General features: G+C 39.1%; 58 protein-coding genes and 1 tRNA gene (2 of these 59 cut by a window edge). 47 read left to right on the top strand and 12 right to left on the bottom strand.

Annotated elements, in window-relative coordinates; all coding sequences use genetic code 11:
- The 15 genes from ptsP to J7338_RS02860 all read left to right on the top strand — a co-directional run.
- Positions 1–1,681, top strand: partial view of a phosphoenolpyruvate--protein phosphotransferase gene (ptsP, locus tag J7338_RS02795; RefSeq protein WP_210795432.1) — the 3' portion only. The gene continues 593 nt to the left of window position 1, outside the view; 1,681 of the gene's 2,274 nt are visible here — the last part of the coding sequence; its start codon lies off the left edge, out of view; it ends in the stop codon at positions 1,679–1,681.
- Between the two features lie 80 nt (positions 1,682–1,761).
- Positions 1,762–2,571, top strand: coding sequence for a sulfite exporter TauE/SafE family protein (locus J7338_RS02800; RefSeq protein ID WP_210795434.1), 810 nt, complete (start codon positions 1,762–1,764; stop codon positions 2,569–2,571).
- A gap of 11 nt (positions 2,572–2,582) precedes the next feature.
- On the top strand, positions 2,583–3,386 hold the full coding sequence (gene lgt, locus J7338_RS02805) for a prolipoprotein diacylglyceryl transferase (protein WP_210795436.1): 804 nt from the start codon (positions 2,583–2,585) through the stop codon (positions 3,384–3,386).
- 14 nt (positions 3,387–3,400) lie between these two features.
- Positions 3,401–4,252, top strand: coding sequence for a thymidylate synthase (locus J7338_RS02810; RefSeq protein ID WP_210795438.1), 852 nt, complete (start codon positions 3,401–3,403; stop codon positions 4,250–4,252).
- Positions 4,253–4,287: 35 nt separating this feature from the next.
- A complete protein-coding gene (gene galU / locus J7338_RS02815) occupies positions 4,288–5,166 on the top strand; it encodes a UTP--glucose-1-phosphate uridylyltransferase GalU (protein WP_210795440.1) in 879 nt (292 codons plus the stop codon).
- Positions 5,167–5,287: 121 nt separating this feature from the next.
- Positions 5,288–5,920, top strand: coding sequence for an SPOR domain-containing protein (locus J7338_RS02820; protein WP_228732905.1), 633 nt, complete (start codon positions 5,288–5,290; stop codon positions 5,918–5,920).
- Positions 5,921–6,038: 118 nt separating this feature from the next.
- Positions 6,039–6,632, top strand: a complete 594-nt coding sequence (locus J7338_RS02825; protein WP_210795442.1) for a DUF4402 domain-containing protein — start codon at positions 6,039–6,041, stop codon at positions 6,630–6,632.
- 31 nt (positions 6,633–6,663) lie between these two features.
- On the top strand, positions 6,664–7,107 hold the full coding sequence (locus J7338_RS02830; RefSeq protein WP_210795443.1) for a DUF4402 domain-containing protein: 444 nt from the start codon (positions 6,664–6,666) through the stop codon (positions 7,105–7,107).
- A gap of 8 nt (positions 7,108–7,115) precedes the next feature.
- On the top strand, positions 7,116–7,928 hold the full coding sequence (locus J7338_RS02835; protein WP_210795445.1) for a fimbrial biogenesis chaperone: 813 nt from the start codon (positions 7,116–7,118) through the stop codon (positions 7,926–7,928).
- A gap of 6 nt (positions 7,929–7,934) precedes the next feature.
- Positions 7,935–8,639, top strand: coding sequence for a hypothetical protein (locus tag J7338_RS20730; RefSeq protein ID WP_228732906.1), 705 nt, complete (start codon positions 7,935–7,937; stop codon positions 8,637–8,639).
- Positions 8,579–10,894, top strand: a complete 2,316-nt coding sequence (locus tag J7338_RS02840; RefSeq protein ID WP_228732907.1) for a hypothetical protein — start codon at positions 8,579–8,581, stop codon at positions 10,892–10,894. The genes J7338_RS20730 and J7338_RS02840 overlap by 61 nt, the downstream gene beginning before the upstream one ends.
- A gap of 152 nt (positions 10,895–11,046) precedes the next feature.
- The gene (locus J7338_RS02845) at positions 11,047–11,640 is read left to right on the top strand and encodes a FlgO family outer membrane protein (protein ID WP_210795447.1); all 594 of its coding nucleotides are present in this window, start codon (positions 11,047–11,049) and stop codon (positions 11,638–11,640) included.
- 12 nt (positions 11,641–11,652) lie between these two features.
- Positions 11,653–12,333, top strand: coding sequence for a FlgO family outer membrane protein (locus J7338_RS02850; RefSeq protein WP_210795449.1), 681 nt, complete (start codon positions 11,653–11,655; stop codon positions 12,331–12,333).
- Positions 12,334–12,341: 8 nt separating this feature from the next.
- Positions 12,342–13,007 (top strand): FlgO family outer membrane protein, encoded by a 666-nt coding sequence (locus J7338_RS02855; RefSeq protein ID WP_210795795.1) that lies wholly within the window; start codon positions 12,342–12,344, stop codon positions 13,005–13,007.
- Positions 13,008–13,126: 119 nt separating this feature from the next.
- Positions 13,127–13,201, top strand: a tRNA-Arg gene (locus J7338_RS02860).
- Positions 13,202–13,440: 239 nt separating this feature from the next.
- Here J7338_RS02860 and J7338_RS20735 read toward each other — a convergent pair.
- Positions 13,441–15,183, bottom strand: a complete 1,743-nt coding sequence (locus tag J7338_RS20735) for an alpha/beta hydrolase (protein ID WP_228732909.1) — start codon at positions 15,181–15,183, stop codon at positions 13,441–13,443.
- A gap of 755 nt (positions 15,184–15,938) precedes the next feature.
- On the opposite strand from J7338_RS20735, the gene J7338_RS02870 reads away from it, so the two are divergent.
- Positions 15,939–16,805, top strand: coding sequence for a LysR family transcriptional regulator (locus tag J7338_RS02870; protein WP_210795451.1), 867 nt, complete (start codon positions 15,939–15,941; stop codon positions 16,803–16,805).
- Positions 16,806–16,815: 10 nt separating this feature from the next.
- On the opposite strand, the gene J7338_RS02875 is transcribed toward J7338_RS02870, so the two are convergent.
- The 3 genes from J7338_RS02875 to J7338_RS02885 form a co-directional block, all read right to left on the bottom strand.
- Entirely contained in the window at positions 16,816–17,190 is a 375-nt protein-coding gene (locus J7338_RS02875; protein WP_210795453.1) for a RidA family protein, read from the bottom strand.
- An 11-nt stretch (positions 17,191–17,201) separates the two neighbouring features.
- A complete protein-coding gene (locus J7338_RS02880) occupies positions 17,202–18,338 on the bottom strand; it encodes a threonine synthase (RefSeq protein WP_210795455.1) in 1,137 nt (378 codons plus the stop codon).
- A 509-nt stretch (positions 18,339–18,847) separates the two neighbouring features.
- On the bottom strand, positions 18,848–20,176 hold the full coding sequence (locus J7338_RS02885; RefSeq protein ID WP_182719458.1) for an ATP-binding protein: 1,329 nt from the start codon (positions 20,174–20,176) through the stop codon (positions 18,848–18,850).
- A gap of 1,085 nt (positions 20,177–21,261) precedes the next feature.
- Here J7338_RS02885 and J7338_RS20740 point away from each other — a divergent pair.
- Positions 21,262–21,459: a hypothetical protein gene (locus tag J7338_RS20740; protein WP_275074566.1), complete on the top strand. Its 198-nt coding sequence runs from the start codon at positions 21,262–21,264 to the stop codon at positions 21,457–21,459.
- Positions 21,460–21,595: 136 nt separating this feature from the next.
- Positions 21,596–22,186, top strand: coding sequence for a hypothetical protein (locus tag J7338_RS02895; RefSeq protein ID WP_182761012.1), 591 nt, complete (start codon positions 21,596–21,598; stop codon positions 22,184–22,186).
- Between the two features lie 3 nt (positions 22,187–22,189).
- On the opposite strand, the gene J7338_RS02900 is transcribed toward J7338_RS02895, so the two are convergent.
- The 3 genes from J7338_RS02900 to J7338_RS02910 form a co-directional block, all read right to left on the bottom strand.
- Positions 22,190–22,807 carry a DUF4303 domain-containing protein gene (locus J7338_RS02900; protein ID WP_210795457.1) on the bottom strand — a complete coding sequence of 206 codons (618 nt, stop codon included), beginning with the start codon at positions 22,805–22,807 and terminating at the stop codon, positions 22,190–22,192.
- An 87-nt stretch (positions 22,808–22,894) separates the two neighbouring features.
- The gene (locus J7338_RS02905) at positions 22,895–24,343 is read right to left on the bottom strand and encodes a dihydrolipoyl dehydrogenase (protein ID WP_210795459.1); all 1,449 of its coding nucleotides are present in this window, start codon (positions 24,341–24,343) and stop codon (positions 22,895–22,897) included.
- Between the two features lie 139 nt (positions 24,344–24,482).
- Positions 24,483–25,211: a glutathione peroxidase gene (locus J7338_RS02910; protein WP_149981621.1), complete on the bottom strand. Its 729-nt coding sequence runs from the start codon at positions 25,209–25,211 to the stop codon at positions 24,483–24,485.
- Positions 25,212–25,325: 114 nt separating this feature from the next.
- Between J7338_RS02910 and J7338_RS02915 the strand changes: the two genes are divergently transcribed.
- The gene (locus tag J7338_RS02915; RefSeq protein WP_210795461.1) at positions 25,326–26,228 is read left to right on the top strand and encodes a LysR substrate-binding domain-containing protein; all 903 of its coding nucleotides are present in this window, start codon (positions 25,326–25,328) and stop codon (positions 26,226–26,228) included.
- On the opposite strand, the gene J7338_RS02920 is transcribed toward J7338_RS02915, so the two are convergent.
- Complete coding sequence (locus J7338_RS02920) at positions 26,212–27,405, bottom strand: flagellar assembly protein FlgT (RefSeq protein ID WP_210795463.1); 1,194 nt, start codon at positions 27,403–27,405, stop codon at positions 26,212–26,214. The genes J7338_RS02915 and J7338_RS02920 overlap by 17 nt on opposite strands.
- 162 nt (positions 27,406–27,567) lie before the next feature.
- On the opposite strand from J7338_RS02920, the gene J7338_RS02925 reads away from it, so the two are divergent.
- Entirely contained in the window at positions 27,568–28,026 is a 459-nt protein-coding gene (locus J7338_RS02925) for an LPP20 family lipoprotein (protein WP_210795465.1), read from the top strand.
- Between the two features lie 284 nt (positions 28,027–28,310).
- Here J7338_RS02925 and flgN read toward each other — a convergent pair whose 3' ends face one another.
- The 3 genes from flgN to flgA form a co-directional block, all read right to left on the bottom strand.
- Positions 28,311–28,742 (bottom strand): flagellar protein FlgN, encoded by a 432-nt coding sequence (flgN, locus tag J7338_RS02930; protein WP_210795467.1) that lies wholly within the window; start codon positions 28,740–28,742, stop codon positions 28,311–28,313.
- Positions 28,735–29,049 (bottom strand): flagellar biosynthesis anti-sigma factor FlgM, encoded by a 315-nt coding sequence (gene flgM / locus J7338_RS02935; RefSeq protein ID WP_210795469.1) that lies wholly within the window; start codon positions 29,047–29,049, stop codon positions 28,735–28,737. Before flgM ends, flgN begins: the two co-directional genes overlap by 8 nt.
- Positions 29,050–29,127: 78 nt before the next feature.
- The gene (gene flgA / locus J7338_RS02940) at positions 29,128–29,835 is read right to left on the bottom strand and encodes a flagellar basal body P-ring formation chaperone FlgA (protein ID WP_210795471.1); all 708 of its coding nucleotides are present in this window, start codon (positions 29,833–29,835) and stop codon (positions 29,128–29,130) included.
- A 141-nt stretch (positions 29,836–29,976) separates the two neighbouring features.
- Here flgA and J7338_RS02945 point away from each other — a divergent pair, with 141 nt between their 5' ends.
- From J7338_RS02945 to J7338_RS03070, 26 genes are all read left to right on the top strand, one after another.
- Entirely contained in the window at positions 29,977–30,909 is a 933-nt protein-coding gene (locus tag J7338_RS02945; protein WP_210795473.1) for a chemotaxis protein, read from the top strand.
- A gap of 20 nt (positions 30,910–30,929) precedes the next feature.
- The gene (locus tag J7338_RS02950) at positions 30,930–31,760 is read left to right on the top strand and encodes a CheR family methyltransferase (protein ID WP_210795475.1); all 831 of its coding nucleotides are present in this window, start codon (positions 30,930–30,932) and stop codon (positions 31,758–31,760) included.
- 193 nt (positions 31,761–31,953) lie between these two features.
- Positions 31,954–32,364 (top strand): flagellar basal body rod protein FlgB, encoded by a 411-nt coding sequence (flgB, locus tag J7338_RS02955; protein ID WP_145239549.1) that lies wholly within the window; start codon positions 31,954–31,956, stop codon positions 32,362–32,364.
- Between the two features lie 2 nt (positions 32,365–32,366).
- Positions 32,367–32,798 carry a flagellar basal body rod protein FlgC gene (gene flgC / locus J7338_RS02960; RefSeq protein ID WP_210795477.1) on the top strand — a complete coding sequence of 144 codons (432 nt, stop codon included), beginning with the start codon at positions 32,367–32,369 and terminating at the stop codon, positions 32,796–32,798.
- 14 nt (positions 32,799–32,812) lie between these two features.
- Complete coding sequence (locus tag J7338_RS02965; protein ID WP_210795479.1) at positions 32,813–33,493, top strand: flagellar hook assembly protein FlgD; 681 nt, start codon at positions 32,813–32,815, stop codon at positions 33,491–33,493.
- Positions 33,494–33,551: 58 nt separating this feature from the next.
- Positions 33,552–34,907: a flagellar hook protein FlgE gene (flgE, locus tag J7338_RS02970; RefSeq protein WP_210795481.1), complete on the top strand. Its 1,356-nt coding sequence runs from the start codon at positions 33,552–33,554 to the stop codon at positions 34,905–34,907.
- 159 nt (positions 34,908–35,066) lie between these two features.
- Positions 35,067–35,831 (top strand): flagellar basal body rod protein FlgF, encoded by a 765-nt coding sequence (locus tag J7338_RS02975; RefSeq protein ID WP_210795483.1) that lies wholly within the window; start codon positions 35,067–35,069, stop codon positions 35,829–35,831.
- Positions 35,832–35,852: 21 nt separating this feature from the next.
- On the top strand, positions 35,853–36,641 hold the full coding sequence (gene flgG / locus J7338_RS02980; protein ID WP_145239534.1) for a flagellar basal-body rod protein FlgG: 789 nt from the start codon (positions 35,853–35,855) through the stop codon (positions 36,639–36,641).
- Between the two features lie 18 nt (positions 36,642–36,659).
- Entirely contained in the window at positions 36,660–37,343 is a 684-nt protein-coding gene (flgH, locus tag J7338_RS02985; RefSeq protein ID WP_210795485.1) for a flagellar basal body L-ring protein FlgH, read from the top strand.
- Positions 37,344–37,354: 11 nt separating this feature from the next.
- The gene (locus J7338_RS02990) at positions 37,355–38,449 is read left to right on the top strand and encodes a flagellar basal body P-ring protein FlgI (protein WP_210795487.1); all 1,095 of its coding nucleotides are present in this window, start codon (positions 37,355–37,357) and stop codon (positions 38,447–38,449) included.
- A 172-nt stretch (positions 38,450–38,621) separates the two neighbouring features.
- Positions 38,622–39,590, top strand: coding sequence for a flagellar assembly peptidoglycan hydrolase FlgJ (flgJ, locus tag J7338_RS02995; protein WP_210795489.1), 969 nt, complete (start codon positions 38,622–38,624; stop codon positions 39,588–39,590).
- 1 nt (position 39,591) lies between these two features.
- Positions 39,592–41,598 (top strand): FlgK family flagellar hook-associated protein, encoded by a 2,007-nt coding sequence (locus J7338_RS03000; RefSeq protein WP_210795491.1) that lies wholly within the window; start codon positions 39,592–39,594, stop codon positions 41,596–41,598.
- A gap of 2 nt (positions 41,599–41,600) precedes the next feature.
- Positions 41,601–42,833, top strand: a complete 1,233-nt coding sequence (flgL, locus tag J7338_RS03005) for a flagellar hook-associated protein FlgL (protein ID WP_210795492.1) — start codon at positions 41,601–41,603, stop codon at positions 42,831–42,833.
- A 338-nt stretch (positions 42,834–43,171) separates the two neighbouring features.
- Positions 43,172–44,155 (top strand): flagellin N-terminal helical domain-containing protein, encoded by a 984-nt coding sequence (locus J7338_RS03010; RefSeq protein ID WP_210795494.1) that lies wholly within the window; start codon positions 43,172–43,174, stop codon positions 44,153–44,155.
- A gap of 406 nt (positions 44,156–44,561) precedes the next feature.
- Positions 44,562–45,536 (top strand): flagellin N-terminal helical domain-containing protein, encoded by a 975-nt coding sequence (locus J7338_RS03015; protein WP_210795496.1) that lies wholly within the window; start codon positions 44,562–44,564, stop codon positions 45,534–45,536.
- Positions 45,537–45,701: 165 nt separating this feature from the next.
- Entirely contained in the window at positions 45,702–46,685 is a 984-nt protein-coding gene (locus J7338_RS03020; protein WP_210795498.1) for a flagellin N-terminal helical domain-containing protein, read from the top strand.
- Positions 46,686–46,762: 77 nt separating this feature from the next.
- A complete protein-coding gene (locus J7338_RS03025) occupies positions 46,763–47,197 on the top strand; it encodes a flagellar protein FlaG (RefSeq protein ID WP_215908997.1) in 435 nt (144 codons plus the stop codon).
- A gap of 30 nt (positions 47,198–47,227) precedes the next feature.
- Entirely contained in the window at positions 47,228–48,634 is a 1,407-nt protein-coding gene (gene fliD, locus J7338_RS03030) for a flagellar filament capping protein FliD (RefSeq protein WP_210795500.1), read from the top strand.
- Positions 48,635–48,662: 28 nt separating this feature from the next.
- Entirely contained in the window at positions 48,663–49,091 is a 429-nt protein-coding gene (gene fliS / locus J7338_RS03035; protein WP_210795502.1) for a flagellar export chaperone FliS, read from the top strand.
- Positions 49,081–49,368 carry a hypothetical protein gene (locus J7338_RS03040; RefSeq protein ID WP_210795504.1) on the top strand — a complete coding sequence of 96 codons (288 nt, stop codon included), beginning with the start codon at positions 49,081–49,083 and terminating at the stop codon, positions 49,366–49,368. The genes fliS and J7338_RS03040 overlap by 11 nt, the downstream gene beginning before the upstream one ends.
- A complete protein-coding gene (locus J7338_RS03045; RefSeq protein ID WP_210795506.1) occupies positions 49,361–51,448 on the top strand; it encodes a motility associated factor glycosyltransferase family protein in 2,088 nt (695 codons plus the stop codon). Before J7338_RS03040 ends, J7338_RS03045 begins: the two co-directional genes overlap by 8 nt.
- Positions 51,449–51,462: 14 nt before the next feature.
- Positions 51,463–52,833, top strand: a complete 1,371-nt coding sequence (locus J7338_RS03050; RefSeq protein WP_210795508.1) for an FAD-dependent oxidoreductase — start codon at positions 51,463–51,465, stop codon at positions 52,831–52,833.
- A gap of 3 nt (positions 52,834–52,836) precedes the next feature.
- Complete coding sequence (locus J7338_RS03055; protein ID WP_210795510.1) at positions 52,837–53,511, top strand: class I SAM-dependent methyltransferase; 675 nt, start codon at positions 52,837–52,839, stop codon at positions 53,509–53,511.
- Positions 53,504–54,034 (top strand): GNAT family N-acetyltransferase, encoded by a 531-nt coding sequence (locus tag J7338_RS03060; protein ID WP_210795512.1) that lies wholly within the window; start codon positions 53,504–53,506, stop codon positions 54,032–54,034. Before J7338_RS03055 ends, J7338_RS03060 begins: the two co-directional genes overlap by 8 nt.
- The gene (locus J7338_RS03065; RefSeq protein WP_210795514.1) at positions 54,024–55,355 is read left to right on the top strand and encodes a DUF4910 domain-containing protein; all 1,332 of its coding nucleotides are present in this window, start codon (positions 54,024–54,026) and stop codon (positions 55,353–55,355) included. Before J7338_RS03060 ends, J7338_RS03065 begins: the two co-directional genes overlap by 11 nt.
- Entirely contained in the window at positions 55,333–56,319 is a 987-nt protein-coding gene (locus J7338_RS03070; protein ID WP_210795516.1) for a GNAT family N-acetyltransferase, read from the top strand. Before J7338_RS03065 ends, J7338_RS03070 begins: the two co-directional genes overlap by 23 nt.
- On the opposite strand, the gene J7338_RS03075 is transcribed toward J7338_RS03070, so the two are convergent.
- Positions 56,303–57,493, bottom strand: coding sequence for a UDP-N-acetylglucosamine 2-epimerase (locus J7338_RS03075; protein WP_210795518.1), 1,191 nt, complete (start codon positions 57,491–57,493; stop codon positions 56,303–56,305). The genes J7338_RS03070 and J7338_RS03075 overlap by 17 nt on opposite strands.
- Positions 57,494–57,653: 160 nt before the next feature.
- Here J7338_RS03075 and J7338_RS03080 point away from each other — a divergent pair, with 160 nt between their 5' ends.
- On the top strand, positions 57,654–57,671 hold the 5' end (the start) of the coding sequence (locus J7338_RS03080; RefSeq protein WP_210795520.1) for an aminotransferase class III-fold pyridoxal phosphate-dependent enzyme. Its footprint extends 1,302 nt past the window's final position; only the first 18 of its 1,320 coding nucleotides appear in the window; its start codon is at positions 57,654–57,656; its stop codon lies off the right edge, out of view.

A 57,671-nucleotide genomic window follows, 5' to 3' on the forward strand; every position in this document is an offset into this window, starting at 1 on the left:
TAAATCGATAGAATTAAAAAAAGACGATAACTGTACTGAACAACGCCGCTTATTTACTCAAGCTGTAGCTGCAACCCGCAAAGAATTTAACACCTTGTCGATGACTCTTAGCGACTCTATCCCTAAAGAAGCGTTGGCAGTGTTTGAGGTGTATCAGCAACTACTGGATGCAAAAAGTTTAGGGCAGAATGTTGAAGCACAGCTGCAAGAGGGCTGGTGTGCAAAAAGTGCATTGAAAATGGTGATCGAACGATTGATCTCGCAATTCAATGCCATGCAAGACCCTTACATTAAAGAGCGTGCTGTTGATGTAAAAGATATTGGCCTGCGCGTACTGCATCACCTCGTCAATACTGAGCACGCAGTAAAGAGTTACCCTAAAGATACGGTACTGATCGCTGATGTCTTAACTCCGTCAATGCTTGCAGAAGTGCCGAAAGGCCACTTAGTTGGCGTAGTGAGTGTTAATGGGGCTGCAAATAGTCATGCGTCAATTTTAACCCGTGCCATGGGGATCCCAGCTATTTGGGGCATTGAAGATTTACCGCTACTACAGTTTGATGGTAAACCAATGATTTTAGATGCATATGCTGGGCGGTTATATATTTCGCCTTCGCAAATGCTACAAGATGAATATTTACAATTACAGCATCAAGAAAGTTTATTAAACGACAAGTTTGTGGCTGAGCAAGAGTGTGATGCAGTGACTTTAGATGGTGAGCATATAAGTTTGTTGCTCAATGCTGGTTTGGAGCTCAATTCTGAAAAAGCTAACACCAAAGTGTGTGATGGTGTCGGCTTATATCGAACTGAAGCCTGGTTTATGCAAAAAGGCCAGTTTCCATCACAAATAGAACAAGAGAATTGGTATCGCGAAGTACTAGCCAGTTTTCATCCGGAACCAGTGGTGATGCGTACGCTTGATATTGGTGGTGATAAAGCACTTGATTACTTTGATATTACAGAAGAAAATCCATTTTTAGGCTGGCGTGGTATACGTGTTACCTTGGATCACCCTGAGTTATTTTTAGATCAACTAAAAGCCATGGTTAAAGCAAACATTGGTTTAGGTAATTTAAAAATTATGCTGCCAATGATAAGCGGTACCGAAGAGGTTGATGAATCTTTAGCATTGTTAGAGCAAGCCTATTTTGAACTGGAAGAAAAATACCCAGAGCAAGCCATTGAGCGCCCTGAAATTGGCGTGATGTTAGAAGTCCCTTCAAGTGTATTTATGCTCCCTGAGTGGTCTAAAAAAGTAGATTTTTGCTCTGTAGGGAGTAATGATTTGACGCAATACTTACTTGCCGTCGATCGTTCTAATGCGCGTGTTGCTGATTTATTTAATCCCTATCACCCAGCTGTATTAAGAGTATTGCAAAAAGTAGCCACTGAGTGTCAGCAATATGAAATGTCATTTAGTCTGTGTGGTGAATTAGGTGGCGATCCTGAAGGTGCAATACTGCTGATTGCGATGGGGTATCGACGCTTGAGTATGAACTACTCATCATTAAGTAAAGTTAAATGGGTATTAAGACGTTTAAAAGCCAGTGATATGGAAGCCTTGTTGGCTGAGTGTTTAGCACAATCTAATGCAAAACAAGTGCTTAGGCTTACGCGTAATTTTATGATTGAGCACCAACTCGGTGAATTATTTTATACCCCAAACCAAGCCTCTTAGTAGCTTAAACGAGTGCTGTAAAGATTCGATATAATCGATTAGTATATGCATATAATGAATCTAATTTATAAGAGTGTACGATGCATGATTTAGTCATCCTGATTATCAGCTGCGCGTTATTAGGGTGTGTGGTTGGCTTTTTAGCTGGGTTATTAGGTATTGGCGGTGGGTTGATTATTGTGCCAGTGCTGAGTTCATTGTTAGTGCATTTTAATGTTGTTGCGGTTGATCATGTATTGGTTATTGCTATTGCTACCTCCCTTGCTTCTATTTTATTCACTTCAACGTCATCTGCATTAGCGCACCATAAGAATCAAAATGTGCCATGGGAAATTGCGCCTTGGGTTATGTCTGGTGTGGGGCTTGGTGCTTTGATCAGCGGCTTTGCAGCGAGCTTAATTCCTGAACAATTATTACGTATTGTATTTGCTGTCAGCGTAGTCTTTATTGCTGCCCGTATGGTGTTGTCTGCTCGTAATAAACCTGTCGCGGTCAAATCGATGCCAAGTGGCCCGATAATTGGCGCTATTAGTGCCGTTATGGGCGGATTATCCGGTTTGATTGGTATTGGTGGTGGTGCACTGATTGTGCCGCTACTGCATTATTTTTCGGTGGATATTAAAAAAGCGATCGGTTGTGCTGCGGCGTGTGGAATAGTGATAGCGCTATTTGGCTCGGTGGGATATATCAGCGCCGGTTGGCAAGTAACCGATTTACAACATGGCTTTGCAGGTTTTGTGTATTTACCGGCATTATTAGGTATAGTAATAACCTCGTGGTTTATGGCGCCAGTTGGGGCTAAAGCAACGCATTACTTACCTGTTTCAACGATAAAAAAAGTGTTCGCGGTGTTACTGATTATTATCGCGCTTCAAATGGTTTTTAGTTAAGGTTTAATTTTATGGCACTTGAATTTCCAGAGATCGATCCGATCATTTTCACTGTTGGTCCTCTGAGCGTACGGTGGTACGGTTTGATGTATTTAATTGGTTTTGCTTTTGCCATGTGGTGGGCAAATAGGCAAGCAGCTAAACCAGGCTCGGGTTGGACAAAAGAACAAGTCAGTGATTTACTTTTTTACGGCATGCTCGGGGTTATTCTGGGTGGGCGGATTGGCTATGTACTGTTTTATCAATTTAGTTACTTTTTAGAAAATCCACTGTATTTATTTAGAATCGATCAAGGTGGTATGTCTTTCCACGGTGGCACTTTAGGGGTGATAACCGCTATTTGTGTGTTTGCCTGGACACGTAAAAAACAGTTACTTGCAGTGGGTGATTTTGTTGCACCGCTAGTGCCGGTTGGTCTTTTAGCTGGACGTATTGGTAACTTTATTAACGGCGAATTATGGGGCAGAACTACCGATGTGCCGTGGGCTATGGTATTCCCAAATGGTGGGCCACTGGCGCGTCATCCTTCACAGTTGTATGAAGCCTTTTTAGAAGGCTTCGTGCTGTTTATTATTTTGTATGTGTTTACTAAAAAGCCGCGTCCGGCGGGAAGTGTCGGCGGATTATTTTTACTATGCTATGGGGTATTTAGATTCTGCGTTGAATATGTGCGTGAACCAGATGCACAATTAGGATTGTTTGCTGATTTTATATCAATGGGTCAAATATTGTCATTGCCAATGGTCATTGCTGGTCTTGGTTTGATAATATGGGCATATAAAAAGCCACAGCCTGCTGTGGCAAGTAAAGCATAAAAAAGAAGCGAATAATGAAACAATATTTAGAGTTATGTCAGCGCATTGTTGATGAAGGTATCTGGGTTGAGAATAAACGTACAGGAACGCGTTGTTTAACAGTCATTAATGCAGAGCTTGAATACGACGTTGCGAACAACAAGTTCCCAATGATCACCACTCGAAAAAGTTATTACAAAGCTGCCATTGCAGAGCTATTGGGTTATCTTAGAGGTTATAGTAGCGCAGCGCAATTTCGCGACATAGGTTGTATGACATGGGATGCCAACGCTAATGAAAACCAAGCATGGTTAAATAATCCAAACCGTAAAGGTGAGGACGACATGGGCCGCGTGTATGGTGTACAAGCCCGAGATTGGCAGCGCCCTGATGGCACACCGTTAGATCAGCTAAAAAAGGTCATTGAAAATTTAAAAAATGGTGTGGATGACAGAGGTGAGATCATCACTTTTTACAATCCCGGTGAGTTTGAGTTAGGGTGTTTACGACCATGCATGCATACGCATACTTTTTCGCTTCTTGGCGATACGCTTTATTTAACCTCGTATCAGCGTAGTTGTGATGTACCGCTTGGTTTGAACTTTAATCAAATTCAATGTTTTGTATTGCTTGCACTGGTTGCGCAGATCACCGGTCACAAAGCCGGTAAGGCCTATCATAAAATCGTTAATGCCCATATTTATGAGAACCAACTGGAATTAATGCGTGATGTGCAGTTACAGCGAGAGCCATTTGCATCACCTACGCTTACGATTAATCCAAAGATTAAATCACTCGAAGATATCGAAACGTGGGTCACCCGTGATGACTTTGAGGTAAATGGCTATCAATGCCACGACGCAATTAAATACCCATTTTCAGTGTAACAATTAATAAGCATTATAGTTTTAAGGAGAGAATAATGAAAGCAGTGATCCCAGTCGCAGGACTTGGCACCCGTATGTTGCCAGCGACTAAAGCTATTCCAAAAGAGATGTTACCAGTTGTAGATAAGCCCTTGATTCAATATGTAGTTAATGAAGCGGTTGCTGCGGGTATTAAAGAAATTGTATTAGTGACTCACTCGAGTAAAAACTCGATTGAAAACCATTTTGATACCAGCTTTGAGTTAGAAGCAACGCTAGAGAAGCGGGTAAAGCGTCAGTTACTTGCTGAAGTACAAGCTATTTGCCCTAAAGACGTGACAATTATTCACGTTCGCCAAGGTGAAGCAAAAGGCTTAGGGCACGCAATTAACTGCGCAGCGCCAATTATTGGTAACGAACCGTTTGTGGTTATTTTACCTGATGTGATCATAGATGATGTTGAAAGTAATCTTAAAAAAGATAATTTAGCTGAAATGATTACTCGCTTTAATACAAACGGCGAAAGCCAAATAATGGTTGAGCCTGTGCCAATGGAGGATGTTGATAAGTTTGGTGTGGTCGATTTAGGCGACGTAAAGCTTGAACAAGGGCAAAGCGCAGCGATCCTCAATATGGTTGAAAAACCTCCAGTGCATAGCGCACCATCAAATTTGGCTGTGGTAGGTCGTTATGTGCTAAGTAAAAATATTTGGCCATTACTTGCAAAAACTCCCGCAGGCGCCGGCGACGAAATTCAGTTAACAGACGCAATTGCGATGCTAATGGAAAAAGAATCTGTTGCTGCTTATGCGATAAAAGGACGCAGTCATGATTGTGGTAGCAAGCTTGGTTATTTAAAAGCGACTATTGAGTTTGCACTGCGTCGTGATGAATTTAAAGATGAACTAAGTGATTTTATTAAAACCTTAGTTTAAGCTCCTTTATTGAGCCTAACTTATAAAAGTGCCTTAGTGGCACTTTTTTATTGCTTAAAATCCTGAAACTGGCACTGACTTTGCTTATAATACGGCATTATTTATTTTGTGATGCTAACAGATGATGTGTTTTAAAAAGCAAGCTTGGTATACCACAGTGTTGATTACAGCAACTGTCTGGCTTAGTGGGTGCAGTAGTATTAATGCTAACTCTGTGGAACAGCAGCCTGCATTAATTTCTGATCAACAAGTCAAAGAGTATGTTCAGCAATGGCACTCGCAACAAGAGAGTATAACTCGTTTAGCTGCGATGGAGGAAGACTTGCAACTGTTAATAATGGCACTTTCCTCTCAAACTGATATTGCAGAAAATCCAGCAGTGCTTCGCGAAGATAATGTTACTGTTGCTCATTATGCTGAAAAAATACAGACCCCTGATACTGCTAACTCCTCAAAAACTATCGAAAACCGCCCTTTGCCACTGTATGGCAACTCACTGCCAGGCGCGCAACTTGGGCTGTATTTAAAACCACAGAGAGTGAGAACGCAAATAGCAAGGTTGCAGCAACAATATCCGCAGGCATTTAGCCAATTAGATTTTGTAATGACAGAGCGTCACAATAAAGGCGTTACCTTGTATGGACTGCGTGTTGGGCCATTTCAAAATTATACCGAGGCCAATCTATTTTGTTCATTAGCACAAAATTTAGGCCAAAAATGCCTGAGTGCCCCATTTGTTGGTCAGCCTTTGTAATTAAATAAGCTATTTATCTGATTTTTCAGTAATTAATCTTAAAGTAATTGTTCTAATTGCCGATAAATCTTATGATAGGGATCTATATGGTAATACCCCATTTTTATAAGGATTTTACATGAGATTATCTTCAACTCTTCTGGCAGCAGCAGCGACAGCAAGCTCATTTGCTAGTTATGCTACTACCGAAAGCTTTGATGCGAAAGTTAAAGTGCAAAATACTGTCGTTTTAGCCAAAGGAAATGACTTAGATTTTGGTACAATTCGAGCGGTTGCAGATCCAGACGGTAATAATCAAGCTACATTGGTTATCAACCCTGAGCCTACAGCAAGTCCTGTATCGTCTAGAACTGATAACGTACCTGCTATTATTTCAATAATAGAGCAAGGTTCGCCTGCATCTTTTACAGTATCGGAAGTTGTGCCAAATGCTCGTTTATCAATTACTAACCCAACAGCAACAACCCTGAGCTCTAATGGTCAAGGTTTGAATGAGCCAAACTTTACAGTTGGTACTTGGACATACTTTATCACTAGCGGTCCAAATGCAAACACTTATTATTCATCGGTAGCGCCTAATTTAACTGCTGACGGTGATGGCAGTGTATCGTTTAATATTGGTGCAACTCTTTCGACAGCATCAATAACTTCTACAGAAGCGTACCGAGATACTGAGTACACAGGCACTTTTCTATTAGAAGTTGCTTATTAATTTAATCATGCGTTTTTTGTTGTTATTTACGATGCTTTCAATACTGTATTCACAGTCAACAAGAGCCGCGAGTATAGAACAACAAGCGCTTGATTTTGGCACCTTAGTTATTCTTAAAAGTGATCAAATAGGTTCTGTAATTATCAAGGATGATGGTTCGATTAGCACCTCTGGCGAAATTTATATCCTTAAAGAAGGTCGCCCAGCAGAGCTGATACTCACTGATATCGCCCCAGGCACTCGAGTTTCTATGAATTTAGTGGCACCTGCAACTATGCAACATAATACTAAGGGAAGTAGTAGTGCCGACTTTAGAGTGACCTTAAATGGCTTTCCTAAAGACGCAACAAGCGATGAGTTTAGCGAAGTGCATGTATTTATTGGTGGTAAATTAGAAATAAATACAAGCAGCAAACAATATGTTGACGGCGACTATTCAACAACCACAAACTTAGAAATTTCAGTGGATTATTAAGGATTTAAATGTTTAATAAATTAACCGTGATACTGCTTTTAAGCTTTTGTTTTTTTAGCCAGGCGGTAATGGCGAATTTACTTATTTCTCCTACTCGTATTAGTTTTGATGAGCGTCAACGTACTGCAAAGGTCACAGTGATCAACACCAGTGACGAGTACAAAACTTACCGAGTGCAGTGGAGCGAAAAGCAATCCACATCAACCGGAGGGTATGTAACCTTACTTGAGCCGACGGCGACAAGTTTAAGCCCGATGACGCGCTTATCACCAAAGCAAATGCGTTTGGCGCCTGGTGAAAAGCAAACCGTTAAAATTGCAATTCGAAAACCAAAACAGTTAGCAGATGGTGAATATCGTTCGCATTTATTATTTCAGGCGTTGCCAAATGAAAACCCAAATAGTACGAGTTCAATAAAAATTAATATGATCATGAGCTACAGTATTCCAGTTATCCTTCGTGAACATGCTGAAGTACCAAAAGTACTCATTGAGCAAGCGCAAGTGATTAAAAACCAGAGCAACCAACGACTACAATTTAAATTAAAACTCAATCGTGAAACTCACTTTAGCAGTTATGGTAAATTAACCGCGTTTTATCAACAAAATGCTAATGCTAAGCTGGAAGCTATCGCTGAAATTGGCAATTTAAGTATTTACTCGGATGTAAAAAATGCCGAGGTAATGTTGAGTTTATTTAGTGATAAAACCCTAGATAAGCCTGGTACTGTTATTTTTAAATATATCGGTGCAGATGAGTATCAAGACATAAATTTTGCCGAGTATACTTTAGCGATTAGTCCAAGAATGCTGCAACTTTAACTCTTCATGACCAAGAATACAGGGCTAAAGTGCATTACACTATGGCTAAGTTTATGCCTTAGTAACAATGCATTCGCGACTAATAACGTAACTGTGAATGATGCATTAAAAACACTTCGCAAGATTGAAGCTAAACTAACCGACTTACCAATAGCTTCTCAGCCTAACGTTAACAGCCCTGTTGCGTCAAACCAACCGCGGATCGCAAGCGGTGAGTTTTTATTATTTTCGTTGTCTTTAAATGATTACTACTTAGGCGAAGTGTTCGCTTTAAAAAGTGATCAGGGTATTCAACTTGGCCTTAGTAGCCTAGCTGATATATTGCAATTTGGAATAGAAGTTGATCTTGCAACTCGTTCTGCTCAAGGCTGGTATCGAGAGCAACAGCCTTTCATTTTAGATGCCAGCACCCTGCCTGCAACACTGATAACTTACGCAGGTATGTTTGAACTAACGGCTGCTGATATTAGCATTGATGATGACATGTATATTGAAATGGCGCAGTTAAAAGAGGTTTTTGGGCTGCAATTTACAGTCGATTATGGTGATTTAGAAATAGAGTTAAGTTCGGCCATCTTATTACCAATTGAACAACAGCGAGAACGCCATGCTAGAAGGCTTAACCCCTCGAATCGTAATGCCAACCCACCTTGCCTTGGAAAGCCAGCCCGTATCAAGCGCTTTCATCACCTGTTGCTGATTTACAATTAAACTACAGTGCTGATAAAAATCAAAATAGAACAAGTTACTCATTATTAGGTGCACAAGACTTTGCTTATTTATCTGCCGAATACTTTTTATCTGGTCGCGAGGGCGATTTACTCAGCGACTCGCGTTTAACATTTACTAAGCAAGACCCGCAAAGCTCATTACTGGGAGTGTTAGCTGCCAGTGAAGTTGAGTTTGGTGATGTAACGGCCACACAAGTTGACAGCCGTTACAACAGTCAATATGGCCGTGGTATTAAGTTTTCAAACCGCGGACTGATTCAACAATTTGATAGTAACCGTATTAATTTAAGTGGTCCGATTCAGTTAGGCTGGGACGTTGAGCTTTATCGTAACGGCGTATTGATTGCGCAGCAATTAAGCTTATCAGATGGTCGTTATATTTTTGATAATGTTGATTTGTTTTATGGTGAGAATAACTTCGAGCTTATTTTTTATGGTCCTCAAGGGCAGGTCGAGCGAAAAAGCGAATACTATTTTATTGATAGTAACCAATTAGCACAAGGTGAAGGATTTTATGAACTATCAGTCTCTGAGCAGGGTAAAAAATTGCTTGGCAATACAGCCTTCAATAATGACAGCACAGGCTGGCAAATAGCCGGGCGCTACGAGCAAGGTATTACAGACGACTTCTCGATATATACCGCTGCACTGGCACAAAAAAGATCGCATGACGACCTACAACACATGCTACTGGGGACTAACCTTAGCTTATTTAGCCGCCTGTTATTAAACTTAGATTACCAGAAAAATAATCAACATGAACAAGAGCTTGAGCTTACAGCACGCACGCAATTTGCTGATCAATCTTTACTTTTCAGCGCAACGAATCGAACCGATGAATTAAAACAAAAATACGACAGTTATCAGTTTGATATGGCTGGCGAGTTGATGCAAAACAGTTACGGGCGGCTAAACTACCAAAACAATTTATTGTATCAAACATCAGATAACCGAGGCATCTATAAGCAAGCACAAAACCGTTTGAATTATGCGATTGCTGGCTTAGCGTTGAGCAACCAATTACAATGGCAACAAAGTAATAATGTTGGATCAGTGTATGGCTCAACACGTTTGCAAGGGCGTTTGGGTCGTATTTATAGCCGTTTTAGTGTTGATTACACATTATCTCCTATCAATGAAGTCACCAGCTACGAGGCTGAGTTTAACCGTAGTATTACCAATCAACTGCAAGCAGAAGTCACCTTACGTGATTCTCGTATTAATGATATTCAATCGGCTGATTTAGGCTTAAGTTGGCAAAGCAATAAATTTAGTCTCACTAGTAATCTAAACTACGACAGTGAAGATAACTGGCAGCTTAGCGTATATAGCCGATTCAGCCTTGGTTATGACACACAAAACAATCACTATTTTGTGTCCAAGCAAAGCTTAACAACGACCGGCACATTAATGTTACGGGTATTTTTAGATCAAAATAACAACGGCATTATGGATCCTGACGAGCAAGGTGTTGCTGGTATAAAAGTAAAAGGGCTGCAAAATTATCGCCAAGCAATAACCGATGAAAATGGCATTGCATTGTTAACCTCAATGCCAGCTAATCGCACCACAGATATTGTGCTCGATAGAGATAGCTTCCCCGATCCGTTTTTTGTGCCTGCCCATGAGGGCTTTTCAATCACGCCAAGAGCAGGATTTATTGAATACATGGATTACCCGCTAAATAACGCCAGCGAAATTGAAGGGGTGGTGTATCAGCAGCAAGGGGAGCACACTTATGTGCAGCCTTATGCAAAAATAACCTTGTTAGATCAAAATGATAAAGAAGTTGCCAACACCCAAGCGGCTTATGATGGTTATTATTTGTTTACCGACCTACGGCCAGGGCAGTATCGGGCTGTGGTTGACGATAGCTTTAAAGAACGTAAAGCATTAAAAAACACCCAGCAAGTAACTGTTGATTTATCAGCAAAAGGGGATGTGTTGGTTGGGGTTGATTTTACTTTGAAATCACTTGAAGAAGTGTCAGGGACTATTGTTAATGCGGGGGATTTTTCATCGTTAATGATGTTAAAGGCATACTTACGCTTGATAAGCCCACGCTTAAAATTACAACCGCAAGACGTGTTTTACATTCATGATCAACAGCAAAATAAGTATATACTCGCCTTTGGGTATGCAGAGCAAGCAAAACCTGAATTTGCAACTATGTGCCAATCACTGATAGCGCAGGGCTTAAACTGTGAGCTTGAGCAACGAACAATACGTCATTAAATAAATAGCAAAAAAACGCCTAAGCTGATTGTGATAAATTAAAGCTACAACAGCTCAACTGCATGGTGACTCACTACACCGATAACCCAATAAAATTATAAATAGGCATAATACTTGCTTTGTTATTGCCATGTTTAGTGAGGATGGCAATTATGCGCCTTTTGTTATGTTTATTATTGCTGAGTCTAACTGCGTGTAGTTTAACGCAAGAAAAACCGCCAGCACCAAGTACCAATGCCCCAAAAGCAACAATGGCACCTTATACTGTGCATCAGTATGTGAGTGATTTGAGTAGTCAATTGAGCCATGTGCAAGGGCCGTTTAAAAGCTCTGCACGGATTGCCGTTACTAGCTTTTACTTAGCCAACGCGCTAGACAGTGAGCTGGCACAAGGGCAGGGCGCAGGGCTGAGTCAGCAAATTCAAGAAAGCTTACTTACTCAGTTTACCCAACTTGGCTATAACACCATTGAATATCGCCTTGAAAAACACCTTAATTTAGCCAGCAACGCAGATGGCATGTTAAGTCGTGATATTAGTAAGTTACGCCAACGTCAGAATATTGACTTTGTTATCACGGGTACCTTAACACGGCAACAACATGCCTATATAGTTAACGCCCGTATGGTAAATACACAAGATAGCCGCGTTGTATCTGCCGCCAGTACAGAGATCCCTATCAATGTGATGTGGGGCGATGAAAAAATACAACAGCGCGACGGTTATATTTACCGCAGCGAATACTAATTAGGAGCTCTCATGAAACGCTTAATATTAACTTTATGTTTGCCACTGGGTTTTGGTTGCGCGCAAATGATGGAACCGAGCAAAGCAGCACAAACAGATTACTCTACACAGCTAGAGGATGATCAAAGAATGGTTGCAGCTCCTGGGCAAAGTAATACATTTTATCAAAATAATATTCCAGTGATGAACGATAGCAGCCAAGTCACAGTCCCAACACGTAAAAATATTAATCATTATGTACGTGGCATAATGCAAGATATGGCTGAAAATTTACAATACGTAAATACCAAAACGCCGCTGGCCGTATCAAGCTTTATCTTTTTAGATGATGATTACAATGACGGCACATTGTTAGGTAATCAAATCGCCGAAAGTTTTATGCATGAACTACACAGTTTTGGTGTACCGGTGATCGACTTTAAAACCACCGACTACATGCGTGTTACTCCCTCTGGCGACTTTGTATTTAGTCGCGACTATTTAGAGCTTAGCCAAGATCAAAACTTTAACTATGTACTGGCCGGCACTATGGTAAATCATCAAGGTGGTGTACTAGTCAATGCCCGAATTATTGGTTTAGCTAGTAAGGCTGTGGTTGGCTCTGCACAAGGGTTTATTCCGCAATCCGTTGTTGATGCACTCGACAGCAGCTATCGCACTGATGGCATAATGCTAAAACAAGCGAGTAAGTGAGGCCAATGATGAGTAAGCTAATCCACAGCGCTAAGTTATTAACTGTAGGGGGGATGATCAGCATCCTCAGCGCATGCAGTATGACTAATGATGCAGCCCCAGTCGAGCCTGTACAAAGTACGACTAGCCGATATGATCTTACTCAAATGCTAAAACAAGTACAAATGAATAGTGCCGAGCCACTCGATAACTCAGCGCAGTTTAGTCCTAACAAGCATCATAAAACACTGGTTAATTACGTAGAGCAAATGGCGTTAGACTTAGTCGACACAATGCAAACAGAGCTTGATACTTCGATTGCCGTTACTTCATTTGTAGATTTAGATGCCAGCCTTAATAACAGTAGCCAATTAGGCAACCAGTTATCAGAGAGTTTTATTCATCAACTGCAAAAATTTGGTTATGGTATTGTTGACTTTAAAACCACCGACCAAATAACTATGAACCCACGCGGTGACTTTGTATTTTCACGCGATATAGAGCAGTTAGCGGATCAACGCATCGCCAGTCATGTGTTATCAGGCACCTTGATCTACCGCAGCAACGGTGTTGAAGTAAACGCCCGTATTATTGATATCACCAGCAAACGCGTCGTTGCCAGCAGCAACAAAATACTGCCTTATTACGTACTCAACAACGCCGATATTCACCTACAACGCGCAAGTATTAACTAGTATCGTTATAAAATCCATTTAACTGCTTGATTGTAAATAGGATAAACCGTTATAATTTTGCTATCAGCTATCAGCTATCAGCTATCAGCTATCAGCTATCAGCTATCAGCTATCAGAGTGGCCTCTTAGTTAAATGGATATAACGGCCCCCTCCTAAGGGGCAGTTGCAGGTTCGATTCCTGCAGGGGCTACCAATTAAATCAATGAGTTACATGGTTTGTTTTTTCTTCCACTTATTTTTTATAGCACATTTATAGCATCGTAAATTGAAATATAAAAAATTTAGCGCTGTCCTTTTATTTAAGTACCCAAATTACATTCAGGCTGCTTTGTGCCAATAGCCGCCGTTAAGAACGATTTTATGCCTCACCTTAAGACAAACTAATTTTCCTAATGCGTTAATGACTAGCTTCTTTAAAAGAAAGCTGATGAGCTATATAGAACTAGTTATCCCAATATCATCCACGATGATAGATACATCTCGCTTCGGTGCAAAAATCAAGACAAGCTCTAATTCGCTTTCGGCACTGATTGGCTTATTCAATTCAATAGGGAGCGTAAAGGTTTGCAATACTGGCTCTGTCGGCGCATATTTCATATCACCTTTTTCCAATTCAGAGAAGTCAGAAATTAATAAAGGGGAGACACTGCCTGATGCGCCCAAACTTTTTTTAAATACTACACCAGACTTATCAAGTAGCTCTACCCTGGTATCAGATAACAAATTGTATGATCCACATCCTTCGCTTTCTCCTGAATCAGCTCGAGCCAGTGAGAAACTTAGGTAGGATTTTCCTTTGCGATTTTGATGTAACAGCTCAGCTTCTGAAAGCTTAATGCTCAACCGTGTTTCAACTTGTTTCTTAAGTTGAACCTTTAATACATTATTAGAAGTTTTAGTTCCGTTTCTTAGGCGCTCTGAGTCTATACTGATTGGCACTGCTGTTAACGTTTTATCGGATAGGGCTTTAACGGTACTTTCCTTTTTAGCTACATTTTCAAAATCTTCTATAACTTTGAAATCAGATGCCATATGGCGACTGATATAAATATCGTCAGGAAGACCAAACTCACCAGCCACAGGTTGTCTAAAAATTTTTCGATACTCTTTTGTGTTCGCCAATGTAGCTTCCAAAAAAGCAGAAACATACACTTTAGTTAAATTCTCCTGTTGTTTGGGTGTTAATAGCTTAGAATAAAAATCTTTGCTGCTTCCCCAATGGAAATCATCAGACATATCTTGATTAAAGTTTATGTGGTTAGCACGATAAATATAAATGGACTGCTTTAAGTAGTTTTTATCATCATCGAAGTGAGTTCGATGCCATTGTTGGCTACCAAGAAACTGATAAACATCCGCATCATGACCTCCTTGTAACACTAAATAGTTAACATTTTTCAGGATGTTTCTACCATCAGCATGTTGATATTGCCCGTCCATTGGGGCTAATGCGACAATGGATTTAATATTAAAACCAAACTCTGTTGATTCACTACTATTTGGTAAGGTCTTCCATTGATTAAATGATGCAGCTAAAGCAACAGCCTCCCCTCCTCTAGACATCCCTATTAAAGCGATATTCTCTAAATCTAGTTTGTTATAAAAAGCGTGACCTTGCTCAGCATTCCATTTTTGCAGCAGCTTAATATGTTCAAGTAGTATCCAGCCACGGGCACCATTTTCTCCCCATAAATCATTCAAATAAGTTTGATTTACTTGCACAACAAAGTGCCCTCGGCTGGCGAGTAATTCACCTAGATAATCAAACCCTGGAGCAGAGTTTCCATGGACTAATAATACTAACGGTAGTGGTTGGGCTCCCAACGGAAGCCAAACTTTAGCCTCCAAAGGTAAATTACTACTTTTAAATTTGTGGTAAGCATTGTCCTCATATCCTTGGTTGCGTGAATAGTCGGAAAGAAAGCTAGGTAAGCTCACATTTGGAGCAATTACATCAGGTTTTGATATAGCAAATAAAAATGGTCGTTCGCCATAGTTCATTACTGTGTATTTATGTTCGCCCTGTTCGGCAGGATTAGGTAAACCCGTATACGGGCTATTTGGCTGACTATATCTCTCAATAACACAATCTAAAACATCTGAAGCTAATGTCGAAAACGAGGTGGTAACTATGGATAGAATGGTACAAAAGTACGAAAAACGAGTAAGCATCAAAATTGTCCCTAATGTCAAAATTTAGCACGTGGTATTGTATAGCAAATCGATCTTGCTATTAAAAAATACAATTTTTTTATAATTATGCTCCTTGAGACGCAAGTAACTCAATAAAGGTTTAAATCAGTTGTTGAATGAAAGCCTGAAGGTTGCACTTAAAGTAAAACATTAATTCTGCTCTTATGACTAGCAACTAGCCGAGTAACGCAAGTTAAATTAGCTTCTGAGGTAGTTTTAACAACTTCCGCTTCTCGCTCAAAACTGACTGTGAAAGCGAGAATGGTTGTTATTTTATTCAGTACAGTTATTTACAGAACTCCAAGTAAGACCTTTTTTGCTATTCTGGCAAGTGGCTAGCTAAGGTTGGTTTATGGCTTTGTGCTGGTGTTTTTTGTGGGCTGAAGCTTAGTTTAGAGCTTTAGCTATTTGAAATGTTGTATTTAACGGCAATTTTATTTAAAAGTGATAGCTTTAGCTCTTTTTAGATTATAGGGAGCTTTAGCTAACTCGTTTCAGCTTTAGGTTATGCCTTTTCTACCTTCCATGAATAGTGCCTAGTGCTAGTGCCTATTAAAAAACGGCTTTATCAGCGAATCACTGACCTTTTACTTTTTAGTATGAGTTCAGCATCTTAATTCACGCCATCTTACGCTCAACATATTTTCGATCAGTTTTACTAAGTGGTTACTAAAATTGCCATCATGATTTGTAATCATTAATATAGGCCATCAATTCTATAAATTCATGGTTCAGCAATGTTACTTGATGGCATCGAAACTATGCTTGTTCTTGCGCAAGAAAAAACGATGAGCAAGACGGGCAGTGCTCTTTATATTAGTCAATCGGCAGTGAGTAAACGCATTGCAAACCTTGAGCGTCATTTAGGCAAAAAACTCATTGAACCTAAGGGGCGCTATGTCGCATTGACAGCTGATGGCCTGGCTTTGATTCGAAATGTAGGGCCTGTTTTCGACCAGTTACGAGGGCAATTAAGTGAGCAAAAAAATTATGAATCTACTGATACTATTTTACCGATAGATTGTTCCGAAACGCTGGTTGCGGGGTATTTCAGTAAAGTACTTGCAAGTTGCTTTGCTCTAGACTCAAAAATACGACTTTCAACTAATCACACACCACGAATTATAGAAAACGTGAAGTCAGGAAAAGCTGTGATCGGACTTTGCGCAGGCCATCTTACACCACATCACGGCTTGCTTACTTTTCACTTATTCGATGAACCCTTCTATGTTGTGAGCGCTAGTTCTTTAAAGTCACTTCCAGATGAGCTAATTACCACTGACTTGCGTAACAATGCAAATTCATATCAAGCCGGTATTCTAGCAGGTTTAAATATTACACCGCTGATGGAGATCGATTCCTATAGTGCAGCAGTGCAACTTGCATTAAGCGGCGCTACTCCGGCTTTGGCACCTCTATCAATTATTCGTACCCTTAAGGTGCCAACAAAAAACTTTTTTACATTCGATGAGCTACAACCGATTTGTCGGCCGATTTACTTGTGTGTGCGAAAGAACAATTCTAGGTTACCCCGTATCAATACTGTTATAGAAGCAGTGCAAACATCCATAGAACATTTACGACTGGATTCGCATGTCATTTAATTATGCGGACTCAGCACACGGCTATACAGTCAATTTCTATCTGAAACCCAAAATGTAAATCTCTTGTTGGGACGATTGTCCTGACTGGTTTGTGCTCTATAAAGAACTCCCCACATACCGTGTTAATATCATCCCATAACGCAACATCAGAAATATAAATGACAAGTTTGAGCACTTTACTAGTATTAGTTCCAGCTTCTTTAAGGATTAGCCCTATATTTGTAAATATTTGTCTTGCTTGTTCTATAGCTGTTCCTAAAATTTTCTCTCCCGTTTCTGGATGCAGCGGTAGTTGGCCAGATAGATAAAGTAAATCATTGTGAATGATAGCCTGACTATAATGTCCTGCTGGTTTAAGTGCATTTTGTGTTTGTATTATCTTCATTAAATAACTCCTCATACGCCGGTGTTTAAGTTAAGTAGGCCTATCAGTTTTTCTGTGGCTTTAAGGCCATTTCCAGTTATCACACCAACTGTCTTCTCTGAACTATGTATATCGCCATTTTCAATAAGTTTTCGAATCCCTGCAAAGGCGGTTGCAGACGTTGGCTCAATGAAAAAACCTTGCTCAGACATTGCTTTGAGAGCAGCTGAGATTTCAATCTCACTCACATCAATAAATCGGCCAGAAGAGCTCCTTACAAACTTGTCTATTTCAACTAAACGGGAAGAACGGGTGATTCTAATGCCTTCAGCCATAGTGTGGGTTGGCGCTAAACTTATTTTTCCTGTGTTAAAATACTGCACAAAGGGATTAACGGCTTTGGACTGAATACCAAACAATCTAGGGATTTTATGAATCTCTCCCGCTCTAAGTAATTCGGAGAAACCTAAAAATGCAGCTGCCAACAAACTTCCGTTACCAGCAGGAACCACAAAGTTATCTGGCGCTGCATAGCCGCATTGCTCCCATAGTTCGTATGCTATTGATTTAACACCCTCAATAAATAATGGGTGCCAGTTATGGCCTACATAGGATGTGTTTAAATTTGAAGCGCTATTGATAGCGGCCATTGCTACGTCCTCTCGCGTGCCATCTACCTCAATGCAATTAGCCCCATACGCTTTAGTTTGTGCGGTTTTGCCTAAAGATGTTCCTCTGGGCACATAGATGTCGCACTTTAAACCACCTTTAGCCGCGTAACCTGCATATGCTGAACCACCATTGCCACTCGAATCTTCAGAAATTCTTGAAATACCTTGGTTGGCCAGATAATTAACCACCATTGCTGCACCTCGGTCTTTAAAAGAACCTGTAGGCATCAGCGAGTCCATTTTCACTAATATAGATGATTTACCTATGCGGGCTGTTGCTAGCGGTGTGATAGATTCATTGAAAGAAATGGATATATCTTCACGTTTCAGTGGGTAAGCTTTAGCGTACCGCCAAATCGAAAAGTCGGTTAGAACTAGATCAGACCGTGTTAATAAATTTTTTGCTTTTACCCAAAGAGCATTGCCGCAGTCGCATTTAATCCGTTGGACATTAGGTTCATACTCAGTGCCACAACTCATACAAAAATATTTCATCATTTGTCTCCAAATTTTAATGATTCATTATCGGTGAGTATACGTGTCAATTTATCGAGTAATTAGTGAAAATGGAGTATATAAACTATTCCTATTTGGCATGAATTATATTGTAATTTAAAGCCAAGTTATTATATTGAAATGTGAGGCCTTGTACTTAGAAAATAATATACCTTACAGCAAGACGCGTTGCTGACACTCGCTCTAACCTGACAATGGGAGTAAGTGACGCAGTTTTTGCAATTTTGGAAAGGAGTTAGTGAGATGTTTTTTGCTTTGTGATAGTTTTTATTCTGGGTTTAAGTTTAATAGAGAACTTTAGTTTTAGGCTATACCTTTTCTACCTTCCATGAATAGTGCCTTGTGCGAATACCTTATATGAACGGCTTTAACCGCGAATCACTGACCTTTTACTTTGAGTATGACCTCACCATAGTAATAGCTCTGTAAGCACTCGCCAGTTTCCTCAACGATGTTTAAATTGGTGTGTAATTTAATAGGTCTATCTTTTATCAATTCATCAGCCTCAGGTGTTTGCTTACTGCATATTCACTGTAGTAGAGCGGGAGGACAATATACTCCTTTTCCAGTGGTGATGAGCCTTGCGTGCCTGTGAGTTTAATTGTTTTGATGGGCTGGCATTTATTTATGTACGATTGTAGTGATTTTGCTTTGGTGCGTTTACCACTTTTTACTTCGATAGGCAGTATGTTGCCTTCGTCATCAGAGACCACAAATTCGATCTCCGCTCTTGCATCTCCCCATGAATATGTTGGGTCAATACCTTGCGCAGCGAGCTCTTGTTGTACAAAATTTTCGGCCACAAAGCCTTTGTATTCATAGCCTTGTTGTTTTATTTCTTTATACCCAATGTTTAGCATATGATTTAATAAGCCCACATCAAAAAGAAATAATTTAACGATATTGTCTTTTTTATATGCTGCTAATGGGCTTTTAGGTGTACCGTCAATAGGGTGGTTTTTGAGTATCAAGCGGCACTTATTTAACCAAGAAATAGCGCTTTCAAAATCACTATAGCGAGATTTTTTATCGTGCATCCCTTTAAATTTAAAGCGATTAACCGATTCATCCATCACTGATGATAGCTGTGCTGGAACATTATTAAATACAGCTTCGATTAAACCTGCATCTACTTTTCCTGAGTATTTGCCGAAGTCTCGTTGATAGCCCAGTACTAAATTTTTATGAATGTCTGTTACAGCTTGAACGCGGTCAATGATACTGTGATCAGATAAATCGAACCATGTACTTACAGCCTCTGGCATACCACCCGTAAAGTAATAATCAGTGAGTTTTGAGAATAATTTACTATGTGCTGCACTTGAGTTTGTTTGTGCTGCAAATGCCTTAATTAGAGCGGTTTCTTTCGAGGCGATCAGAAACTCACGAAATGTGAGAGGGCGCAGATTATGTTGCTCCACTTTACCTACAGGAAAGGAGTTTAATAAACCGATATTAGAACCACTGGCGGCAATATGCATATGCGGCGCTTGTTCAGCAAAGTATTTGAGGGACGTGACTGCTTTAGGGCATTCGCCTATTTCATCAAGGATCAGTAGATCTGTATTAGGGTCAAACGTTTTTCCTGTAAGTAGCTCTATATTAGATAGTACGTTTTCGGGGGATAATGAATCTGCGAATGCTTCACTCATTTGCGGGGACTCTAAAAAATCGATTCGAATCACGTTTGCAAAGGTACTGCCTAATAGAGTTTGTAATAAATAAGTTTTACCTGTTTGGCGAGCGCCATCAATTAATAAGGGTTTTCGTGCTGGCTTAGATTTCCAATCTAATAACTTTTCTAAAATTAATCGTTGCATGGCAGGTCTCGTATTACTCACTAGATGATTAATTACACTTTATTGCGCGAATAAATGCAAGTTTTTACACTTTTACGCGCGAATAAATGTGTTTTTTCACACTTTAATGCGCGAATAAGTGTGGTTTCCTTGTATAAATTAAATTGACTACTATTTTAAACGGTGATGTTTTACTTTGTTGTGCAGTAGCTTTTAAGGGATAGCAAAGATATGGCAATGCCTATTTCAGTCGATAACGCTGAACATTATAACTGGGGGCATAAGGGTGATAATTGTGATGGTTGGCATTTAGTGAAGAGTAGTGCATTGAATGTGATCCAAGAGCGAGTGCCGACGGGGAGCAGTCGCATAAGCATGAGTTTGCAGAGCCGTTCTTTTTTGTACTTAATGGGCAGGCGACTTTGTTAGCGATATAAAACCCGCAACAAGGCCTACATGTGCCAGCGGGGTTAGTGCATTAGTTATGCAACTACGCTGCGGACGAGCTGGTTTTATTGTTACCTCAACGCCGCCAAGTCATGGTGATAAAGTTGTTGCGAAGTAAGCTATATGTGTGGGCGAGAATGTGAAATAAGGTTATTAAAAAAGTGCTTAAGTATGCTTCTAGATTAGGTTGACCGCTACATTTTGGAGTGGTTTATAATATGTGTAATTATAAAATGGCTTGCGTTTTAAGGAGGGCTATATTAGATTCACCATATTGAAATAATGGACTATTTTACTATGCAATTACAAAAAACGTACCCTAGACCCGAACGTCCTTCAGATCCATCTCCGCTAGCAATGGCTATTTATAACTTCGAATTAAAAGCAAAGAAGTATCATGACGAGGCTAACAAGCAAAACTCCGATACTGAGAAGTTAAAAAACTAGTTAAAGATTATGATCATCTACAAACAGAAAAAAAGCGTATCGAATCTGTATCTATTGCGCAAATAGCACTTAAAGAATACCGAGAATTAAACTCATCGGCTGCGCAGTTTGAACTTGCTGAAGAACAGCATCATCCAACAAATACACTTGCACGTTACTTATTTTCAGTTGGTGAGCCCAAGCCTACAAAAGAGCATGAAGCACATCATATTATTTCAGGTAAAGGGCGATACAATCAACAAGCTATATTACGAGCAAGATTAAACCTTCATATGGCAGGTATAGGAATTAACGATCCACACAATGGCATTTGGCTTATTAATTTTGTTAAAAATAAAGCTCATGACTGGCTACAAAGGATGCACCACCACACAGGAAAATACATAGATACAATTATGAATCATGGATAGGTGGTAGCCTAGGTGGGGACATGAATGAAAATAAAGCTTTATTTACGAATAAACTTCGAAATGTAAAAGTTGCAATTAGGACTGGTACGTTGCCAAGTAAAATATTTGAGAAAATAGATAAGCAGTGGAAAGGCATATGAATGTATATCAATTAAGAAAGCCAACAAATGCTTACGATGTAATTAACCTTGATATAATGGAAATGTCAAAACAGATAGTTAAGAACTCGAATAAGCCTTTGAGCGATAATATTATTCAAATCGTTATGAATGATGTACCTAAAGGAAAAGCTACATTATCAGAGCTATCTCCTAATGGTTTTGAATGTAAGCATGAACCAAGGGCAAAAAAGCAAAATTATGACGTTAATTTATACGGCTCATTTTTAGTGCTGAATGAACCTGCTTATGAGTGCTTAAATGCCTCTTTAAGTGAATTTGGTGAGTTCATTGATTTAAAGACTAATGGTGATAACTTATATTTGTTCAATCCATTAATATTTGCTCAAGAGGATTTGAGCCTAACAGAAAGAGCATACCTAGATGGCTTTGAAGATGGGTTAAAGTCACTTGTTTTTGATGATGAGGATATAAGCAATAAGCTTATTTTTAAATCGAAAATGCAATCAGGTCTGTCACTTTACTGCACCGACGATTTCAAAAAATTAGTTAACGATAATAATTTGACTGGGTTAGTTTTTAATACTGACTTACTCACATATTTTTAAAAACTAACGCTCTTGTAGAATACGCTCAAATTCTTTCATCGCTAATTGCTCTGCCTCGTTACGGCTGACAATCATTGTTTCATAATCTGTTTCAATAGTTGCTAAAACAGCGGGCGGATTCATGCGTTTAATGCGTGAAAATTGCTCGTATTCAGTTTCATCGTAAGCGAGTATGGCAAGCGTGATTGAGTTTCGCTCTACACCTTCTGAAAATATACCTTCGTTATCTAAGCGAATTAAAACACGCTCTAAGGTTGATAACCATGCTTGCCAATATTTTTGGGTTTCTTCATCACTGACTATTTCATAGCTATCGTCATTGTCGAGTGCTTGTAGAATTTCACTACTGTGTTCAAAATATTCAGAGTAATCTTCTAATGATGGAAAGTCACTGACGTTCCATTTAGCGAGTAAACGGTCATCTTCTTCGCAGTCATATTCGTCTTCAAATGTGCTTTGAAAATCAGTATGGGTATTGAACATAGGTAAAAATGAACAGCTACCAGAGTGATAAAAACCGATTACATAAATATCATCACCCAAGTCAGCTAAAATTTGCTTGAATGCTTTTTTACTATCTAAATATAACGCTTGTTCAAAAGTAGAAAAGTCAGTTTTCATGTAATCATTCCTTGTAAAATATTAATAATTTGGCAGTTTATCATATGTAATAAAGCCAATTAATTAAATTAACTGGCTTTTTATTATTTATGCCCCTGGGCCACATTCCATACATTGGTTAATGATATCTGGGCCAAATTTAAGCTTGGCGTTTAAATCGCGCAGTGCGGTACGTAGGCCTTCTTCTATCACTGGGTGATAAAATGGCATGTCGAGCATTTGTGGTACAGTCATTTTGTTTTGTACAGCCCATGCCAGTAGGTGGGCGATATGCTCAGCTTGCGGGCCAATAAACTCTGCACCTAAAAACAAGCCTGTGCCTTGCTCTGCGTATAAACGCATATGGCCTTTGTTTTTCAACATTACGCGGCTGCGGCCTTGGTTTTCAAAGCTGACTTCGCCAATTTCAAAACAACCACATTCACCTAATCGCTGTGTTATTTGTTTATAGCTTTCACCTACCATGGCAATTTGAGGGTCGCTAAATACAGCGGCAATTGCAGCGCGGCGCAGGCCATTACGCACATCAGGGAATCGCCCTGCGTTTTGCCCTGCAATAGTACCTTGATCGCTTGCTTCGTGTAGTAGTGGGATCATGTTACTGGCGTCTCCGGCGATAAATATATTGGAGTCGCCACATTGCATAGTGTGTTTATCAGCGATTGGTACGCCACGTTCATCAAGCTCAATGCCGATGTTTTCAAGGCCGAGTTTGTCGGTGTTTGGTACGCGGCCCGTCGCGGCAAGTACGTAATCAAATTGCTCGGTTTGTTTTTGACCGTTTTTGTCGACATAGGTAAGCTGCGCTTTATCGTCTACTTGTTTCATATCGGATACGTTTGAATCAGTATCGACAAAAAACTCTTCAGCAAATACGGTATTTGCGTAGTCTTTTATAACTGGGTCGGTAATTGGGCCAATCGCGCCACCCACACCAAATAGTTTTACCTTAACACCTAAGCGATGCAACGCTTGGCCAATTTCAAGGCCAATAACACCAGGGCCAAATACAGCGACTGACTCTGGCAAGTCTTGCCAATCGAAAACGTCATCGTTAATGATGAGTCTGTCGCCAAAGTTATTAAATACGCCAGGGTAAGCAGGGCGCGAGCCAGTGGCAATTACAAAGCGCTTAGCGGTAATAATGGTATGGTCGTCAATTTGTACTCGGTTAGCATCTAAAAACTTAGCATAACCTACAATTTTGTCATCAGCGGGTAACTCGTCTACGGCCTCAACCACAAAGCCTGCAAAGCGGTCGCGCTCGTTACGTACGCGTGCCATTACTTCAACACCGTTTATAGTTGGTTTTGAGCTGTGCACACCAAATGCAGGGGCCACTTCAATTGAGTGAGCGGCTTCTGCGGCGGCAATCAGTAATTTACTTGGCATACAACCAACACGTGCACAGGTTGTACCGTATGGGCCTGCTTCAATCATTAATACGTTAGACGTGTGTTGTTTTGCATTGCGGTAAGCGCTTAAACCTGCGGTGCCAGCACCTATTACAACAACGTCTGTGTTTAGTTCTTTCATGGTGATGTCCTCAATACCAATTTTATTAAAAAACTGGTTTCAAAATAAGTTAATAAAATAGGTATTTAAAATGGGTATTTAAAAAGGGTATGGATAGGGGCATTGCTGCCCCTTATTATTTGCTTAAGGTATTACTTAATTAAGCAAAGTATTTTTCTAAATCGTCAGAGCCACCAATGTGCTTACCGCCGATAAATACTTGTGGTACGGTCTCACGGCCTGAAATAGCTTTTAGGCTAGTCAGTGATGCGCCGGCACCCATAGTGATCTCTTCGTATACTAGGCCTTTCTCTGTTAATAATGCTTTCGCTTTTTTACAGAAAGGGCAGCCAGGTTTAGTGAAAATGCTCACCGGCTCTGGTTTAACTTGTTTAGGGTTGATGTAATCAAGCATAGTGTCTGCATCTGATACTTCAAACGGGTCGCCAGGTAAATCTGGTTCGATGAACATTTTTTCAATTACGCCATCTTTAACCAGCATAGAGTATCTCCAGCTGCGTTTGCCAAAACCTAAATCGTTTTTATCAACTAACATGCCCATGCCGTCAGTGAATTCGCCGTTACCGTCTGGTAATAAGGTAATGTTTTGTGCTTCTTGATGCTCAGCCCATGCATTCATTACAAAGGTATCGTTTACTGATACACACACAATGTCGTCAACGCCGTTTTGTTTAAGTACACCAGCTAATTCGTTGTAGCGTGGTAAGTGAGTTGATGAACAGGTTGGTGTAAATGCACCGGGTAGTGAAAACACAACCACTGTTTTACCTTTAAAAATGTCATCGGTAGTTACTGATTTCCATTCGTCATTTTGACGTGTTGCAAATGTAACCTGTGGAATTGTTTGACCTTCAATATTCTTTAACATGTTTTTTAGTTCCTCTTGATTTGTTGATAGCCATTATGTCGTGAAAGTTGTAATAGCTCCAATCGTTTGTTTGTATTAGTATGATAGGTATTACCGATTAATTGTGAGTTTGCAGTGAATTTAAAAGATCTTGAATACGTAAAAGCGATTGCGCACTTTAAGCATTTTCGTAAAGCCGCCGATGCATGTTTTGTCAGTCAACCCACTCTCAGTGGCCAAGTTAAAAAATTAGAGCAGGAGCTAGGAGTAACCTTATTTGACCGCTCTACTAAGCAGGTTACTTTAACGGCTCAAGGTGAACGTTTGTTGACACAGATCAAAGTGATCTTAGAGCAAACCCAAATATTAAAAGAGCTAGCAGCAACATCGAGTGCGCCACTACAAGGTAAAGTAAGAATAGGCATTATTCCAACGATTGCACCGTATTTATTACCCACCTTACTCACCTCGATGAAAGAAGCGTTTGCTGATAGCCAATTCGCTTTTGTTGAGATGCAAACCGCGACTATATTAAGCGCACTGGATAACGGTGAGTTAGATATTGCTATATTAGCAGATGTGCCTGAACTTAAACTTTATCATACAGTTAAATTATATAAAGAAGACTTTTTGGTCGCTATGTCAGCGCAAAATAGTTTAGCAAAACGCAGTAAAATAGCGTTAGATGAGCTACAAGAGTGCAGTTTATTAATGCTCAGCGATGGTCATTGTTTTAAAGATCAAGCCCAGCAATTTTGTTTTGCCGCTGGGGTTGATGTGTCCAATGAGTACCGAGGTAATAGCTTAGAAACCTTATTAGCATTGGTGGCTATGGATGATGGGGTAACCTTCGTGCCTAAGCTTGCGTGCACAGAGCGCGCAGGTATTAGCTACTTGCCAATTTTTCCAACTCAACAGCGAAGTGTGGTGTTGGCCTGTCGTAAACATTACCCGCATTTAGCGGGCATTGAATTACTTGCTAATTGGCTTGTTGAGCATCCAAGCTTACATCAGCAATTAACTAAGGCTCTAAATTAGTCAGGTCTACTACATCATTTATTTGAATATTAGGCAGTGGTTGTTGGTCAATACTGACGGCAACCGCACTTTGTTGATAGACCTGTTCTACTTGTATTTGGTTGAGCGTGGTGATCAGGTGTGGCATTTTATTTCCCGCCGCATCCGTTAAATAGTTATGATGTGCAATATTCAAACGTTGGCCTTTTTCAATACCATGAGCTTTGCCTAAATTTATAATTAACTTATTGTTTTCGATATGTAGTATTTTACCTTGGGTTTCAAGGCAAGCCATAGCGGCTTGTAAGTCGTAACTAACGGTTTGGTTTATGTCGGCTATATTTTGACCGTAATCTGAACTCCAAAATTTATCACTAAACACGTCAATAATTGCAGTTTTTTTAAATGGCCAGATAGCTTGGCTACGATAACTTTTTTGCCATAGTCGCTCGTAAGTAGTGCCATCAAACAAGGCAAAATCTATTTTATATGAACGTTGGTAGGTTTCGTCCTGCCAAAAAGCATAACTGTTATTGAGTTTATCGCCATTAGATATATCCACAATTTGACTTAACAATACATACTGAGAATTACTGCGGCTCGATATTTCTTCTAATAGGGCATTACTGTAATCGTATTGTTGATTAAAAAATTCGCCAACGCGGATCGGAAAATTAAAATAAGCCGTTGGTTTAGCATTCATAGCTGATTGATTTAACGTTTTGTAGAGTGCTTCGCTGGTGGCTTTGTTAATGTCAAAAATTTGACCCATCTTCGCTTGTTCGCGATTATTTAATTGTGTTTGGGTGATCGCAACAAATTTAGTAAATTGGTTCGCAGGGCAGTGTTCTTGTTGAGGGAAGATATCCAAGCGCAAAGTAATTGCAAGTTGATCGGCTTTACGATCTTCGCTGATCATTTCTATCTTTTGAATTTCGGCATGGCTTTTTATTTTTAGTAGATCTTGGGTTAACACCCCATCTACTAAGGTTTGCATTGAGCTGACGCGTGCCCCTGAGAACACTAAAGCTTGGGTAATAGCATCCTTTATTGCCGCCGATTTTGCCGCACTTATATCATTATTTTTAATGCTTGCATGGCCGGTTGACTCATACCATTGGGCAACTGTATTAGAGGAGAATAGACTAATACTCAGCCAACAGGTGGCGATTACTATCGCTGATAAAATTCGCTTCATTATCCTAACCCCATGAACATATATTTTCTATTAGAAGTAATAGAGCAAGGAATGTACCAATTATTTTGCAAGCTTGCTTTAAAATCGTTAGAGGAGTTAATTATGGCATTGATCGTGCATTGATTTAGTTATTAATGACACTTTTAAAGCGTGAGAGAAGCTATGCGTATTGTGATTTCAATTTGTATATTAGCAAGCTTAGGTTTAGCTGGCTGTAGCAGTATTTTTGATAAACATGTTGAATATAAGTATATAGAGCCAGATAACTACCCGGTTTTAAAAGCGGTCGGTTATGCGCCAATTAGTGCGCAGCCAGGTGATAATCAATCACAACGCTCATTAATGGCGATTAAAGCATCAAAATTAGAAGCGTATCGTGAGCTTGCTGAGCAAGTATATGGACAAAAAATTACCGCAGGCACCACAGTGCAAGGCAGTATTGCACAAAACGATCACTTGCAAGGGCAAGTACAAGGAGTTATTAGAGGTGCACAAGTGATTAAAACCTATGCTGTAGGTGATACCTATGCCACAGAATTGCAACTGGATATGAAGCGGGTGCATGACTTATACATAGGTGAAATTAAACCACGCGAAGTTAAAAAAGTAACTTATTACTAAAACGCTTGATCTAATAAATTCGTTGTTATTTATGTGAGTAACTAACAAAATACACGCTAAAATATCTCACAGTGAATACTTCAGTATTATGCTTTATTTAATGTTTTTTAAACTAATTAACCAATATTTAAGCTTACGCGCATAGCTGTAGTAGGTAATTGGCAAACGAAGTCGATTCTGTTATAGAATAAAACGAGTAACAGAAAATCTATTTGAAAAGTAACTACAGATCAAGCGGAAAGCAATTAATCAGAAGTGGGCAGAGATGAAACTCAAAGGAGGGGTTATGCTTTTAAGTTATGGACAATTTTACTGTTACCGTGAACAACACTCCCGCCTTGGTCATATGTTGTAGAAGTTGGCACGCCAATTAAAATGTCTTTTAGTTGTTTTACAGTTAATTGTGCATGGTGGGCTGCATGAGCATTAACATCATTCTTCTTTTTACATGACTCTAGTAACTTATGCACATCACTCGTTAAACTTGTTACTTCGTCAGAGGTAACGTCATTATCTAAAAATAAGGCTTTTAGCTCTTTATCTAACGTTTGAATTTGACTCAAAAAGGCAAGTTTTTGTTTGGCTATATCTTTTAAGCCCTCACCACGACGAGAGGCTATAGCGGTTAACTCATCTTCTAAGATATCAGCAAGGGATGTTAAGCAATTTAGCTGCATAACAAGTTTAGAACTGATCAAATTGGTGTGATCAGCCATACACATCAAACTCAAATGCAGCAATGTTCTTAGCTAGCTTTTCAGCATCGATTTGATATTTACCTTCAGTAATTGCTTTTTTTAGCTCAGCTACCTTATTGCTATCAAAACCAGAAGATTGCTGTGCTTTATCTTGCAAAGATTTTAATTGTTGCGCTTGTGGCGTTAAGCTTACTGAATCTGCAGCTGCCTTTGGCGTAGTTGCTTGCGCAGTATTAGCATTATTGTTTTGTAAATCAACTTTTTGCTGTTTAGCATTGGCCAACACATTAGCCTGTTGCTGACCTTTATTTACTTGGCTTACCATGATTTTAACCTATACATTATCTAACATATGCCTTGTTATCGGCAACCATGTTAGAAACTTTAGCACAAATACGAAAATTTAAATAATTACCTGTACAGACTCAACACCATCAACACGGGCATTTAAAACTTTCCCTGACTTTGCATTTTTAACCTTTACTTGCTCTCCTAAAGTACCATCTTCTAGGGCGAAACCGGAAGTTTTTATTTTCAATCCTCGAATTATTGCAAAAATAGTGACATTATCCCCTTTGCAGACCATACAGATTTGATTTAAAGCAACAGGGTAACCACTGCGAATATTACGTTTGCTGCGGCTACCAATTAGCAGCTCTTCATCTTGTAAGTACTGCGCTCTTACGAAATGCTTTGGTTTCATAATCAAACGTAAATGATGAGGTTCGATAACTTCGCCTCGGCTTAGATTTTCACTCGCAACGATCACAGGGGATAGTTCAATCATACGTACATGAACATATTGACTCCAGCCATTGATGTCATCACATTTTATTTGTACGGTTATTTGGCGATTAAACGGCGGCTCGGTAGGAATATTAAATACAAGCTCGGTGTTGCAGCCACGATCTGGGATCCGACTATCTAATGTTAAGGCGTTGAGTTCTTTATTATCAGCAGTATTAGGGTCTAATTGATCATAGACATGGGATACAGCAAGTTCTTGCAATTGTTCTTTGCTATATGTTTGTCCATACAGAGGAGTTACTAGGCATAAGCTAGTAAGAAAATAAAAAACACTGTATCTTCGGCTTTTTTTTAACAAACTCATAATGTTTCGACTATGCTTATGGTTGAAAACAGGGTATAAATATTTAGCGTCAATAAACAGACGCTCCCGTGTAGTTATGTAGCTTTACAGAAAGAAAGCAATTATTGTTCCGTTCTTATTCGCTTTCTTCAGGAGATTGAAATGGCAGGCATTTTAGACTCAGTTAACCAACGTACTCAATTGGTTGGTCAAAACCGTCTTGAATTATTATTGTTCAAGCTAAGAGGGCGGCAGCGCTTTGGCATCAATGTATTTAAAGTGAGAGAAGTACTACAATGCCCTCCTTTGACAAATATGCCAAAGTCGAATGCCTATATAAGAGGTGTTGCACATATACGTGGGCAAACTATTTCTGTTATTGATTTATCAATGGCTGTAGGTGGCCCTGCGATCGAAAATATTAAAGATAGTTTTATCATTATTGCTGAATATAACCGCTCCGTACAAGGTTTTTTGGTTGGCGGCGTTGAACGAATTGTTAATATGAATTGGGAAAAAATAATGCCGCCACCGTCTGGGGCTGGCAGATATTCGTATTTAACAGCAGTGACAGAAATTGAAAATGAGCTAATCGAAATTCTCGACGTAGAAAAGATCTTAAATGAAATTTGCCCGGTTAATACCGAAGTCAGTGAATCAATAGCCAATGATGGTGAAATTCAAAAAGACTTAGGCGAGCGCATCGTGTTTATTGCCGATGACTCTGCCGTTGCTCGTAATCAAGTTAAACGTGCTTTAGAGCCGCTAGGCGTGCAAACAGAGCTGGCTAAAAATGGGAAAGAAGCATTAATACGCCTTCGTGAAATTGCTGAGCTTGACTGTAAGCATGATATTACTGAGCGAGTAGGGTTGTTGATCTCTGATGTTGAAATGCCAGAAATGGATGGTTATACCCTCACGGCTGAAATAAAAGCAGATCCAAAGTTAGCCCCCTTACATGTTATTTTACACACATCGCTCAGTGGTGTATTCAATCAAGCGATGATTGAAAAAGTGGGGGCTGATGATTTTATAGCTAAGTTCAATCCGGATGAATTAGCTACAGCAGTGAAAAAATGGGTTCATTGTGACTAATTTTAAAAGGCGGTGTTACTTTGGAAAATAAGCATTTACAGCAAAGCGAGTACGATCAGTTTCGCTCTTTTTTAGAGCAACAATGTGGCATTGTTCTGGGAGATAATAAGCTTTATTTAGTTAAAAGTAGGCTTGCTCCATTAATGGTTCGTTTTAATGTTGCATCATTGTCACAATTGGTTAGTAAAACACTGAGTCCGCATGAGCGGCAGTTACGTGCCGCAGTCGTTGATGCTATGACGACAAATGAAACTTTATGGTTTCGGGATCAATACCCGTTTGAACTATTGCAAAGTAAGTTATTTTTGGAACATAAAGAGTTACGTCGGCCGTTGAAAATTTGGTCAGCGGCAAGTTCTTCAGGACAAGAGCCATATTCTATTGCCATGTCGGTCGCTGAGTTTCAAGCTAAACAGCCAGGTGTATTAAAAATGGGCGCGCAGATCATCGGCACTGATATTTCTAATACTATGTTGGATATGTGTAAACATGCAGAATATGATTCCCTTGCTCTAGCTCGAGGGCTGTCGGTAGATCGCAGGAAAAAGTTCTTTAAAGATAGCGGCAATGGGATGGCGCAAGTAAACGACTCAATAAAAAAATTAGTGAGTTTTCGACACCTTAACTTATTAGATTCATACGCGCTAATGGGAAAATTTGATATTATTTTTTGCCGTAACGTGCTGATTTATTTTGCTCCAGAGGTGAAAGCTAAAATTATTGCTCAGTTTGCTCAAGCACTTAACCCTAAAGGGTATTTATTTTTAGGCGCATCAGAGTCTATGTCAGGATTAAGTGACGAATTTGAGATGGTACGCTGTAATCCAGGTATTATTTATCAAAAGAAATAGTTCACTCTTATAGATAGCTTGCTAATACTAATGTTTTTCAAATTTTATTGAAAATTTGACTCTGTCCCCTATAAACGATGTGTTTCCACATCGTTTTCTTTTTTAATCAATAAATTAAACACATCATAAAACACTAATCTAGTTGGCTCACCTTTTGCATTAATCACTTTAAGTCAATTTTTTGGAGATGGTTATGGCTATCAGTTTTGATAAAGCATTTGGGGTTCACCCTCATGCAATGTTGATCCGTTCGCAACGTGCTGAATTATTAGCAACCAATATCGCTAATGCTGATACGCCGGGCTATAAAGCGAAAGACATCGACTTTGCCTCAGCATTGAAAGCGGCAAAAAGCCACCAACAAGGCGGCAATAACATGGTAACAACTAACCCAAACCACATTGCCGGTGGCAGTCGTTATGTTGGTAATAGTGAAATGTTTCGCTCGCCAAATCAAGCAGATACAGGTGATGGAAACTCGGTTGATATACAAGTGGAACGAAACTTGTATACAAAGAACTCATTAGAGTATCAGGCAAGCCTGCAATTTATGAGTAGTAAAATTAAAGGCCTTAAAAAAGCCCTCGGTAGTCAAGGAGCCTAAGCATGAGTTTATATAACGTTTTTGATATTTCAGGTAGTGGCATGAGTGCGCAAAATGTGCGTTTGAACACAACCGCAAGTAATATTTCAAATGCTAATAGCATTAGCTCAAGCCAAGACAAAACTTATCGAGCGCGTCACCCTGTTTTTGCAGCTGAGCTGATGAAAGCATCAGAATCAAATAGTAATACGCAGGGGTCGTCTGTTGGCGTTAAAGTACTAGGCATTGTAGAGAGTAATAAACCTCTACAAATTGAATATAATCCAAATCACCCCAGCGCGGATGAAAACGGTTATATCTATAAACCTAACGTTAATGTCGTTGAAGAAATGGCTAATATGATTTCTGCCTCACGCTCTTATCAAACCAATGTGCAAGTTGCTGATGCAGCGAAGCAAATGTTAAGTAAAACACTGTTGCTTGGGCAGCGGTAATTGAGGGTTAGATTATGAGTAACGACATAAATACTGCATCGTCAAGCTATATAGATTCGCTTCGTGGGCAGGATAAACAAGTTACAAATGAAAAGAAAAGTGATGCCTTAACACAAGAGGATTTCTTTTCATTATTAACGCAACAACTGTCGTTTCAAGATCCCAGCAAACCTGCTGATAACGATCAAATGATTGCACAAATGACGAGCTTTACCATGGCAGAAGGTATTTCAAATTTAAATTCAAAATTTGAGTCTTTGGCGGCTTCAATGACCTCCAATTCTGCACTGCAGGCATCAACCCTAGTTGGCAAGAAGGCTTTAGTAGGGGCTGATACATTAGATCTTAACAGCAGCGGTGAAGCCTCAGGCATAATAGCTGTTGAAAGTCCTGTTAAAGATTTAAAGCTCAGTATTACAGATTCTTCTGGGCAGCTTGTGAGAACTATTAATTTAGATACTCAACCAGCAGGTGGTTTACGCTTTAACTGGGATGGGAAAAATGAAGCGGGTGAGAGACTTCCTGCAGGAGAATACAGTATAAAAGCTGAGGGCAGCATGGGCGAGGAATTTACCAGCTTACCTGTGGCTACATATAAAAACATTGAAAGTGTCAGTATTAATGGTGCGAATGGCATTATTATCAACACTAAAGCCGGTGCGATTAAGCTGACTGATGTCGCAGAAATTGCATAAAACATTTAAAAGTATATTTCTAGCCTAAGGCTAAATATTAACAATTTAGAGGTCACTTATGAGCTTCAATATTGCGTTAACAGGCATTGCTGCCGCACAAAAAGATTTAGATGTTACTGCTAATAACATTGCTAATGTAAATACCACTGGTTTTAAAGAATCGAGAGCTGAATTTGCTGATGTGTATGCATCATCAGTTTTTACTTCGGGTAAAACTAAAAATGGTGATGGTGTGCAAACAACATCTGTATCCCAACAGTTTCATCAGGGTTCAACACGGGGTACGCAAAACTCGCTTGATCTAGCCATCGGGGGCGAAGGCTATTTTGCGCTTAGCTCTGAGCTTGGTTCACAAGATCAAACGTTTACTCGTGCTGGGGCGTTTAAATTAAATAAAGATAACTTTATCGTTGACTCGCAAGGTAGCTTTTTGCAAGGTTTTCCCGTTGATCCATCAAGCGGAGATGCAACATCAGTGAGTTTGAGCACATCTACGGCGATTCAAATTCCGGACTCTTCAGGCTCTCCGCGCTCGACCACAAATGTATATTCGTCTTTTCGGTTGGATTCGACCAAAGCTGCACCGTCTATTACACCATTTGATCCAACTCAATCAGGGTCATTTACTCACTCTACCTCAACCAATGTTTATGATTCGTTGGGAGAGTCGCATACTATGCAATTGTATTTCGTGAAAACAGATGTTGCTGTTACAGGTAATGATAACGAATGGCAAACCTACGCCACGTTAGACGGTCAAGCATTCAACCCTGATGGTAGTTCGCAAGGTTCTACTGGGCCGTATAACCCAATTTCAACATTTCAGTTTAACGCCAACGGTTTACCACTTAACACCGATGGTACTGCAAATACGGGGAATACATTTAACCCTGTTGTGTTAGATAGCGCTAATATAACAGGGCTTTTAAGCAATGGTGCTAGCTTTCCTAATAATGTAACTATCAATTGGCGCGACGAAGCAGGTACTTCTTCTAAAATACCGACACAACATGCGGGAGCTTTTGAAAATAAAGTACTAGACCAAGATGGTGCTGCCGTAGGACGGTTAGCAAATATTGATATTGGTGTTGATGGAAAAATTGTTGCTTCTTATAGTAATGGCGATTCTAACTATTTAGGTCAAGTTGCGTTAACCCGTTTTTCAAATTCTCAGGGCTTACAACAAGTAGGTAATACGTCATGGAAGAAAAGTTTAACCTCAGGTGAGCCGATAGCAGGAGAAGCGAATTCGGGCGCATTTGGTAAAATTAGCTCATCAGCATTAGAGCAATCGAATGTAAACTTAACCAATGAGCTTGTTGATTTGATTAGCGCACAACGTAACTTCCAAGCTAACTCGCGTGCACTTGAAGTGAATTCAACGTTACAGCAAGCTATTTTGCAGATCCGCTAATCTCGTTTTAATATTTTCTACAATCCGACACCTAGGCTGCTATTTATTAGCAGCCTTTTTTATTTGCGCTTGATTATTTTTTGTAACTTATTACGTCAGTTTATTGTGGCACTTATCTTGCATTTATCACGTTATAGATTTTTAACGTGAGTCGATGTTATGGACAAGATGGTCTACATTGCAGCGTCAGGAGCTAAGCAAAGTTTGCGGGGCCTTGCGCTTAAAGCAAATAATTTAGCAAATGCCAATACCACTGGCTTTAAAGCTGACTTTTCACAAGCGCGTTCGATGCAAGCGTTTGGCGAAGGCTTGCCAACCCGTGTTTTTACTATGCAGGAGCGCCCAGGTTCGAATATGACTTCTGGCGGTATAGTTGAGACTGGACGTGATCTTGATATTGCTATGAGCGATAAAGGATGGCTTACAGTTCAAGATGCTTCAGGTAATGAGGCATATACAAAAGTTGGTACGTTAAATATCACCCCTGATGGCGCTTTGATCACCAGTCATGGACGTCAAGTTATTGGCGAAGGTGGACCGATTATTTTGCCTGTGCCAGTGGAGAAAATTGAATTTAGTGACGATGGCTCAATCCAAGTTCGTCCACAAGGAGCCCCAGCTAACTTTTTAGAAGTTGTTGATCGTTTGAAGGTGATCAAGGCAAATAATTCAGAGCTTGAAAAAGGCAATGATGGCTTGTTTCGGCCAAAGCCTGAATTACTGGATAATGATATATGTGGATTTTGTGACATTTCTAATGATGTAAAAGTGTTGAGTGGCACTTTGGAAATGTCAAATGTAAACCCGGTACACGAGATGGTGGATATGATCAACCATCAACGCCAATTTGAATTACAAGTTAAGTTAATGAAAACGGCTGAAGAAATTGACGAACGTCAAACTCAATTGCTGCGTATTGTTTAACTTTATTGAGAGGATATTAATATGAATCCTGCATTGTGGATAAGTAAAACAGGGCTTGATGCTCAACAAACCGATATTTCGGTTATCTCAAATAATTTAGCCAATGCCAGTACCGTTGGTTATAAGAAAAGCCGTGCTGTGTTTGAAGATTTACTTTATCAAAATATTAATCAGCCGGGGGGACGTTCATCGCAAGATACTGAAATGCCTTCTGGGTTAATGCTTGGTGCTGGTACCAAAGTGGTTGCTAATCAGAAAAACTTTTCTCAAGGTAATATGTTAACCACAGAAAATTCATTGGATTGGATGATATCAGGACCTGGTTTTTTTGAAGTTCTACAGCCTGATGGCAATATCGCTTACTCTCGAAATGGCCAATTTACCACAGATGAAGACGGCCGTATTGTTACTGCCGGTGCTGGTTTTCCCGTACAGCCAGAAATGAATGTACCTGATGATGCGCAGTCTATTACTGTATCGCAAGATGGTGAGGTATCAGTACGTATCTCAGGGCAGCCAGAGAATGTGGTGATAGGTCAGTTAACGATCAGTGACTTTATCAATCCATCAGGTCTAGAGCCGGTAGGCCAAAATTTATATACCGAAACGGCAGTCAGTGGCGCACCAGTGCAAGGGAACCCTGGTTTAGAAGGGCTCGGTACTGTTGTGCAAGGTGCACTTGAAACTTCTAACGTAAATGTAACTGAAGAATTAGTTAACCTGATTGAAACTCAACGGATCTATGAAATGAATTCAAAAGTGATTTCAGCGGTTGATGAAATGATGAGTTATATCAGTCAGCAACTTTAATTAATTCGGAGCAAGGTTATGCGTAATTTATCTATAGTATTAACGGGTGCATTTATTTTGAGTGGCTGTATGACAACCCAAAACCACAGCGTGGTTCAAGATGATCCATACTATGCTCCAATGTATCCAGAGCCTGCCGCAGAGCAAGTTGTGCCAACAGGCTCATTGTTTGATAGCCATTTATCAAATGATTTGTATTCAGACAAAAAAGCCTTGCGTACTGGAGATATTATTACAGTTAAGCTGCAAGAATCGACGCAGTCATCAAAAGCAGCGAAAACTGAAACGGATAAACAAAGTGATGCCAGCTTAGACCCTGTCATTGGGTTAGGCGGACTACCGGTTAATATTGGTGGCGATAGCATTCAGTTTGGTGTTGGTAGTGGTGCAAAATTTAAAGGGGATACTAAATCAAATCAATCTAATAGTTTATTTGGTGATATTTCTGTGAACGTTATGCGGGTATTACCTAATGGTAATTTAGTGATCCGTGGTGAAAAATGGCTGACTTTAAACACCGGTGAAGAGTTTATTCGTCTTGAAGGACTTGTTCGCCCGCAAGATGTTACGGCAGATAATACGGTGACCTCTAACCGAATCGCTAACGCTCGGATCCAGTATTCTGGAAAAGGGCAAATGCAAGAGACTCAAACAGCTGGGTGGTTAACTCGATTCTTCACTAGTGCTCTGTTCCCTTTTTAAAGGATGTTGATATGAATAGCTTGAAAGCGTTGCTGTGTATATGTTTATTAGCTTGGCATTTTAGTGCTAGCGCTGAACGTATCAAAGATGTCTCAATGGTTGAAGGCGTTCGCTCAAACCAGCTGGTTGGTTATGGTCTCGTGGTAGGTTTACCTGGCACTGGTGAGCAAAGTCGTTTTACTGAACAAAGCTTTAAAGCCATGCTCAATAGTTTTGGTATAACTATGGCTGCGAACTTAAAACCCAAAATTAAAAATGTGGCAGCGGTTGCTGTCCATGCTGAGTTACCTGCATTTAGAAAACCAGGGCAAGCAATCGATATTACTGTATCGTCAATTGGTAGTGCGGGCAGCTTGCGTGGTGGAACATTACTACAAACCTTTCTGAAAGGGGTTGATGGAAATACTTATGCCATCGCACAAGGTAGCTTAATTGTCGGTGGATTAGGTGTAGAAGGAGCAGATGGCAGCAGAGTCGTAATGAACACGCCTACTGTGGGGCGTATTCCAAATGGTGCAACAGTTGAGCGCGCAATTAAAAGCCCTTTTATGCAAGGTGATTACATAACTTTTAATTTAAATCGCCCAGATTTCACTACCGCTAAACGTTTAGAGCAAACCATTAATGAACTTATCGGCCCAGACAGTGCGCATGCACTTGATGCCGCATCAATTCGTGTTATTGCTCCGCGGGATGCGTCACAGCGCGTTGCTTATTTATCTACGCTTGAAAACTTAGAGTTTAAACCTGCCGATACCTCGGCAAAAATTATTGTAAATTCACGCACTGGCACCATAGTGATCGGAAAAAACGTGCGGTTACAAGCGGCGGCAATTACCCATGGAGGTCTGACTGTTACGATCGCAGAACAACAAAATGTATCGCAGCCTAATGCATTAAGTGAAGGAGAAACGGCCGTTACTAATCAAACTATTATTGATGTTAACGAAGATGATTCACGGGCCTTTGTATTTAATCCAGGTGTTAGCCTTGACGATTTAGTACGCGCAATTAACGAGGTTGGCGCAGCGCCTGGTGATTTAATGGCGATACTAGAAGCATTAAAAGAAGCGGGCGCCATTAGCGGTCAACTTGTAGTAATTTAAACTATATATATCCCCTTAAGTTTATGATTAAACTTTAAGGGGATGTTATTTGTATCACGAACTTTTTTTATCATCTTGGCAAACTCGCACTCCTTATAAGTAATCTGCAAACTCTCCTTGGCTCAATTATTGCATTATTAATACTATTATTAATCACTGTGTCAAATTGCTGATGGATACTAATCATCTCGATAAACAAAACTTCTTTGATTTAGGCAATCTTAATACGTTACGTCAAGATGCATTAAAAAGTGGTGCCTCGCCTGAAGCATCAAAAGAAGCGCTAAAAAAAGCAGCGGCACAATTTGAATCTATTTTTACGCAAATGCTTTTAAAAAGCATGCGTAAAGCAAACGAAGCGTTTGAAGACGAAGACAGCCCTTTTAACTCCAGTGGTGTCAAGTTTTTTGAAGAAATGCATGATCAACAGTTATCGGTTGATTTATCTTCAAAAGGCTCATTGGGTTTAGCCGATCTCATAGTGCAACAACTCTCACCTGACGGAAAAAGCTTTACCCCCAGTTCAGTGCTGCGCACTGTTGATGATTTTACCAGTGATCAACGTGTAACTGGCAAAAATGCTGATAATACGGCTGACTCGAAGGCTGTTAATAGCAGTTCATCAACAGTGCAAAAACTGCAGTTTGAAAATGCCGAAGATTTTATCAGTAGTGTTTGGGAACATGCCAAAACAGCCGCTGAAAAAATAGGTTTGAATCCCGCAGTGATGGTTGCTCAAGCGGCACTCGAAACGGGTTGGGGCAAGCATATTATTAATAAAAGTGATGGTAATAGCAGCTTTAATTTATTCAATATTAAATCAGATAAAAGCTGGCGAGGCGATAAAGCCAACAAAATGACACTCGAATTTGAGCAAGGTATGCCAGTTAAAAAACAAGCTAGTTTTCGTGCATATGATTCTATTAAAGACAGTGTGAATGACTTTGTGCAGTTTTTGACAGAAAACCCACGTTACCAAGAAGCGCTACAAAATACCGCAAAACCGACTGCCTTTTTAGATTCGTTACAAAAAGCTGGTTATGCCACAGACCCCAATTACGCTGACAAAATTAAGCAAGTACTTAATCGTACTGAACTTAAGACATTGGCGACATCATTGGTTCGCCAAGGAGTAAATTAACATGTCGTTTAATCTATTAGACATTGCAAATTCAGGCGTTCGCGCTAATTCAGAATTGCTACAAACGACCAGTAGAAACATTGCCAATATAAATACAGTTGGTTATGTACGCGAGCGTACAGAGCATATGACCATGATCGACAATCAAGTTGGTCGTGGTGAAACATATCGATTATTGAATGAATTTGCTCAAAAGCAGCTCAATCGCGACACTTCAAATAAAACCTTTTTTGATCAATTTGTGATAGAGGCTGGCCGAGTTGATAGCTTGTTTTCTCAAGAATCCAATAGTTTATCGACTAGTATGAATTCGTTGTTCAATAATGTGCAGGAAAGCTTAAATCAGCCATCATCATCAGTTGCGCGATCGCTCGTAATGACGGATGCAAAAAATTTGATTGATCAAATGGATCGCTTATCAGGCATTGTATTTAATCAAAAAAATATCGTGAATGATCAGTTAGAAATATTTTCTGATGAAGCGAATACATTAATTCAAAATATTAGCAGCTTGAATAAGCAAATAGCTACCGTAAATGGTACGCGTAACGAGGCAAACTCAAGCACCACGTACAACGAACGAGACCTTGCTATTCGTAAGTTATCGGAATTAATAGATGTCGAGACACTTGATGGCCCCAACGGTGAAAAGCTCGTGTTTATGGGCACTGGCGAATCATTAGTAATGCAAGATGGCGCATTTAATTTATTTTCGATGGCGGGCGATCCAGATCCTAATTTTAAAGAATTACATTTAGATATAGATGGCGGCAAAGCTGTGCCGCTTGATGTTGATGTGACTAAGCTTAAAGGTAAAATTGGCGGATTATTAGCATTTCGTGATGACATTTTAGTGCCAGCACAAAACCAACTTGGCCAAATGGGGCTTGCGATTGCTGATGCTTTTAATCAACAAAATCGTTTAGGAATGGACGGTAATGGTGAGCTCGGTGGTGATATTTTTACAATTCCAACGATTGGCGGTCACGCTTATCAAGCCAATACAGGCAATTCAAGTATAACGGCTACCTTAGAGCCAGGTAAAGGCAGTGAAATTCCAGCCAGTGACTTTATTATTACTTATACCAGTGGCACAACGGTAGAAATACAACCTGTAGATAATAAAGGTGAACCATTAGGCTCTCCCTCAACCGCCAATATAGTTGCTGGCGTTATTGATTCATCAACTATCACCGGTGGGGAATCTTTTGGTTTACAATTAAACGTTACAGGGACTGGTAATGTTGGCGATACATTTGCAGTAAAACTGAATGCTGAGGCTGCATCGAGTTTAACACTGGCTACCGATAGACCAGAAGCGCTAGCGCTGGCTTCTCCAATTCGTACAGCAGATAATATAAACAATACAGGTAATGGCAATATATCAGCAGGGACTGTTACTAGTGTGACTTCGGGTGGCTTTACAGCCACGACGCCACCGGCTCTAGCGAATGGCGATATTACTCTAGTGAAAACCGCAAACGCAAATGAATACACACTTACAGATGGCAACGGAACAACAACATTTACTGTAACTCCCCCTGCTGAGAATATGCTTGCTCAAGCTGGCGCTCCGTATGACAGCTATGGTTTTGATTTTAACATTGAAGGAACACCAGCTATAGGTGATAGCTTTACATTAGAATTTAATGAAGGCGGCTTTGATGATAACCGCAATGGCTTAATGTTGGCTGGGCTACAAAGTGGCGAGCTAGTGCGGCAAAATGTTACCACAACCGCATCGGCTGATAATCATAAAACATTTAATCAAGCCTATGCCGGGTTAGTTACTGATATTGGTGTTGTTACCAATCAAGCGAAGACCAATGGCGCTGCTTTTGAAGCATTAGCTCAACAATCTGAAGCCTGGTATGAATCACTCTCGGGAGTTAACCTTGATGAAGAAGCTGCCAACTTATTGCGGTTTCAACAATCTTATGCGGCGTCTGCACAAGTGCTTTCAACCGCCCGCTCTATCTTTGACACTTTACTTAATGCTGCGAGGTAATTATGCGTTTATCTAATAATTTAATGTATCAAAATAGTGTCAATTCGATTTTAAATAATCAGCAAAATGTTAATAAAGCACAAGAGCAAGTTAATACCCAAAAACGAGTGCTTACAGCTTCAGATGACCCATCGGCAACAGCACGGGCTTTATTATATACCGATCGTATTCAAGCGAATGAACAATACAGTAAAAACATTACCATGTTAACGAGTCGATTAAAGACTCAAGAAAGTGTACTTGAAAATATTAAAGGCTCACTTGATAGAGTATATGTATTAACTGTTCAAGCTGGTAATGGTATTTATGCTGATATCGATCGTGAAGGTATTGCTGAAGAAATCAAATCGATACAAAGTAGTGTGCTTGATTTAATGAATGCTAAAACTGAAGATGGTAAGTATATATTTTCAGGCTATCAAGATAACACCCAAACCTATTCTCTAGATTCTTCAACAGGCAAGTATGTTTATGGTGGCGACCAAGGCCAACATAAAATTAAAGTAGCGGAAGGGGTTGAAATTAAATCCAGTGATAATGGGGTTGATACGTTTGAAAAGGTCAATGCCAGGTTGAATGTAGCCTCTAATGACGGCGTTGTTTCAGGAGGGATCACTGGTGCAAAAGTGTATGTACGTGAGCAGGCTCAGTTTGATGCTTTTCATAAAACAAATTATAACGCTGATCCTGCAGCCGCTGCCGGAGCAAATACGTTTAATATTATAACGACCGCAGGTACACCTAATACATATCAGCTCGAACAAGGTGGGAATATTGTCAGTACGGGCAGTTTTGAGGGATCAAAAATTAAAATTGCTGGGATGGAAATTGATATTAGCCCCGTGGCAAACGGGCAGGTAGATTTTACTTTAGAAGCACCGCAAAAAGAAAACATTTTAAACACCCTAAGCGGCTTAATAGCAGGTTTAACTGACCCAACAATTAGTCAAGAAGATTATGACCAAGTATTGGCATCGGCCATGATCCAAATAGGTAACAGTAAAAATCAGGTTTCTTTAACACAGGCTGGTTTAGGTGCGCGCTCAAAAACAGCTGAAAAAATCACGCAATCTAATAGTGATCTTGATGTAAATAATAAATCCTCCCGTGCTGATTTGGTTGAACTTGATATGGCTGAGGCTATTACTGAACTCACGAAACAAGAAACTGCATTGCAAGCTTCGCAGGCAACTTTTGGCCGCTTAGCTAAATTATCACTGTTCGATTACTTATAACTAAGTAAAGGAGTAAGGCAATATATTGCCTTACTCCTGTATTTCTCCAGTCTTTTAAGATCATCTCCTTACTATTTAACAGCTTAATAATTTCCTGAAGAAAAAGACCTGTACAATAATCCTTATAGTTTTTTAATGATCTTTATTAATTTAGCAACTATAAAATTTATTAAATTACATGAACTTATAAAATAATGGAAAAAAAATAAAAAAAAAGCTAAAGGATTTTTTTGCTAGACCGATAACTTAATTAACCAAGCAAAGCGTTGTAAATAACAACCACTGCTTAATCTAGTAAGTTTGAGAGTAAATGATAAGTTTACTTCTGGAGAGATATCATGGCTTTATATGTAAATACAAATGTTAGCGCGTTAAACGCACAAAGACAATTAAATAATTCTGGTAATGCACTAGATACATCATTCCAACGTTTATCATCAGGTTTTCGTATTAACAGCGCGAAAGATGATGCGGCAGGTCTACAAATTTCTGACCGTTTAACTTCACAAATTAACGGTTTGAACCAAGGTAACCGTAACGCAAACGATGGTATTTCATTAGCACAAACAGCTGAGGGTGCATTAGATGAAGTAACATCAATGTTCCAACGTATTCGTACGTTAGCACAGCAAGCAGCAAATGGTTCAAATACTGATGAAGACCGTTTAGCGATTCAAGAAGAGATTCAATCTTTATCTTCAGAGGCAAATCGTGTTGCAGCAGATACAACGTTCGGTGGCCAAAACTTACTTGATGGCTCTTATAAAGCTAGCTTTCAGGTTGGTGCTGATGCAGTTCAAACCATCGGCTTTAGTATGAAAGACGTTGGTACAACTGCTAATGGTGCTAATTCTATCTCAGCAAATGGCGGCTTTACTTTATCTGGTATCGCAAGTGTAGCGAGTTCTGTTTCTGGTACAGCGGGTTCATCTTTAGCATCACTGGGTAATTTAAGTTCAGTTGGTAGCAGTACTGTAGTAGGGTCATCGTTTTCTTACACCGCTGATTTTAGAGCTGATACTATCTCAGTTTCTAGCCAGTCAAATGCGCAAAAAATCTTTGCAGGTATGGATTCATTAATTGCTGTTGTTGACAAAAAACGTGCTGAATTAGGTGCTGTACAAAACCGTTTCCAATCGACGATTCGAAACCAATCGAATATCTCTGAAAACTTAAGTGCTGCGAAATCACGAATTAAAGATACTGATTTTGCTCAAGAAACTGCTAACTTAACTAAAATGCAGATATTACAACAGGCAAGCCAAACAATTCTTAGTCAGGCTAACCAGCGTCCACAGGCTGCACTAAGTCTTCTAGGTTAATAATTAGCATAGAGTCAATTTATTGACTAGCAATAAAAAGCGCCTTTGTCTAATGGGGTATTAACAAAGGCGCTATTGAAGGATTGTAAAGCGGAGGCGCTAAAAATCCATTCGTACCGTTCTAACATTTGTAGAACATGAAATTAAAAGCACGAATTATGCCATAGTTTTTGCTTTGTTAACTCACTCTCAAACTTATCTTTCAAAGGCCCCTTTTAGGGGCCTTTTCTCATTCCAAAAAATATTGGCCTGAACCTTGCTGTTACTTTGGTAAGTTTATTAACTAACCTGCAAAGTGGCAGTTTTTTGCCCCAGGCAACTTTAAGGTTTGCCTCTGTGATGAGTCACTTTGTCAATAGTCACTCGCTAAGTGATTAAATTTTGACAGATAGAAAGAGAGATTATTATGGCTTTATTTGTAAATACGAATGTAAGTGCTTTAAATGCACAAAGACAGCTCGAAAGAACTGGAAACGACTTAGATACTTCATTTAAGCGCTTGTCGTCTGGATTACGCATTAATAGTGCCGCAGATGATGCCGCTGGTTTGCAAATTTCGGACCGCTTACAATCACAGATTCTAGGATTAAACCAAGGGAATCGGAATGCAAATGATGGTATCTCATTAGCTCAAACAGCTGAAGGTGCAATGGAAGAAATTACCAATTCATTTCAGCGTATTAGAACTCTCTCTCAACAGGCTGCAAATGGGTCAAATACCGATGAAGACCGTCTTGCCATTCAAGAAGAAATTCGCCAACTATCCGCTGAAGTTAATCGTATCGCAAGTGATACAACCTTTGGTGGTCAAAACTTGCTGGACGGTACATATAAAGCGAGCTTTCAGGTGGGTGCTGACGCAGTACAGACGATTGCTTTTAGTATGGAAGAAGTTGGTGGCAACTCTGCTTTAAGTGATAATGATGGCTTTACGCTTTCAGGTATAGCAAGTGTTGCTAGTTCTGTCTCTGGAACTGCTGGGTCTTCTTTAGCTTCATTGAATAACCTCAGCTCTGTTGGCAGTAGTGCAACTGTTGGAAGTTCATTTTCTTACACTACAGATTTTAGAGCTGAAACTATTTCAGTTTCAACTCAATCTAATGCCCAAAAAGTCTTTGCAGGTATGGACGCAATGATTGCTGTTGTTGATAAGAAACGAGCAGAACTAGGTGCTGTACAAAATCGTTTTCAATCAACTATACGAAACCAGGCAAATATATCTGAAAATTTAGCTGCAGCTAAATCGCGAATTAAAGATGCAGATTTCGCTATGGAAACAGCAAATTTAACAAAAAATCAAATTCTTCAACAAGCCAGCCAAACTATTTTAGGTCAAGCAAATCAAAGACCTCAGGCTGCATTAAGCTTACTGCAAGGTTAAAGTTTAGAATTAAGTTAAAATTAATTACAAATAAAGCTAAAGCTTTCGTTTTATCAGGCGATAACAGATTTAGAGAACTACAAATCTAGGACTCTAAGTCTGGGGCTATAACAGGGTAGGGGTATCCCGTTACAGCTCTTCAAATATGATAAAGCGGAGGCTATTATGGCTTTATATGTAAATACTAATGTGAGTTCATTGAACGCACAAAGACAGTTAAGTAAATCAGGCAATTCACTCGATACTTCGTTTCAGCGTTTATCATCAGGTTTTCGTATTAACAGTGCGAAAGATGATGCTGCTGGTATGCAAATATCTAATCGTTTGACATCACAAATTAGCGGTCTAGATCAGGGTAATCGAAATGCTAACGATGGTATTTCACTTGCGCAAACAGCTGAAGGTGCGCTTGATGAAGTTACATCAATGTTTCAGCGTATTCGTACGTTAGCGCAACAAGCATCAAATGGTTCAAACACTGATGAAGACCGGTTGGCTTTGCAAGAAGAAATCCAATCATTATCATCAGAGGTAAACCGTGTTGCAGCAGATACTACCTTTGGTGGGCAAAACCTTTTAGATGGCAGCTATAAAGCAAGTTTTCAGGTTGGTGCTGATGCAGTACAAACAATCGGCTTCAGTATGAAAGATGTTGGTACAACTGCAAATGGTGCTAATACTATCTCAGCAAATGGTGGTTTTACTTTATCAGGTATCGCAAGCGTAGCAAGTGCAGTTTCTGGTACTGCAGGCTCATCTATATCTTCATTAAATGATCTAAGTTCCGTTGGTAGTAGTACCGTAGTGGGTTCATCTTTTTCTTATACAGCAGATTTTAGAGCAGAAACTATTTCTGTTTCTAGTCAATCAAATGCGCAAAAAGTATTTGCGGGTATGGATGCGATGATTGCCGTAGTAGATAAGAAGCGAGCTGAGCTAGGTGCTGTGCAAAACCGTTTTCAATCAACGATTCGAAACCAGTCTAATATTTCAGAGAACTTAAGCGCTGCAAAATCACGTATCAAAGACACTGACTTTGCTGCAGAAACAGCTAATTTGACTAAATCACAAATATTACAACAAGCAAGCCAATCTATTTTGAGTCAAGCAAACCAGCGTCCGCAAGTCGCATTATCGTTACTTGGCTAGACGGTTAATTAGGTCATTATTGAGATATTGTCTCGATAATGACTTATACTTTGTTTGTATTTTGAAGGAGAGCTACTATGGCTGACTTAGGTGGAATAATTAAATCGAGTGAAAACTTCACCGCTAATTCATCTTTTACAAATAAAAATGAGTTAAATGAAACAAGTAAAAAAGCAACTGTTGAACAAGCTGGTACAAAAATTGCTGGTAGAGAGCCCGCACTTGTTGATAATAGTCAGCAACTTGATTCTGAAAGTGAAAGAAAAGCACTGATTGATGAAGTAAAAGAAAATTTAGAGAAATTAAATAAATATATTCCTGTGACGGCAACAAATTTAAAATTTGAATTTGATGAGCAGGGTGATCCACCAATAATTAAAGTGTTTGATAAAACAAGCGAAGAAGTTATTCGTGAAATTCCAACTGAAGAGTTTAGAGAAGTTGCTAAAGCTTTAGATGAGTTTGCCGATAAATTAACCAGTAAAGGTTTGTTATTAAATCAAACCGCATAATTTTTTTGGAACAGATAGTAGGAGAGAAGTATGCCACTTATAACATCCGCAGGTATTGGATCTGGGTTGAATCTCGAAAATATCATTGAAGCATCTGTTGATGCCGAAAATGCTCCAAAAATGAAAGCCTTTGCAACAAAGGACAAGTCGTTAGAAGTTGAATTATCTTCAATCGGAGAGATCAAGTCTGCGTTATCCAAACTACAAGACACAATAAAAAAGCTAGCAGATCCTGATAATTTCAATAAACGCATTGCTAATATCACTCAACCAATAAGTGATGACGGTGACCTCGTCTCAGTTACCCCAACAAAAGATATCACTCCTGGCAACTTTAAAATTGAAGTTGTAGCACTTGCTCAAGGTAGTCGCGCGACATCAAAGACGGGTTTTACGTCAACGGATGATGTGGTTACTGCTTCTGGAGGCACCTTGTCATTTGCTGCTGGAGGCAAAAGCTTTGATCTAACCCTCGATGCAGGTGCGACATTAGCTGATTTACGTAACGCAATTAATGACTCGGATGATAATTTTGGTGTAACGGCAAATATTATAAACACTGGCACGGAGTCAAAATTAGTACTAACGTCAAGTGTGAGTGGTGCTGGTAATGACTTGGTAATCACCAATGATAATGCTGAGCTTGATAATGTATCTACTGATGCTAATGGTGGACCTCCTGATAGCGGTGGTATTGGTATATCTGATGATAACAAAGCAAAAAGCGCAGTAATTAAAGTTGATGGTATTGAGATTACCAATGACACCAATACCTTTAAAGATGCAGTGCAAGATATGACGATCACTGCTAAACGACAAAGCGTTGATGGAGAGACGGCAAAGTTGGCTGTGAGCTATGACCGTGAGAATGTTACAAAATTAATTGATGAATTTATTGCTAATTATAACAATGCTATTGGGCAGTTAGGCCTGCAATCGAGAGTCGGTAAACCTTTAAATAGCGATGCAACTGTGCGTACTTTGAGTTCGCAAATGGTCAATATGCTTTCTACTAACTTAACGGATGCTGGGCCTTTTACGAGTATTTTTGATATTGGCCTAGGCGTTGATAAGAAAGGTTACCTAGAAAAATCAACTTTAGTCCGTAGCTTAAATACAGCAATGGATGAAAATTTTGATGATATTGGCAAGGCTTTTGCTGGTGAGAATGGTGTTGCTAAGCAATTTGAATCTTTCTTAGATAATTACGTAAGTTCAAAAGGTATCTTAAAGCAACGAGAAGACAATTTAAATACACAGGTCACTGACTTAGAAGATGATGTACTAAAGCATAAATTTAGAATGACCGAATTAGAAAGTAGGCTTAGAAAGCAATATGCGGGGTTAGATGTGTTACTGGCACAAATGCAGTCAACACAGCAGTACTTAGGAGCGCAGCTTGCAAGCTTGCCTGGATTTACAAGAAACAAATCATAAATAAATTTTGATTTAAAAGGGTTTTAATATGTATAACGCCAAAGTAAAAAATTATCAGAAAGAAGCACTTAAAACTCGAGTTGCTGGTGCTGATCGCTATGAAATAATTCAAATGTTAATGGCGGGTGCGATTGAAAAAATGGTTCTAGCGAAAGTAGCAATTGAAAAAAAACATCTTGAGGCAAAAAGTGAGCATTTATCAAAAGCGACTGCTATTATTGAAGCCTTAAGAGGTTGTTTAGATTTTAAAGTTGGTGGTGAAGTGACTGATAATTTATATGCACTTTATTCTTATATGATAGATCGCTTAGTTGATGCAGCAATAAAAAATGATCCTGCAATTGTTGAAGAAGTATCTAATTTATTAAAAGAAATAAAGTCTGCTTGGGATGCTATTCCTCATGATGTTAAAGAAAAAACATTAAGTGAAAATGGCTTAGATGCGCATGCAGGATAGTGTTAAAGAGCTTCACGAGACGCTTGATGCGCTAATAGAAGCTGTCGAGAGTAGTAATTATGAGTTGGCGAAAGAGAAAGACTTAGCCTTTAAGAGCCAATTTGACTCTATAATAAAAAACTTGAGCGACGATATAGAAAATGAACAGTTAGCTAGTATTTTTAATGATTACAGTAAAGTAATTGAAAATATAGAACTTAAAAAGAAAGATACGAATAAAGAAATAGTAGAATTTAATACTAATCAAAAAAAACTTCAGAAGTATAAGCATGGATAAAAATAGCCTAAAAGATTTAGAACAACTCGATAGCAAAATTACTTCAATTATGGAGCAGGGTGAAAAAGAAGCTTTGTTCACTGATTCGGCTAATAAGCTTTTTGAGCTTAATATTCGTGCATTTCAAAAGTACTTTCCTGATATAGCTGAAAAATTTTTATCTCATCAACCAAGTGAAAAGTTTAATTTATTTTTAAATGAAAATGGTCAGGCTAATATTATCGATTACAACACGGGAGTACCTTTTTACCGTGATGATATTGAAAAGCAGGTTGAAGAGCAAGTTCAAAGATCGATAGATAATCCTATATTCTCTAAAATAAATTACAGCTACCTTGAGAGCCTAGATAACCCTTATGATTTCATGCATGTTGATTTAATTAAAGATGCCGGTGCAGCTTATAATCAGGCAAAAAATAATCTAGAGGGAAACAGTTGTTTAGATTCAAAGTTGCCTAGCGTGGTGATTTTTGGTGTTGGCCTTGGGTATCATCTTGATAAACTATTAAAGGAATTTCCTTGCGCTTACTTAAACATCTTTGAACCAGAAGAAGATTATTTCTTTGCTAGCCTGTTTACTTTTAACTGGCATGACTACTTAACGTTAATAGATAACTCTGGTGCGTCACTTTATATTAGTATAGGCGTAAGTGAAGAAGAGACTTACAGCCAATTATTTACACGGGCACAAGAGATTGGTCCTTTTACAATATCTAATTCACTGTTTTATCAGCACTATCCATCGACCTCAATTGATAATCTTATCTTTAAAATTAAAGACAATTTCCATGAATTCTTTATGGGCTGGGGGTTTATAGATGACGCCTTCATGAGCTTAGCCCATAGTGTCGAAAACGTTAAAAATAAGATGCCATTTTTTCATGCTCATAGTGCATTGGAGAATAAGTTTAAAGATTTCCCTGTATTTATACTTGCAAATGGTCCCTCGCTCGATCGCGATATTGAAACAATTAAGTCTTTGCAAGGGAAAGTTATTGTAGTTTCATGCAACTCGGCGACAACGGCCTTACTTCAGCATGGGATTATACCGGATTTTCATGCAGCGCTAGAGCGTTCAAGAGCGACCTACGACTTTTTAAAGGCATTCATTCCCGAAGAATATAGAAAAAATATGGGGCTGCTTACCGTAAATGTGATGCATCAAGATGTTGCGAGTTTATTTGGTTGGGCGGGTGCAGCTTTAAAAGGTCGCGAAGCCGGTACGAGCCTTCATCAGGTTGCAGAGATCTTCTCTAAAAAGAAATCAAGTGCAACCATTCCATATTGTAACCCTCTTGTTGGAAATATGGCGCTAAGCTATGTGGTGTCATTAGGGTTTAAAAATGTTTATTTGTTTGGTGTTGACAATGGCTATATAGATCCAAAACATCATCACTCTAAATCGAGTATGTATTATAACGACAAAGGCGATACAGTTTACGAGCCTTTGCAAATAGGTTCGAAGTTGTTTGTCGAGGGGAATTTTGGGGAAACAGTGATTGCTGATCACTTCTTATACTCTGGAAAAGTCCAGATGGAGAGATTATTACAAACTTCTAGAGCACACGGTCTCAGTTGTTTCAATTGTAGTAATGGTGCAAAAATTAATGGCGCAACTCCACTATTGTCAGAAGATATTATTTTACAGGAAACACAAATAACAAAATCTCAAGTGTCATCTTACGTAAAAGATGAGTTGTTCTATATCCCAGATGAGGATTTTGATTTAGAAGACTTTTTAGATTTTGAAGGGTTTGAAAAGTTGTGCACCACTTTAATTGAGATACTTGAACCCGAAGTCTCAAATCGCTCAGAGGCGTTTGACCAAGTGCTGAGGCACATTCAATTGTTAGTTTCAATAAAAGAAACGCAGTTTAGCCATCATTATATGGTGTTAGAGGGGGAGGCGCTGTACCTCAATTCTATAATCATAAATATGTTATATAATTATGGTAGTGAAACTGAGATCTTACCCTACTATCAAAATATTAAAGGTGTGTGGTGTGATTTCTTGAGAAAGGCACCAGAGCTCTATCGTCAAAATTGGAACAAGGCGAGTGACCATGTATTTGAAGTTTAAATAGACGAAATATTATGGAAAAAAAGAAATATATTATTGTCGGCGGAGGCCTTGCAGGTCTCTTTGCTGCAAATGCGTTGTTAAGCGAAGCCAATGTTGATGTCACCTTAGTTGAATCTGATGATAGGTGTGGAGGGCTCCTAAGGGCTTTTAAGTCTGAGCGTGGAATTAAATACGATCAGGGTACACACTTAGCGTCAAAAACAGGTGTTACTGAAATTGATGAAATTTTGTTTGGCACAAAAAACTTTTCAACAGAATGGTCTAGATTTCCATTTTTGAACGCAGGTAATTATTTTGCAGGGGTGTGGAATACAAAAACTCAAGTCGCAGATATCCGTCATCTACCAAAGCCGCTTTATGCACAATCAGTTGCCGCCATCATGAGCAGAGCAACACCTGAGACTAGCAGTTTTACAAATTATGTTAAAAGTAATTTTGGACTTCCTGTTTTTGAACACTTGTTTTTGCCTGTAGTCCATAAGCTATATGGTAAAGACGCTAACCTAAATGACCTAAAAAGCGACGTTGGTTATTTTGGCTTAAACAGAGTTGTAGCTTTCGATACTGAACTTACTGAGAAACTGAAAGAGATAAGTGATTTTGATGATAAAATCGCGTTTGAAACTGTCAGCGATTATGCTACGAAGTCCACAACCGACACTTCATTTTATTACCCTAAGCACCCGGATGGAATACAACATTGGGTCGGTAATTTAACTGAACGCGCAGTGTCCAATGGATTAAAATTGTTATTAAACCGAAGAACTGAGCGGCTTGAGACGACTGAAGGTGCCGTAAGTTCAATCACATTAGATGATGGTACTCGTTTAGAGTGTGATGAGGTTGTATGGACAATTCCAATACCGTTAGCACTTAAGCAAGCACATATCGAATATACGAGTAGCTTTAAGCCAAAACTCATGACTGCAAACCTATTTCATTTTATGTTTGATAAACCTGTTTTAAATACAGATAACCAATATGTCTGGAATTGGGATGCAGAATTTAAAACGTTTAGAATAACTCTATATGATAATTTTGCTGAACCCCTTCCTCAGGGGTATCGAGTTACGATGGAGATTTTAACCGGCCCAGGTGATGATATTGAAGTAAATATTGAGAGTGCTCTTAGCGAATTAAAGGCGATGAACCTAATCGCTTCAAATCATAAAGTTTTAGATAGCTCACATCAAATAATTAAAAATACGTTTCCTGAACCTACCAAGCAATTATCGTTAAGTAATCAGGCTCTTTTGAGAGTTTTAAATGACAGTCTCAGTAATATAATTGTTGCTGGTCGCCACAGCGCTAAAGTGTGGTCACAGTCCGATGTGTTACAGGATATCTACCAACAGTTAAATTTGAGTACTTTAAAGGTGTAGAAGATGAGTTTTTCTAATGAATGGGATGAACAATACAGAAATAATAATCATATGTCCGTTTGGCCTTGGAGCCAGCTAGTTAGTTTATGCTTAAGGCACACTCAACTTGGCAATCGCGATCCTGATTTTTATGTATTAGAAGTTGGCTGTGGGGCAGGTGCAAACATTCCCTTCTTTTTGTCTTATACGGACAATGTATTTGCATTAGATGGCAGTACTTTTATTATAGATGCTTTAAAAAAACGTTTTTCAGGTATAGAAAGCAATTTTTTAGTGTCTGATTTTACAAAAGAGATTCCATTTCAAAAGACGTTCGATCTGATTGTTGATCGAGGTGCATCGGTTCACAATGACACATATTCAATTGAGCAATACTTAGAACTTGCTTATCACAAGCTCAAGCCTGGTGGTAACCTCGTAATTACAGACTGGTTTAGCACGGAGCATGGGTACTTTGAAAAGGGCCTGACAAGTGAAACAAGTGAGTATACCAAATCAGGTTATACATCCGGTCCCTTTGCTAATGTTGGTAATGTACATTTTTTTGATAAAAAAGAGATTCAAAGGCTTACAGCTAAATTTAAAATATGTCACCTGGAGCACTCAATCACAAAGGTTGATGGCATTGAAGAGCAAGGAGCTGCTTGGCATCTAGTATTGGAAAAAATAGATGCATAAGCACAAAGATGCTTTTTTATTAGAAACTGAGCGTTTTAAGCTTGTCGAATTAGAAAAGAAAGATGCAAGCGATCGCTATCTTTCTTGGCTTTCTAGTAAAGCGGGTGAGTTTTTATCGTTTAAAGCTTGTGAAAAAGAAAGCTTAGAAAACTATATCCGTTCGCAAAGAGTAAATGAAAATGTCCTTTTGCTAGGAATATATACGCTGCTTGATGATGAGCATATAGGTAATATTAAATTTGAGTTCATTGATAAAGCTAAAAAAATAGTTGAAATGGGTATTTTAATTGGTGAGCAAAGTCATCAAGGCGTTGGCGTTGCTAGTGAAGTTATAAAAGCGTTTGCTGAGTATAGTTTAGTAAACTATGGATCAGAATTAATGGTGCTTGGGGTGAGTAAGCACAATACACACGCCATAGCTGTATACAAGAAAATTGGATTTGATTATGAATATCGTCCACTTTCAGCTATTGATAGTGAAGATGGTATACTCATGTCGTGGAGTTTTAAGAGTGAAAAATGAATGGCCAAACTATACTGTTCTTGGTGAAACGATGCATAAATGGGCGTCTGATTTATTCCCTATTTGCAGAAGCTTAACAGGGGCAGGTGTCAGAGAAAGCCTTCATTACTTATCCTCGCATCTTGATGGTTTAGAGGTTAACAGTGTGCCATCCGGAAAAGATGTGTTTGATTGGACAATACCTCTTGAGTGGTCTATTGAAGACGCCTACGTTTTAGATTCAGCTGGTAATAAAGTCATTGACTTTAAAAGCTCTAACTTACATGTTTTAAACTATTCAACTGCAGTCGATATAGAGCTGCCTCTATCTGAATTAAATGAACATTTGTATTCGCTTCCCGATATGCCAAGCGCAATCCCTTATGTAACTTCTTATTATGCTCCTAGGTGGGGGTTTTGCCTAGCACAAGAAGAGCGTAATAAATTAAAAGATGGGCTTTATAGAGCTGTTATTAAAAGTAAACACTATGATGGTTTTTTGAACTATGGGGAGTATTTCTTAGCAGGTGAGACCGAAGAAGAAATTTTAATTTCTACGTATATTTGCCACCCTTCAATGGCCAACAATGAGCTTTCTGGACCTGTCGTCACCACAGCTTTAGCGAACTTAATTAAACAGCTACCGTCTCGTAAATATAGCTACCGATTTGTGTTTGTGCCTGAAACAATAGGGGCAATTACATTTATTTCTGAAAATTTAGCGCACTTAAAATCAAAGGTTGTAGGTGGGTTTGTTCTTACATGTATTGGAGATGAAAGAAATTATTCTTATTTGCAATCCAAACAAGAGGGTACTCTTTCTGATAGAGCTGCAATGCATACAATGAAATCTATTGTAGGCGACTATAAGCTATATGACTTTCTTTCGAGAGGGAGTGATGAACGTCAGTACTGCGCGCCTGGTATTGATTTACCGATAGGCTCAATTATGAGAACGCGATACGGTGATTATCCCGAGTACCACACATCACTGGATGATTTGTCACTAGTTACAGCATCAGGTTTAGCTGGTGGTTTAGAGGTTTGTTTTGAAACTATTAAATTAATTGAGGCAAATGAAACCTACAAAGTAACCGTTTATTGCGAGCCACAGTTAGGTAAAAGAGGGCTATATCCAACTATCAGCAGTATGGCTTTGGATTATACTGATGTGCGTACATTAACTAACCTAATTGCCTATTGTGATGGTAAACATGATTTGATTGCTATTGCTGAAAAAATAAATGTGAATGCAAGAGAGCTGATCCCTGTCGTTAAAAGATTAGTAGATGAGGGTCTACTTGAAAGGTATAAAAAAGATGTCAAAGCTTACCAAGTATAAAATGGTACCTACTGAGCTGGATTCTAAGTGGGATAATTACGTTCATGAGTCTAAAACATCAACTCCATTTCTACTTTCTACTTACGTTTGCGCTTTGGATGGCAATTTTAGAGCATACTATTGTTTAAAAGGTAATGAAATCATTGCTGGTTTGCTAGTTGCAGTTGATGACTCAGGTCGTAATGTAATAGGTCATGAGCTGATGGTTCATGATGGTCTTTTTTATGTAAACTTCCCAGCTTTAAATCGTTCTCAAACGCTTTCGGAAGAACATAAAGTTGCGCAATTCATTGCTGAGTTTTTAGCTGAAAATTATAAAAGTATTATTCTTTCTTTCTCCCCTAAAATAGTCGATATAAGAGCGTTTCAGTGGGTTAACTACCATAATGACTTACCTAAGTATTCTGAGAGTATTCGCTATACGAGCTATGTGGATATTGCGGAATTCGCTGATGATGATATTGACTTTAAAGATTATAAACTCTACAAAAATGCATCTGTTTCTAGGCGACAAGAAATACGATATGGCTATGCTAAAAATGTTGTTGTTGAATACACGGAAAATATTGAAGAGTTTCTCTATTTGTATGAAAAAACATTTGAACGCCAAAATATCACTTTGCAACAAAATTTACTTCCCCAGATGAGGGGGTTGTTAAGTAGTTTAAATGCTTCAGGTGATATTAAAATTTATACTGCAAAGAATGAAAAAGGACATGTTGGTAGTATTGCTATTTTTCTTTTATTAAATGACTCCGCCTATTATTTGTTTGGTGCCAATAATTATGCATTACGAGCTGAACATACTGGCACAGCTGTGCTTTGGCGAGCTTTCAAATTGCTATCAAAGTTGGGTGTAACAACCGTTGATCTTGAAGGTGTTAATAGTCCTGAACGAGGGTGGTTTAAACTTAGTTTTGGTGGTGCGATAGTTCCCTATTTCAATGTTAATTATGTAGCTTAATGAGTTTAGCTATGTGCTTAGTTATTTCGTGGCATGCGCTACCACTGGTCAATTCTATTTGCTGATTATAGGGTGTTAGCTGTTTTGTTAAGAGGTTTTTTATTACAGCCGTTAGCTTATATCTTTTACGAATAGCCTCTGTTTTATTTAATTGTTCAAGTAGGTAGGTGCTTTTTTTATTCGATCCTAGATGTAAGCTGAGAGTTGGTTTATTAAAAATAGTAGCTTCTAAGAGGACTGTCGATGACATACCGAAAACTATATCGCTGTGTTTAAATGAATCCAAAACGGACCTTTCTTTACATATTAAAGTAAAGTCAAATTTTGCTAAAAATTCAGAATACCGTTTTGATGACTCTCTCGGATGGGGTTTTATTATTAGTTTTATTTTTCTCTTTTTGTCTAACGCTTGAATATGTTCACATAGCACCCTTAAGATAGTCTTTTCTGTGTACCCATGAATATTTCTGCCTAATTTATTTCCGTAGATTTTTGTTATGGGTTCAGACGCAAATAAGATGTTCACAGTATCTCGCTTTATTAATTTATTTCTTTTTGCTTTTTGTTTAAGGTTGTCAAAATATGGGCAGCCTAGCGGATGGATAATATTATGTGGTAGCCCCTCTTGAACCATGGCAAGTTTGGCGCTCTCATCCATCACGATTATTGATGATGGTAATATGTACTCATCAAGAGCATATTCATTTTTATGCTGGTGTAAATAATGCTGCTTTAAAAAGCGTAATGAATAGTTCATCCATTGATCTAATATGGCGACTGTGGGGACATTTAATTTATTCCCAACAAGCCAAGTTGTTCGTTCTATAAAGTCTCTTCCTGTGGTACTTGTCACCAATAAACTTGGGTCATATGGACTTATAAGAGATTCAATACTTTGAATATCGTACTGATTTATATTGTCATCAAGAAGGGTTACATTTTTGTATCCCTTATTCTTTAAGTGCTTTAAAGTAATATCTCGAGCGAATAAGACAGTATTGTAGTTTTGTTTTTGTAAATAGTTAGATAAAACAGCAATAGAATTAGCCCCGCCAGGATCTGCTGCGAATAGCATGATAGTTTGTTCATTTTTTTTCATTTCAATGGCTCCAATACTGCTTTTAACAACGCGTAAATCTGGTGTCTTTTTTCTTGTGTCAGCTTTATATTTCATTAAAAGTAATTTCCTTTGGCGAGGAAATGGCCAAATTATTACGGCTGGCCATCTAATCTGAGAAATTGCACTTTTTATCTGAATTCAGGGTTTAATATTTTGCTACAATAGCCGATAAATAGTTTGTATGTTTTTATTTAGTGATTAAAGAGGCTATCTCATGTCAAGTATAGAATTA

This window comes from Pseudoalteromonas ostreae (genome assembly GCF_018069805.1).
Taxonomy (GTDB): domain Bacteria; phylum Pseudomonadota; class Gammaproteobacteria; order Enterobacterales; family Alteromonadaceae; genus Pseudoalteromonas; species Pseudoalteromonas ostreae.

What these genes read in the sequence shown, in the direction of transcription:
- J7338_RS02855 (WP_210795795.1), top strand. Translation starts at nt 12,342, where the DNA reads ATGAGTAAGCTAATCCACAGCGCTAAGTTATTAACTGTAGGGGGGATG.
- flgA (WP_210795471.1), bottom strand. Translation starts at nt 29,835, where the DNA reads ATGAGTTTGTTAAAAAAAAGCCGAAGATACAGTGTTTTTTATTTTCTT.
- J7338_RS02830 (WP_210795443.1), top strand. Translation starts at nt 6,664, where the DNA reads ATGCTTTCAATACTGTATTCACAGTCAACAAGAGCCGCGAGTATAGAA.
- J7338_RS02835 (WP_210795445.1), top strand. Translation starts at nt 7,116, where the DNA reads ATGTTTAATAAATTAACCGTGATACTGCTTTTAAGCTTTTGTTTTTTT.
- J7338_RS02905 (WP_210795459.1), bottom strand. Translation starts at nt 24,343, where the DNA reads ATGAAAGAACTAAACACAGACGTTGTTGTAATAGGTGCTGGCACCGCA.
- J7338_RS03025 (WP_215908997.1), top strand. Translation starts at nt 46,763, where the DNA reads ATGGCTGACTTAGGTGGAATAATTAAATCGAGTGAAAACTTCACCGCT.
- J7338_RS02820 (WP_228732905.1), top strand. Translation starts at nt 5,288, where the DNA reads ATGATGTGTTTTAAAAAGCAAGCTTGGTATACCACAGTGTTGATTACA.
- J7338_RS02800 (WP_210795434.1), top strand. Translation starts at nt 1,762, where the DNA reads ATGCATGATTTAGTCATCCTGATTATCAGCTGCGCGTTATTAGGGTGT.
- J7338_RS02875 (WP_210795453.1), bottom strand. Translation starts at nt 17,190, where the DNA reads ATGAAGATAATACAAACACAAAATGCACTTAAACCAGCAGGACATTAT.
- J7338_RS02990 (WP_210795487.1), top strand. Translation starts at nt 37,355, where the DNA reads ATGAATAGCTTGAAAGCGTTGCTGTGTATATGTTTATTAGCTTGGCAT.
- flgH (WP_210795485.1), top strand. Translation starts at nt 36,660, where the DNA reads ATGCGTAATTTATCTATAGTATTAACGGGTGCATTTATTTTGAGTGGC.
- J7338_RS02810 (WP_210795438.1), top strand. Translation starts at nt 3,401, where the DNA reads ATGAAACAATATTTAGAGTTATGTCAGCGCATTGTTGATGAAGGTATC.
- flgC (WP_210795477.1), top strand. Translation starts at nt 32,367, where the DNA reads ATGAGTTTATATAACGTTTTTGATATTTCAGGTAGTGGCATGAGTGCG.
- J7338_RS03070 (WP_210795516.1), top strand. Translation starts at nt 55,333, where the DNA reads ATGTCAAAGCTTACCAAGTATAAAATGGTACCTACTGAGCTGGATTCT.
- J7338_RS03015 (WP_210795496.1), top strand. Translation starts at nt 44,562, where the DNA reads ATGGCTTTATTTGTAAATACGAATGTAAGTGCTTTAAATGCACAAAGA.
- J7338_RS02900 (WP_210795457.1), bottom strand. Translation starts at nt 22,807, where the DNA reads ATGAAAACTGACTTTTCTACTTTTGAACAAGCGTTATATTTAGATAGT.
- J7338_RS02975 (WP_210795483.1), top strand. Translation starts at nt 35,067, where the DNA reads ATGGACAAGATGGTCTACATTGCAGCGTCAGGAGCTAAGCAAAGTTTG.
- flgL (WP_210795492.1), top strand. Translation starts at nt 41,601, where the DNA reads ATGCGTTTATCTAATAATTTAATGTATCAAAATAGTGTCAATTCGATT.
- J7338_RS02885 (WP_182719458.1), bottom strand. Translation starts at nt 20,176, where the DNA reads ATGCAACGATTAATTTTAGAAAAGTTATTAGATTGGAAATCTAAGCCA.
- J7338_RS02825 (WP_210795442.1), top strand. Translation starts at nt 6,039, where the DNA reads ATGAGATTATCTTCAACTCTTCTGGCAGCAGCAGCGACAGCAAGCTCA.
- J7338_RS03020 (WP_210795498.1), top strand. Translation starts at nt 45,702, where the DNA reads ATGGCTTTATATGTAAATACTAATGTGAGTTCATTGAACGCACAAAGA.
- J7338_RS03040 (WP_210795504.1), top strand. Translation starts at nt 49,081, where the DNA reads ATGCAGGATAGTGTTAAAGAGCTTCACGAGACGCTTGATGCGCTAATA.
- J7338_RS02870 (WP_210795451.1), top strand. Translation starts at nt 15,939, where the DNA reads ATGTTACTTGATGGCATCGAAACTATGCTTGTTCTTGCGCAAGAAAAA.
- J7338_RS02920 (WP_210795463.1), bottom strand. Translation starts at nt 27,405, where the DNA reads ATGAAGCGAATTTTATCAGCGATAGTAATCGCCACCTGTTGGCTGAGT.
- J7338_RS03050 (WP_210795508.1), top strand. Translation starts at nt 51,463, where the DNA reads ATGGAAAAAAAGAAATATATTATTGTCGGCGGAGGCCTTGCAGGTCTC.
- flgG (WP_145239534.1), top strand. Translation starts at nt 35,853, where the DNA reads ATGAATCCTGCATTGTGGATAAGTAAAACAGGGCTTGATGCTCAACAA.
- J7338_RS03055 (WP_210795510.1), top strand. Translation starts at nt 52,837, where the DNA reads ATGAGTTTTTCTAATGAATGGGATGAACAATACAGAAATAATAATCAT.
- lgt (WP_210795436.1), top strand. Translation starts at nt 2,583, where the DNA reads ATGGCACTTGAATTTCCAGAGATCGATCCGATCATTTTCACTGTTGGT.
- J7338_RS03010 (WP_210795494.1), top strand. Translation starts at nt 43,172, where the DNA reads ATGGCTTTATATGTAAATACAAATGTTAGCGCGTTAAACGCACAAAGA.
- flgE (WP_210795481.1), top strand. Translation starts at nt 33,552, where the DNA reads ATGAGCTTCAATATTGCGTTAACAGGCATTGCTGCCGCACAAAAAGAT.
- J7338_RS02845 (WP_210795447.1), top strand. Translation starts at nt 11,047, where the DNA reads ATGCGCCTTTTGTTATGTTTATTATTGCTGAGTCTAACTGCGTGTAGT.
- J7338_RS03060 (WP_210795512.1), top strand. Translation starts at nt 53,504, where the DNA reads ATGCATAAGCACAAAGATGCTTTTTTATTAGAAACTGAGCGTTTTAAG.
- J7338_RS02945 (WP_210795473.1), top strand. Translation starts at nt 29,977, where the DNA reads ATGGCAGGCATTTTAGACTCAGTTAACCAACGTACTCAATTGGTTGGT.
- J7338_RS02925 (WP_210795465.1), top strand. Translation starts at nt 27,568, where the DNA reads ATGCGTATTGTGATTTCAATTTGTATATTAGCAAGCTTAGGTTTAGCT.
- flgN (WP_210795467.1), bottom strand. Translation starts at nt 28,742, where the DNA reads ATGGCTGATCACACCAATTTGATCAGTTCTAAACTTGTTATGCAGCTA.
- J7338_RS03000 (WP_210795491.1), top strand. Translation starts at nt 39,592, where the DNA reads ATGTCGTTTAATCTATTAGACATTGCAAATTCAGGCGTTCGCGCTAAT.
- J7338_RS03045 (WP_210795506.1), top strand. Translation starts at nt 49,361, where the DNA reads ATGGATAAAAATAGCCTAAAAGATTTAGAACAACTCGATAGCAAAATT.
- fliD (WP_210795500.1), top strand. Translation starts at nt 47,228, where the DNA reads ATGCCACTTATAACATCCGCAGGTATTGGATCTGGGTTGAATCTCGAA.
- fliS (WP_210795502.1), top strand. Translation starts at nt 48,663, where the DNA reads ATGTATAACGCCAAAGTAAAAAATTATCAGAAAGAAGCACTTAAAACT.
- J7338_RS02965 (WP_210795479.1), top strand. Translation starts at nt 32,813, where the DNA reads ATGAGTAACGACATAAATACTGCATCGTCAAGCTATATAGATTCGCTT.
- J7338_RS20730 (WP_228732906.1), top strand. Translation starts at nt 7,935, where the DNA reads ATGACCAAGAATACAGGGCTAAAGTGCATTACACTATGGCTAAGTTTA.
- J7338_RS02895 (WP_182761012.1), top strand. Translation starts at nt 21,596, where the DNA reads ATGAATGTATATCAATTAAGAAAGCCAACAAATGCTTACGATGTAATT.
- flgB (WP_145239549.1), top strand. Translation starts at nt 31,954, where the DNA reads ATGGCTATCAGTTTTGATAAAGCATTTGGGGTTCACCCTCATGCAATG.
- J7338_RS02880 (WP_210795455.1), bottom strand. Translation starts at nt 18,338, where the DNA reads ATGATGAAATATTTTTGTATGAGTTGTGGCACTGAGTATGAACCTAAT.
- J7338_RS02910 (WP_149981621.1), bottom strand. Translation starts at nt 25,211, where the DNA reads ATGTTAAAGAATATTGAAGGTCAAACAATTCCACAGGTTACATTTGCA.
- flgJ (WP_210795489.1), top strand. Translation starts at nt 38,622, where the DNA reads ATGGATACTAATCATCTCGATAAACAAAACTTCTTTGATTTAGGCAAT.
- flgM (WP_210795469.1), bottom strand. Translation starts at nt 29,049, where the DNA reads ATGGTAAGCCAAGTAAATAAAGGTCAGCAACAGGCTAATGTGTTGGCC.
- J7338_RS03075 (WP_210795518.1), bottom strand. Translation starts at nt 57,493, where the DNA reads ATGAAATATAAAGCTGACACAAGAAAAAAGACACCAGATTTACGCGTT.
- J7338_RS02850 (WP_210795449.1), top strand. Translation starts at nt 11,653, where the DNA reads ATGAAACGCTTAATATTAACTTTATGTTTGCCACTGGGTTTTGGTTGC.
- galU (WP_210795440.1), top strand. Translation starts at nt 4,288, where the DNA reads ATGAAAGCAGTGATCCCAGTCGCAGGACTTGGCACCCGTATGTTGCCA.